This window comes from Streptomyces sp. NPDC007095 (assembly GCF_040634475.1).
In the GTDB taxonomy this organism is placed as follows: Bacteria; Actinomycetota; Actinomycetes; order Streptomycetales; family Streptomycetaceae; genus Streptomyces.
Genome location: NZ_JBEYFS010000057.1, coordinates 1 through 56,705, shown reverse-complemented (window position 1 = coordinate 56,705; position 56,705 = coordinate 1). Strand labels below are relative to the sequence as shown.

The 56,705-nt window shown below is 69.7% G+C and carries 45 protein-coding genes and 14 pseudogenes; 25 read left to right on the top strand and 34 right to left on the bottom strand.

Annotation, left to right across the window (positions count from 1 at the left end; translation table 11 throughout):
- Together merB and ABZ656_RS20990 are read left to right on the top strand one after the other, a co-directional pair.
- Window positions 1–326 (top strand): annotated as a pseudogene (gene merB, locus ABZ656_RS20995) (organomercurial lyase); the annotation flags it as partial.
- Window positions 327–1,036: 710 nt separating this feature from the next.
- Complete coding sequence (locus tag ABZ656_RS20990; protein WP_360269740.1) at window positions 1,037–1,567, top strand: phosphate-starvation-inducible PsiE family protein; 531 nt, start codon at window positions 1,037–1,039, stop codon at window positions 1,565–1,567.
- Here the strand turns inward: ABZ656_RS20990 and ABZ656_RS20985 are convergent.
- The gene (locus ABZ656_RS20985; protein WP_360269738.1) at window positions 1,501–3,711 is read right to left on the bottom strand and encodes an FUSC family protein; all 2,211 of its coding nucleotides are present in this window, start codon (window positions 3,709–3,711) and stop codon (window positions 1,501–1,503) included. The genes ABZ656_RS20990 and ABZ656_RS20985 overlap by 67 nt on opposite strands.
- A 530-nt stretch (window positions 3,712–4,241) precedes the next feature.
- Between ABZ656_RS20985 and ABZ656_RS20980 the strand changes: the two genes are divergently transcribed.
- The 3 genes and pseudogenes from ABZ656_RS20980 to ABZ656_RS20970 all read left to right on the top strand — a co-directional run bounded on the left by ABZ656_RS20980 (window position 4,242) and on the right by ABZ656_RS20970 (window position 6,565).
- Window positions 4,242–4,964, top strand: a complete 723-nt coding sequence (locus ABZ656_RS20980; RefSeq protein ID WP_360269736.1) for a DUF1931 family protein — start codon at window positions 4,242–4,244, stop codon at window positions 4,962–4,964.
- 120 nt (window positions 4,965–5,084) lie between these two features.
- A pseudogene (locus ABZ656_RS20975) lies at window positions 5,085–5,248 on the top strand (ISNCY family transposase); the annotation flags it as partial.
- Between the two features lie 123 nt (window positions 5,249–5,371).
- Window positions 5,372–6,565, top strand: coding sequence for a PP2C family protein-serine/threonine phosphatase (locus tag ABZ656_RS20970; RefSeq protein ID WP_360269734.1), 1,194 nt, complete (start codon window positions 5,372–5,374; stop codon window positions 6,563–6,565).
- Between the two features lie 148 nt (window positions 6,566–6,713).
- Here ABZ656_RS20970 and ABZ656_RS20965 read toward each other — a convergent pair whose 3' ends face one another.
- The 11 genes and pseudogenes from ABZ656_RS20965 to ABZ656_RS20915 all read right to left on the bottom strand — a co-directional run bounded on the left by ABZ656_RS20965 (window position 6,714) and on the right by ABZ656_RS20915 (window position 17,049).
- Window positions 6,714–6,896 (bottom strand): hypothetical protein, encoded by a 183-nt coding sequence (locus tag ABZ656_RS20965; protein ID WP_360269744.1) that lies wholly within the window; start codon window positions 6,894–6,896, stop codon window positions 6,714–6,716.
- A 161-nt stretch (window positions 6,897–7,057) separates the two neighbouring features.
- Window positions 7,058–7,378 (bottom strand): annotated as a pseudogene (locus tag ABZ656_RS20960) (Hsp20/alpha crystallin family protein); the annotation flags it as partial.
- Between the two features lie 119 nt (window positions 7,379–7,497).
- Window positions 7,498–9,279, bottom strand: coding sequence for an FAD-dependent oxidoreductase (locus ABZ656_RS20955; RefSeq protein ID WP_360269732.1), 1,782 nt, complete (start codon window positions 9,277–9,279; stop codon window positions 7,498–7,500).
- Window positions 9,279–9,539, bottom strand: coding sequence for a UBP-type zinc finger domain-containing protein (locus ABZ656_RS20950; RefSeq protein ID WP_075033266.1), 261 nt, complete (start codon window positions 9,537–9,539; stop codon window positions 9,279–9,281). The genes ABZ656_RS20955 and ABZ656_RS20950 overlap by 1 nt, the downstream gene beginning before the upstream one ends.
- A 6-nt stretch (window positions 9,540–9,545) precedes the next feature.
- Complete coding sequence (trxA, locus tag ABZ656_RS20945; RefSeq protein ID WP_360269729.1) at window positions 9,546–10,004, bottom strand: thioredoxin; 459 nt, start codon at window positions 10,002–10,004, stop codon at window positions 9,546–9,548.
- Window positions 10,001–12,640, bottom strand: coding sequence for an ATP-dependent chaperone ClpB (gene clpB, locus ABZ656_RS20940; RefSeq protein WP_360269727.1), 2,640 nt, complete (start codon window positions 12,638–12,640; stop codon window positions 10,001–10,003). The genes trxA and clpB overlap by 4 nt, the downstream gene beginning before the upstream one ends.
- Window positions 12,631–13,038, bottom strand: coding sequence for a chaperone modulator CbpM (locus ABZ656_RS20935; protein WP_360269725.1), 408 nt, complete (start codon window positions 13,036–13,038; stop codon window positions 12,631–12,633). The genes clpB and ABZ656_RS20935 overlap by 10 nt, the downstream gene beginning before the upstream one ends.
- Window positions 13,035–13,988, bottom strand: a complete 954-nt coding sequence (locus ABZ656_RS20930) for a J domain-containing protein (RefSeq protein WP_360269723.1) — start codon at window positions 13,986–13,988, stop codon at window positions 13,035–13,037. Before ABZ656_RS20930 ends, ABZ656_RS20935 begins: the two co-directional genes overlap by 4 nt.
- A gap of 6 nt (window positions 13,989–13,994) precedes the next feature.
- Window positions 13,995–14,606: a nucleotide exchange factor GrpE gene (locus ABZ656_RS20925; RefSeq protein ID WP_360269721.1), complete on the bottom strand. Its 612-nt coding sequence runs from the start codon at window positions 14,604–14,606 to the stop codon at window positions 13,995–13,997.
- 8 nt (window positions 14,607–14,614) lie between these two features.
- On the bottom strand, window positions 14,615–16,513 hold the full coding sequence (gene dnaK / locus ABZ656_RS20920; protein WP_360269719.1) for a molecular chaperone DnaK: 1,899 nt from the start codon (window positions 16,511–16,513) through the stop codon (window positions 14,615–14,617).
- Window positions 16,468–17,049, bottom strand: coding sequence for a general stress protein (locus ABZ656_RS20915; RefSeq protein WP_360269717.1), 582 nt, complete (start codon window positions 17,047–17,049; stop codon window positions 16,468–16,470). Before ABZ656_RS20915 ends, dnaK begins: the two co-directional genes overlap by 46 nt.
- A gap of 213 nt (window positions 17,050–17,262) precedes the next feature.
- Here ABZ656_RS20915 and ABZ656_RS20910 point away from each other — a divergent pair, with 213 nt between their 5' ends.
- Window positions 17,263–19,044: a helix-turn-helix domain-containing protein gene (locus ABZ656_RS20910; protein ID WP_360269715.1), complete on the top strand. Its 1,782-nt coding sequence runs from the start codon at window positions 17,263–17,265 to the stop codon at window positions 19,042–19,044.
- A gap of 1,144 nt (window positions 19,045–20,188) precedes the next feature.
- On the top strand, window positions 20,189–20,569 hold the full coding sequence (locus ABZ656_RS20905; RefSeq protein WP_101402537.1) for an anti-sigma factor antagonist: 381 nt from the start codon (window positions 20,189–20,191) through the stop codon (window positions 20,567–20,569).
- Window positions 20,570–20,613: 44 nt separating this feature from the next.
- Here the strand turns inward: ABZ656_RS20905 and tuf are convergent, their stop codons facing one another.
- The 3 genes from tuf to ABZ656_RS20890 all read right to left on the bottom strand — a co-directional run bounded on the left by tuf (window position 20,614) and on the right by ABZ656_RS20890 (window position 23,463).
- Entirely contained in the window at window positions 20,614–21,807 is a 1,194-nt protein-coding gene (gene tuf, locus ABZ656_RS20900; protein ID WP_360269713.1) for an elongation factor Tu, read from the bottom strand.
- A gap of 114 nt (window positions 21,808–21,921) precedes the next feature.
- Complete coding sequence (locus tag ABZ656_RS20895) at window positions 21,922–22,875, bottom strand: ribose-phosphate pyrophosphokinase (protein WP_054234269.1); 954 nt, start codon at window positions 22,873–22,875, stop codon at window positions 21,922–21,924.
- 243 nt (window positions 22,876–23,118) lie between these two features.
- The gene (locus ABZ656_RS20890; protein ID WP_101402535.1) at window positions 23,119–23,463 is read right to left on the bottom strand and encodes a hypothetical protein; all 345 of its coding nucleotides are present in this window, start codon (window positions 23,461–23,463) and stop codon (window positions 23,119–23,121) included.
- A gap of 130 nt (window positions 23,464–23,593) precedes the next feature.
- Here ABZ656_RS20890 and ABZ656_RS20885 point away from each other — a divergent pair, with 130 nt between their 5' ends.
- Window positions 23,594–25,429, top strand: coding sequence for an FAD-dependent oxidoreductase (locus ABZ656_RS20885; RefSeq protein WP_360269710.1), 1,836 nt, complete (start codon window positions 23,594–23,596; stop codon window positions 25,427–25,429).
- Window positions 25,430–25,928: 499 nt separating this feature from the next.
- On the opposite strand, the gene ABZ656_RS20880 is transcribed toward ABZ656_RS20885, so the two are convergent.
- From ABZ656_RS20880 to ABZ656_RS20865, 4 genes and pseudogenes are all read right to left on the bottom strand, one after another.
- A complete protein-coding gene (locus tag ABZ656_RS20880; protein WP_360269708.1) occupies window positions 25,929–26,078 on the bottom strand; it encodes a hypothetical protein in 150 nt (49 codons plus the stop codon).
- 401 nt (window positions 26,079–26,479) lie between these two features.
- On the bottom strand, window positions 26,480–26,614 hold the full coding sequence (locus ABZ656_RS20875) for a hypothetical protein (protein WP_360269706.1): 135 nt from the start codon (window positions 26,612–26,614) through the stop codon (window positions 26,480–26,482).
- 169 nt (window positions 26,615–26,783) lie between these two features.
- Window positions 26,784–28,193: pseudogene (locus ABZ656_RS20870) on the bottom strand (IS1380 family transposase).
- Window positions 28,194–28,223: 30 nt separating this feature from the next.
- Complete coding sequence (locus tag ABZ656_RS20865; protein ID WP_360269704.1) at window positions 28,224–28,511, bottom strand: hypothetical protein; 288 nt, start codon at window positions 28,509–28,511, stop codon at window positions 28,224–28,226.
- A 464-nt stretch (window positions 28,512–28,975) separates the two neighbouring features.
- Here ABZ656_RS20865 and ABZ656_RS20860 point away from each other — a divergent pair, with 464 nt between their 5' ends.
- A complete protein-coding gene (locus tag ABZ656_RS20860) occupies window positions 28,976–29,575 on the top strand; it encodes a MepB family protein (RefSeq protein ID WP_101402532.1) in 600 nt (199 codons plus the stop codon).
- A 496-nt stretch (window positions 29,576–30,071) separates the two neighbouring features.
- Window positions 30,072–30,926 (top strand): trypsin-like serine protease, encoded by an 855-nt coding sequence (locus ABZ656_RS20855; RefSeq protein WP_360269702.1) that lies wholly within the window; start codon window positions 30,072–30,074, stop codon window positions 30,924–30,926.
- A gap of 182 nt (window positions 30,927–31,108) precedes the next feature.
- On the opposite strand, the pseudogene ABZ656_RS20850 reads toward ABZ656_RS20855, so the two are convergent.
- Window positions 31,109–31,381, bottom strand: a pseudogene (locus ABZ656_RS20850) (transposase family protein); the annotation flags it as partial.
- 296 nt (window positions 31,382–31,677) lie between these two features.
- Here ABZ656_RS20850 and ABZ656_RS20845 point away from each other — a divergent pair.
- Window positions 31,678–32,013 (top strand): hypothetical protein, encoded by a 336-nt coding sequence (locus ABZ656_RS20845; protein ID WP_360269700.1) that lies wholly within the window; start codon window positions 31,678–31,680, stop codon window positions 32,011–32,013.
- Between the two features lie 564 nt (window positions 32,014–32,577).
- Here the strand turns inward: ABZ656_RS20845 and ABZ656_RS20840 are convergent.
- Complete coding sequence (locus ABZ656_RS20840) at window positions 32,578–33,153, bottom strand: TetR/AcrR family transcriptional regulator (RefSeq protein ID WP_101402529.1); 576 nt, start codon at window positions 33,151–33,153, stop codon at window positions 32,578–32,580.
- Between the two features lie 136 nt (window positions 33,154–33,289).
- Here ABZ656_RS20840 and ABZ656_RS20835 point away from each other — a divergent pair, with 136 nt between their 5' ends.
- From ABZ656_RS20835 to ABZ656_RS20810, 6 genes and pseudogenes are all read left to right on the top strand, one after another.
- A complete protein-coding gene (locus tag ABZ656_RS20835) occupies window positions 33,290–33,907 on the top strand; it encodes a class I SAM-dependent methyltransferase (RefSeq protein ID WP_360269697.1) in 618 nt (205 codons plus the stop codon).
- Between the two features lie 32 nt (window positions 33,908–33,939).
- Window positions 33,940–34,587, top strand: coding sequence for a DUF2218 domain-containing protein (locus ABZ656_RS20830; RefSeq protein WP_360269696.1), 648 nt, complete (start codon window positions 33,940–33,942; stop codon window positions 34,585–34,587).
- An 80-nt stretch (window positions 34,588–34,667) separates the two neighbouring features.
- Window positions 34,668–34,848: pseudogene (locus ABZ656_RS20825) on the top strand (permease); the annotation flags it as partial.
- 207 nt (window positions 34,849–35,055) lie between these two features.
- A complete protein-coding gene (locus ABZ656_RS20820; RefSeq protein ID WP_360269694.1) occupies window positions 35,056–35,454 on the top strand; it encodes a DUF6153 family protein in 399 nt (132 codons plus the stop codon).
- A gap of 85 nt (window positions 35,455–35,539) precedes the next feature.
- Complete coding sequence (locus ABZ656_RS20815; RefSeq protein ID WP_360269692.1) at window positions 35,540–36,193, top strand: DUF305 domain-containing protein; 654 nt, start codon at window positions 35,540–35,542, stop codon at window positions 36,191–36,193.
- 98 nt (window positions 36,194–36,291) lie between these two features.
- Window positions 36,292–36,594: a hypothetical protein gene (locus ABZ656_RS20810; protein WP_360269690.1), complete on the top strand. Its 303-nt coding sequence runs from the start codon at window positions 36,292–36,294 to the stop codon at window positions 36,592–36,594.
- Window positions 36,595–36,868: 274 nt separating this feature from the next.
- On the opposite strand, the gene ABZ656_RS20805 is transcribed toward ABZ656_RS20810, so the two are convergent.
- Together ABZ656_RS20805 and ABZ656_RS20800 are read right to left on the bottom strand one after the other, a co-directional pair.
- Window positions 36,869–37,015 carry a hypothetical protein gene (locus ABZ656_RS20805; protein ID WP_180362222.1) on the bottom strand — a complete coding sequence of 49 codons (147 nt, stop codon included), beginning with the start codon at window positions 37,013–37,015 and terminating at the stop codon, window positions 36,869–36,871.
- Window positions 37,016–37,034: 19 nt separating this feature from the next.
- Window positions 37,035–37,352 (bottom strand): annotated as a pseudogene (locus ABZ656_RS20800) (transposase); the annotation flags it as partial.
- A 162-nt stretch (window positions 37,353–37,514) separates the two neighbouring features.
- Here ABZ656_RS20800 and ABZ656_RS20795 point away from each other — a divergent pair.
- Window positions 37,515–37,757: pseudogene (locus tag ABZ656_RS20795) on the top strand (hypothetical protein); the annotation flags it as partial.
- Window positions 37,758–37,784: 27 nt separating this feature from the next.
- Window positions 37,785–38,053 (top strand): annotated as a pseudogene (locus ABZ656_RS20790) (zinc ribbon domain-containing protein); the annotation flags it as partial.
- 143 nt (window positions 38,054–38,196) lie between these two features.
- Here ABZ656_RS20790 and ABZ656_RS20785 read toward each other — a convergent pair.
- Entirely contained in the window at window positions 38,197–39,840 is a 1,644-nt protein-coding gene (locus ABZ656_RS20785; RefSeq protein WP_101402524.1) for an APC family permease, read from the bottom strand.
- A gap of 228 nt (window positions 39,841–40,068) precedes the next feature.
- On the opposite strand from ABZ656_RS20785, the gene ABZ656_RS20780 reads away from it, so the two are divergent.
- Together ABZ656_RS20780 and ABZ656_RS20775 are read left to right on the top strand one after the other, a co-directional pair.
- Window positions 40,069–40,338: a hypothetical protein gene (locus ABZ656_RS20780; RefSeq protein ID WP_360269687.1), complete on the top strand. Its 270-nt coding sequence runs from the start codon at window positions 40,069–40,071 to the stop codon at window positions 40,336–40,338.
- A gap of 209 nt (window positions 40,339–40,547) precedes the next feature.
- Window positions 40,548–41,156: a response regulator transcription factor gene (locus ABZ656_RS20775; RefSeq protein ID WP_180362221.1), complete on the top strand. Its 609-nt coding sequence runs from the start codon at window positions 40,548–40,550 to the stop codon at window positions 41,154–41,156.
- Between the two features lie 282 nt (window positions 41,157–41,438).
- On the opposite strand, the pseudogene ABZ656_RS20770 reads toward ABZ656_RS20775, so the two are convergent.
- The 7 genes and pseudogenes from ABZ656_RS20770 to ABZ656_RS20740 form a co-directional block, all read right to left on the bottom strand.
- A pseudogene (locus tag ABZ656_RS20770) lies at window positions 41,439–42,485 on the bottom strand (ATP-binding cassette domain-containing protein); the annotation flags it as partial.
- Between the two features lie 416 nt (window positions 42,486–42,901).
- Complete coding sequence (locus ABZ656_RS20765; protein ID WP_360269685.1) at window positions 42,902–44,614, bottom strand: ABC transporter ATP-binding protein; 1,713 nt, start codon at window positions 44,612–44,614, stop codon at window positions 42,902–42,904.
- A gap of 149 nt (window positions 44,615–44,763) precedes the next feature.
- On the bottom strand, window positions 44,764–44,877 hold the full coding sequence (locus tag ABZ656_RS20760; protein WP_101402521.1) for a SapB/AmfS family lanthipeptide: 114 nt from the start codon (window positions 44,875–44,877) through the stop codon (window positions 44,764–44,766).
- Window positions 44,878–44,958: 81 nt separating this feature from the next.
- Window positions 44,959–47,601, bottom strand: coding sequence for a class III lanthionine synthetase LanKC (lanKC, locus tag ABZ656_RS20755; RefSeq protein WP_360269682.1), 2,643 nt, complete (start codon window positions 47,599–47,601; stop codon window positions 44,959–44,961).
- Between the two features lie 189 nt (window positions 47,602–47,790).
- A pseudogene (locus ABZ656_RS20750) lies at window positions 47,791–47,910 on the bottom strand (IS110 family transposase); the annotation flags it as partial.
- Window positions 47,911–47,957: 47 nt separating this feature from the next.
- Window positions 47,958–48,248, bottom strand: a pseudogene (locus ABZ656_RS20745) (magnesium-translocating P-type ATPase); the annotation flags it as partial.
- Between the two features lie 179 nt (window positions 48,249–48,427).
- Window positions 48,428–48,715: pseudogene (locus ABZ656_RS20740) on the bottom strand (transposase); the annotation flags it as partial.
- 297 nt (window positions 48,716–49,012) lie between these two features.
- Here ABZ656_RS20740 and ABZ656_RS20735 point away from each other — a divergent pair.
- On the top strand, window positions 49,013–50,311 hold the full coding sequence (locus ABZ656_RS20735; RefSeq protein ID WP_101402519.1) for a serine/threonine-protein kinase: 1,299 nt from the start codon (window positions 49,013–49,015) through the stop codon (window positions 50,309–50,311).
- A gap of 7 nt (window positions 50,312–50,318) precedes the next feature.
- Here ABZ656_RS20735 and ABZ656_RS20730 read toward each other — a convergent pair whose 3' ends face one another.
- Together ABZ656_RS20730 and ABZ656_RS20725 are read right to left on the bottom strand one after the other, a co-directional pair.
- Window positions 50,319–50,855 carry a hypothetical protein gene (locus ABZ656_RS20730; RefSeq protein ID WP_360269742.1) on the bottom strand — a complete coding sequence of 179 codons (537 nt, stop codon included), beginning with the start codon at window positions 50,853–50,855 and terminating at the stop codon, window positions 50,319–50,321.
- A gap of 105 nt (window positions 50,856–50,960) precedes the next feature.
- Window positions 50,961–53,030, bottom strand: coding sequence for a SpoIIE family protein phosphatase (locus ABZ656_RS20725; RefSeq protein ID WP_360269680.1), 2,070 nt, complete (start codon window positions 53,028–53,030; stop codon window positions 50,961–50,963).
- A 45-nt stretch (window positions 53,031–53,075) separates the two neighbouring features.
- Here ABZ656_RS20725 and ABZ656_RS20720 point away from each other — a divergent pair, with 45 nt between their 5' ends.
- The 3 genes from ABZ656_RS20720 (at window position 53,076) to ABZ656_RS20710 (ending at window position 55,536) form a co-directional block, all read left to right on the top strand.
- Complete coding sequence (locus ABZ656_RS20720) at window positions 53,076–53,462, top strand: hypothetical protein (protein WP_360269678.1); 387 nt, start codon at window positions 53,076–53,078, stop codon at window positions 53,460–53,462.
- Between the two features lie 172 nt (window positions 53,463–53,634).
- Window positions 53,635–54,447 carry a maleylpyruvate isomerase family mycothiol-dependent enzyme gene (locus tag ABZ656_RS20715; protein WP_101402518.1) on the top strand — a complete coding sequence of 271 codons (813 nt, stop codon included), beginning with the start codon at window positions 53,635–53,637 and terminating at the stop codon, window positions 54,445–54,447.
- Between the two features lie 483 nt (window positions 54,448–54,930).
- Window positions 54,931–55,536, top strand: a complete 606-nt coding sequence (locus ABZ656_RS20710; protein WP_360269676.1) for a dihydrofolate reductase family protein — start codon at window positions 54,931–54,933, stop codon at window positions 55,534–55,536.
- A gap of 15 nt (window positions 55,537–55,551) precedes the next feature.
- On the opposite strand, the pseudogene ABZ656_RS20705 reads toward ABZ656_RS20710, so the two are convergent.
- A pseudogene (locus ABZ656_RS20705) lies at window positions 55,552–56,419 on the bottom strand (IS5 family transposase).
- Window positions 56,420–56,705: the final 286 nt, after the last annotated feature.

The following is a 56,705-nucleotide window of genomic DNA, read 5'->3' as shown; positions in this document are numbered from 1 at the left end:
CATCTGGTCTGGCGCAAGGCGACCCCGGCCGGGGTTCCCCGCCGTCCTCGGCCACACCGCCCAGGTCACCTCCCCATGCCGGGCCACCGGGGACCGGTCCGCCTCACCGCGACACCCAACGGAACACGAACGTGAATCCAGCCACCGCCGTGGTCTCCATCGTCACCCCCGACGCACCGACCACGGTCCGTGCGTCCTTCTGCAACCAAATCCACTTCTTCGCTGGCGTCGGCGCCGGCGCCCGCGTCCTGCCCGTCGCCTACGGCGTCGAACGCCCCCTCATCGAGCAGATCCGCTCCGGCACCGCCGAGACCGGCTGCTGCTGATGGATGTCTGAGCCCCGTGAGCCCCTTCTTCCTCAAGCGCAGACGCGCCGACAGAAGGGGTACAGATCACCTCCGAACGCTTATAACGTCTGGCGTTGACGGCACCTCCAGGAGAAGCCCTTCGGGAAGGGGCGGGGCGCCCGGACTCATGGGCCCGAAGTGACGGTCGCCCGTCACGGTCGCTTGGTGCGGGATTCGATGTGGTCGGGCGACTTCGGGCCTCCGACGGCGGCTCAGTCGGATCCCTTCCCCTTGCCGTGCTTGCCCTTGCCATCGTGATCCTCGCTGTCCTTGTGGCCTTCCGTCGGCGGTGCCGTGGTGGACGGCGCCGCAGTCGCCGGGGGCTCGCTGACAGGTACGGATGTGAAGGTCGTCGGCGTCGGCGACGTAGGCGCCGACGGGCCGTCGTTACCTGAGTTCAGCGATGCTCCGATGGCGGCGGCAGAAGCGAACAGGACCACGGCGGCGACGCCCAGCGCTGCTTTCGGCGTAAGCCTGCGGTGGCCGTGCGGATGGGAGTGTGCAGCCAGCGGATCCGCTGGAGACGGCGGTGCTGACGCGTCGGGCTGCCTCATGCACTCTCGTCCTGCCGCCGGGTAGGCCGGTGATGTCGCGCCTCGCCGCTTCCCCCAGGCCGCCACCACAGGGAGGGATCCGCTCGTCCACCCACACGGCAGCACGCCGCGCCTGCGGGCCGAGGAACCCCTAGCATGCTGACTGTGCGACCCATTCTCCCGAAGATCGAGGGCGGCCGGGTACAGGGCCTCCTGCAGCTCATCGAGGACGGCATCCACCTCGTCGTCGCGGCGCTCCTCGTACTGCTCGCGGGGCTCCTGACCGTCGGGGTCGTCCACGACGTCATCAGGTCGATCCAGGGGCCGTACCGCGAGGAGACGGTCGTTCTCTCCGCCTTAGACAACGGCCTTGTGCTGTTCATCGTGGCCGAGCTGCTCCACACCGTCCGCCTCACCATCAGGAACCAGACCCTCGACGCGGAGCCGTTCCTCGTCGTCGGCCTAATTGCCGGCATCCGCAAGGTGCTCATCGTGACGGCCGAGGCGGAGAAGTCCTTCCGGTGGAACGTCGAGGGGATCGAACTGCTCATCCTGGCAGGGCTGATCCTCGTGATGGCGACAGCGGCGTACGTGTGGCGGCGCTCGACGCGGCCGGGAGACTACTTCCCGCTCCAGGAGGCGCAGCGCTCCCCGTCGCCGTCACCCACCCCGGGGCGCGGGTCCTGATCCGTACCTTCCCCCGCCATGGCCGCCCGCACCCGCTGCTCCTCGCGAGCAGAGCCGACGTCCCGTTCCAGAGGTGTGCGGCTCACGGCCGTCGCGAGGTCCTCCAAGGCCCGCTTCTGCAGTTCCGCCCCGCGCCGCACCACCGGGCTCCGGTCCCCGGAGCCCTCCCACGCGTGGAGCGCCTCCTCCACGCGCCCCCAGTCCGGATTCCTGTGCTCGCGCACGTCGACTGCCGCCTGCGCGGTGTCCGCCTCCAGGGCCTCGGCGAACCGCTCCGCCTCGGGGACGAAACGGCTGTCGGCCCGCGGGACATGGCTCTCCATGAGCATCGCCGCCCGGCCGAAACCCTTGAGCGCCTCCTGCGCCTCCTCTGCCTCGCGCGACGTCAGACCCCTGGGGCGGACCGGTTCCTGCCTTGCCCGGTCGTATGCCTCCTGCCAGGCGGCACGTGCCTCCCTGCTCGCCAGCAGTGCCCTGCGCATGTCGGCGCGATGCTCCCGGGTCGGTTCGGCGTAGCTGCGGAGCACCGCGGCCGCGTAGCGGCCGCTGGCGGCGAGCCAGTCCGCAAGCCGGCCCGGCAGCCGGTGCGTCTCCCATGCGGGGAACACCACGTACGCCAGCATTGCCAGGGCCCCGCCGAGCAGGGTGAGCACCACCCGCTCCGGGACCGTCTGCTCCCATGCCTGGCCGCCCATGCCGAGCAGGAAGACGACGTACGCGGCAGTGAAGCACTGGGAGTAGGCGTAGCCGGTACGGATCAGCGTGTACGACAGGCCCGCCGAGACCACCGCCAGCGCACCGAACACATGGGCGTCCGGGCCCAGGGCCCGCACCATCCCAGTGGCGAGCGCGACCCCCGCCAGGGTCCCGGCGAGACGGGCCACCGCACGCGCGTACGTCCGGTGGAAGTCCGGCCGCATCACCATCACCGAGGCGATGGGCGCCCAGTAGCCGTGGCCCAGGGGGAGCCGGGCGGCGATCAGATAGCCCAGCGTGGCCACCGCCGCCAAGCGGACGGCGTGCCGGAACACGGGCGAGTCCCCACGGAGCTCACGGCGGACCGCCCGGACGACGACCGGGACCAGCCGGAACATAGTCGGGCGCACCAGGAACTGGGCGCCCGCGGGGCCGGGCGGCGTGGGCGTCCTCCCGCGCGCGCCGCCGCTCCCGGCGATCTCCAACGCCTCGCCGAGCAGTTCCACGAGCCGCTCGGCGGCCTGCCGCGCGGGCCCCTCCAGCACTTCGTGCTCCTCGTCGACGCGCAGGACGTCCGTGCTCCTGGGCGGCACCTCGGCGGGAGTGCCGCGGCGGATCGAACGGGCGGCCGCATCCAGGACGTCGGCGGCCGTGTCGAGCAACTCCCGCGCGCGGTCCCGCCCGGGTCCCTCCGCCGGGGCGCCGATGTCCGGGTCGGCGAGCGCGGCGACGACCGGCCGAATGCGCTCGGCGAGTCCCCGGGGGCCGTGCAGGACGGGGGGACGGGTGCGGGCCTGTGATGGCGTCACGGCGGCCGCGTCCCGAGCCGTCATCAACGGCTCCGGGTCGAACGGGGCCGCCGGGTCGTGCCGCAGCCGGCGGGCGTAGTCCGCCACGGCGGCCAGGGCGTCGGCGAGCGCGTCACGATGCGCCCCCCAACGGCGGATCGGGAACAGCAAGATCAGCACGGCCTGCACCACGCCTCCGAGCGCGATGACCCCTGCGTGCTCCAGGGCTCGCCCGACGCTCGTGGGCAGGGTGATGGTCACCAGCATGCTGCCGATCGTCGTCGCTGCGACGATCCCAGCGGTCGATCCGACGGCCCACGCCATCCCCGCCACAAAGGCCCATACGGCCAGCAGTGGGAGGAACGTCACGAGTCGCCCCGCCGCCAGGTAACCCACGAAGGTGCTGAGCGCCAAACCCGCGCCCGCGCCGAGCGCGATCACCTTGCGTGGACGCCAGGTGCGCTGGAAGGTGGCCCCACCCGCGGAGTAGGCACCGAGGGCGGCGGACGCGGCATACGCAGGGGAGACCAGCCACAGCGCCGGCCCGATGACGATTGCCACCCCAGCGGCCGTGCGCAGCGCGAGCAGGGGCTCCAGCCGCGCCTCCTCGATCGTGAGCCCGGATCGCACGACCTCCCCGAAGGCCCGCAGCCACGTCACGGATGCGAGCCTAGCCGGAACGCCCTGCCGGGTCGCGTCGGCCGCGCGACCCCGGGCCGACCTACACCCACAAACCGGCACCCTCGCGTACAGGGCAATCGATGACCACACCCCCAGCGCCACCTGTCCACCCCCAGCGGCCGCGGCTCGACGCCGTCCTCGTGGCCGATCCGGGATGGCCGACGGAGGTCGCGAAGCGACTGAAGAAGAGTGACGGACCTGCCCTACCGGGACAACACCCGCCCCGTCATCGCCATGATCAGCCCGCCGGAGCACATCGCGCTGCTGTCGCTGCCTGCTCAGCCTGATGCGCCTCGCCCACCCGGTGAGGGGAGCGGCCCTCGGCGTGATCGGAGCGCTGATCCCGGAGTCCGGCAACGCCCTGCCACCCGGCAGGATCCAGTACACCAGCGAGGCACAGCACTACGTCCTGCCCGGCGTCCGCGATCGGTTGCGGCTGCTAGGCAGGCTGGTCCGCGTCAACCGGCCCTGGCTGCTGTTCACCGGCCTCTCCCGAGCGCCTCCCTGGCGTGTTCGCCACCGCGGCGTTCGGCCTCATCAGCAGCGACATCTGGAGGGTCACCCTTTACGTGGGGCCGCTCCGCGACGCGGTGTTCACCCTGCTGTCGATCCGCACGCCCGTCCGACTACCCGGGCAGTCGAACACCTGGGCCTGGCAGGGCAATACAGCGAGGCTAATTGGGCCCGACATGCGCATGCGTTCCCGCGTCCCGTCGGCCAGGCTGAATGGGAAGCCCAGGGGCCGGGAGCCACCCCGGCGCCCGCAGCCGGAGGTTGCCGTCATGACCGTGATGTCCATCGCCAGGTTCGAAAGGTTCTTCCGCGCGGCCGCGGGGCTGGACGTCGACAAGAACGATCTCAAACGCTACAGCGACTTCGTCGACGCCAAGCTCTACGATCTGCTGACCGTCGCCCAGGCCACTGCCAAGGCCAACGGGCGCGACATCATCCGGACCTGTGACCTACCGATCACGAAAGGCCTGCAGGAGAGCATTCACCACTTCCAGAAGATCGACCAGGAAGTAGAACTCAAGCCGATCCTAGAACAGCTCGCCACCCACCCCGCTCTTGACCGCACGCCCGACGAGGAGACCGAGGCGGCCTATCCGGACATCATCGGCGGACTCAGCCTGGCCCTTGCCCAGAGCTTCAAGATCCTCCACCCCGACCTGAAGAACCCCCAGACTCAGCACTGGGACGACGCCCGAGCCGTCTTCGACCTCCTGCTGTGAGTGGAGACCGGACCAGGCGGTGCAGGCCACGGCCACACAGCGTCAGCGCACTCTGCTTCCTCGGCTGCCGCAACGATCCTGCTGGCCGCTGCAGGGCCTCGTCCACGTCGAACTCGTCCTGCGGTGGAGCGCAACGCCCGACGCGCGCTGGGCAAACAATCCTTGGGGCGGCTCACGCACCTGGTCGGCGAGCTGGCCGAGACCGCGGCGGGCACCTGCCGGCTGCTGGAGCAGACCGCTGTGCGGCTTGCGGGGATCCGCACGATCCCGACCGGCTGGTGTCGTAATCCGATCCCGAAGCCCGACCAATCCGCAAGGGCAAGCCCCAGCACCCCAGGCTGATCGGCCCACTCGGGTTCGGAGAGCTCAGATTGTGGCGGCTCGACCTCACAGGGATCATCGAAGGCATGGACAGGAACGTGTCCGTCGGGTCCGGGGAGCGGCTGCTGGAGGAACTGGTCAGAGCAGCCCAGCTGGCATCACCTGCGGAACTGCCCGTGGTCCTGGACCGGTATGCCGAGGCCATGGGTCTGGGCAGGGCCGTTATCTATCTGGTCGACATCCAGCAAAGACTGCTGGTGCCGCTGGTCGAAGGCGAGCCGGAACTGGAGCTCGACACTTCGCTGGCCGGATGGGCCTACCGCACCGACTCTCTCCGAGTGGAAGAAGGCCCCTCCGGCGGGCTGAACGTATGGCTACCCCTGACCGACGGGGCGGAGCGGCTGGGCGTCGTGGAGCTGAACATGAGTACCCTGGACGGGCTCAAGCTACGGCGCTGTCGAACGACGGCGCTGCTCCTCGCACTGATCATCACATCCAAGCGCACCTACAGCGACACCATCGCGCAGCGCATGCGTACCCGGCCGATGCACCTGCCCACGGAGATGGTGAGGGCTTTTCTCCCTCCCCGATCGATCGGCACCGGGCGGGTCGTTTCGACGGCGGTTCTGGAGCCTGCGTACGAACTGGGCGGCGATGCTTTCGACCACGCGTTCACCGAGGACGTTCTGCACGCCACAATCCTTGACGGCATGGGGCACAACCTGGCGTCCGGACTTGCCACCTCTGTCGCCATGGCAGGCTGCCGTAACGCCCGGCGCAGCGGGGCAGACCTGCACGAACTCGTGGGCACCGTGGACGAGGCGCTGGCGAAGTGGCTTCCGGAGCAGTTCTGCACGGGTGTCTTCACCCAGTTGCACATGCCCACCGGTGTGCTGCGCTGGTGCAACTGCGGCCACCCGCCTCCGTTGCTCATCCGTCGCCACCGCCTGCTCCATAAGGTCTTGGAGCGGCCACCTGAGCCTCCTTTGGGTCTGCCCGCCAGTCTCGCCGGGACCGCCCGACAAGTGCACGACGTCAGCCTCGAACCCGGTGACCGAATACTGCTCTACTCAGACGGCGTCGTGGAGTCACGCGATGATGCAGGCGAAGAGTTCGGCCTGGAGCGCTTCACCGACTACATCATCCGGTCGACCGCAGCGGGGCAGAGCGCCCCGGAAGTGCTGCGCCTGCTCATCCATGCCATCCTCGAGCATCGGCACAACAAACTCAGCGACGACGCCACGATCTTGATGTTCGAGTGGCAGCCCCCTGATCCGTGACCGCAAGAGCCGGAGAGCGCAGCCGTGGCGCCGGTACTCCGAAGACGCAGACGCTGACGTCGGTGGATGCCGAGCGTAGCTCAGTCTCCGGGAAGCGGCGGGTACGGCGCCGCACATCTGCAGCGCCATACCCGAGCAGGCAGGGGCCTCAGGCCACGGGCTGCAGGTCCTTGGCCGCAGCGGCGCCCTGCTTATCGGCGGATGCTGCCGGAGGCTTGGGTTCTGTGGTGGCCAGCCGCAGATACACCGCCTCGTAGCTGGCCGCCATGGCGTCCGACTGGAACCGGTCCACGACGCTCTTGCGGCATTGCGCCGGGTTGAGATCCCCCACGGCCTGGACACGGCTCGGGTCTCCATGGGGAAGACCTCGCTCACCGTCAGGTAGGCCGAGCTCGCTCCCGCGGACGCCACGAAGAAGGTGAGCGAGACCAGCAGGAAGAACCACCATGTCGTCAGGGAGCCGCGTATCAGCAGGATGGCGAGGACGGCTGCGATGTGCCGGGGCCTTGCGACCTCGGCCTTGGGGACGGTGATGGTGAGCACTCCGTCCGACACTGCGCATTGATCTTTTCGGTGTCGACCTCTCCAGGCAGCCGCAGCCGGTACTTGCTCCGGCGCAGGACGCCTTTGCGTTCCTTCTCCTTGATCTCTCCGGTGACCACCAGCTCCTGGCCGTTAGCTTCGACGTTGATGTCCTTGCTCTTGACGCCGGGGAGTTCGCAGTGGTGTCCACGCGACTGCGGGCGCATCGCCTCCCACCGTGGATTCGATCAGTCTGCTCATCTCGCTGACCAGTTGGTCGAACTCCGTCAGCGGATTGCGTGCCCAGCCAAGGGGCCTGTCCTACATTGCGCCACCGCGGTGGCGCCGGACGGGCGTGGTCATTCCCATCGCCTCCTTCTCCTTCTCGTGATCTCGTCGCCCGCTGGGTGTCATGCGAGCCAAGCGGACTCCTTCGGACGGGTGTGCGGTGAGCTGTCGGTGCCGCCGGGCGCCGGCGTGTGGCCCAGGTAGCGGTGGACGAAGTGGATGCTCATCGCGCCTTCGCCTACCGCGGAGGCCACGCGCTTCACCGAGCCGCTGCGGACGTCGCCGGCGGCGAAGACGCCAGGCAGGCTGGTCTCCAACGTCAGGCAGTCGCGACCCTGGCTCTGCCACAGTTCGGGAACGGAGCACGCTTGCGCCTCCGCGCCGGTGAGCACGTAGCCGCGCGCGTCGAGGGCGAGCGCGCCGGACAGCCACTCGGTGTGAGGGTCTGCGCCGGTGAAGACGAACAGGGCCCGCACCGCGAGGTGGCGGTGCTCGCCCGTACGGTGGTCGACCACGGTGACCGCCTCCAGCGCCTTGTCGCCGAGTGCCTCGGTCATCTCGGTGTGCAGCAGCACGCGCACCCGCGGGTGGCGCTCGATCTGATCGATCAGGTAGCGGGACATGTGCGCCTCGAGGCTCGGCCCACGGACGAGCAGATACACCTGCGGTGCGTACCCGGCCAGGAAGAGCACGGCCTGGCCCGCTGAGTTGCCGCCGCCGACCACCGCCACCGGTTCGGTACGGCACTGCTGGGCCTCGTAGACGGTCGCCGAGTAGTGGACGCTCGCGCCCTCCAACGGCTCGATGCCGGGCACATGGAGGCGGCGGTAGCGGGCGCCGGTGGCCAGGACGACGGTACGGGCGGTGATCTCGCTGCCGTCAGCGAACCCGACGGCGTAGTGGCCGTCCCGCCGTTCGAGCCGGGCCGCCTCCGCCGGGACGCTGATCCGGGCGCCGAACTTGCCCGCCTGGAGCACAGCGCGCTCGGTGAGTTCGGCGCCGGAGATGCCGGAGGGGAAGCCGAAACAGTTGTCGATGCGGGACGACGTCCCGGCCTGGCCGCCGGTGGCCAGCGCCTCGACCACGGTCGTGCCGAGGCCCTCCGAGGCGGCGTTCACCGCGGCGGCGAGACCGGCCGGGCCGGAGCCGACGATGAGGAGATCGCCGCGGCCGTTGCCCGATTGCAGGGGCGGCAGGCCGATGAACCGGGCCAGTTCGGCGTTGCTCGGATTGCGCAGCAAGGTCGTGTCCCGCCAGATCACCAGCGGCGTCTGCTCCGGACCGACCGCGAAGCGGCGCAGCAGCGCCTCGGCCTCCTCATCCGTCTCCAGATCGATCCAGCGGTGCGGCAGCCGGTTGCGGGCGGCGAACTCGCGCAGCCGCCGGGTGTCGGGCGAGTAGCGCGAGCCGATGATGCGGAAACCGGCGCCCTGCCCGACGAGCAGGGCACGGCGGCCCAGGCAGGCGCGCAGCACCACATCACCAAGGATGGAGTCCCGGGTCACCAGGTCACGCAGCTGATCCATGGACAGGGCGAGGATCTCGCCGGGGTCCCTGACCACGGCGGTGTAGAAGGCCACCTGTCCGTTCAGGAGGCCGAGTTCGCCGATGAAGCGGCCAGGGCCGTGCACACGCAGCAGGCGTTCACCGGGTGTGCCGTAGCCCTCGACGATGGCGACCGAGCCACTGAGGACGACGTAGAACGTCTCGCACCGCTCCCCCTCCCGGATCAGCACGTCACCGGCATCAACCACGCGCCTCCGGCCATGCTGCGCCAGGCGGGCCATCTGGTCGTCCGACAGACGGGGATAGGCGCCGTAGATGTCGGGGGTCTCAAAGGGGACGCTCTCCTCCACCTCGTCCGGCACCGGCACTGCGCCCGGCAGCGTCTCGTCGCCGGGCATCACACGAACGCCTCGTGGACGAAGCACCACCGCCAGTCCTCGCCGGGCTCCAGCGACGCCACGATCGGATGGCCGTCGGCGGCGGCGTGACGGCGGGCGTGCCGGTTCGGCGAGGAATCGCAGCAGCCGACGTGGCCGCAGGTCAGGCAGAGCCTGAGGTGGACCCAGGGGGAACGCGTGGCCAGGCACTCCTCGCACCCCGGGGCGCGCGGGGTGACGGGGCGTACGAGGGCGAGGTGGGGGTCGGTCCGTACGGTCATGGCCGATCACCCTTTCCCGGCCGGTTCGCGGCCCGCGATCGACTGCTCCACCCACCGCCGCAGGGCAGGGGCAGGTGCGGCACCCGCCTGCCGGGCGATGGTCTGTCCTTTGTCGAGGACCAGCAGCGTCGGTACCGCCTGGACCTCGAACCGCCGCGCCACGCGCGGGTTCTTGTCGATGTCGACCTTGACCAACTTGATCGTTCCCGCGAGATCGGCGGCGACCTTCTCCAGCGTGGGGCTCACCATGCGGCAGGGGCCGCACCAGGTGGCCCACAGGTCGACGACGACGGGCACGGTGGCCTGCTCGACGACCTCGGTGAAGTCGTCGTCGCCCGCGTCGGCCATCCACGGTAGGGGCTGCTTGCAGTGGCCGCACCTGGGGCGGCCCTCGGCGGCCACGGGTACCCGGTTGGCGCGCCCGCAGTTCGGACAACTGACGGTTGTCGCCTGCATCGTGCTCATGCCGCCCGCGCTCCCTTCACGTCCTCGGGCTGGTCGTAGGTGACCACCAGCTCTGCGTGTTCGGCGTCGACGCGGACCGTCGCGCCGTCCTGAACGTCGCCGCGCAGCAGGGCGCGTCCGACCAGTGTCTCGACCTCGTGGGAGATGTAACGCCGCAGCGGCCGGGCCCCGTACACCGGGTCGTAGCCTTGGTGGGCGATCACTTCCCGGGCAGCGGCGGTGAGTTCGACGGTGATGCGGCGTTCGGCGAGCCGCTGCCGCAGTTCGTCGAACTGCAGCTCCACGATCCGCTCGATCTGCCGCTCGCCGAGCGGTTTGAACAGCACGATGTCGTCGACGCGGTTGAGGAACTCCGGGCGGAAGTGCCCGCGCAGCTCGCCCATCACCAGGGCGCGGGCGTCGGGCTTGATCTCACCTTCGGCGGTGGCCCCGTCGAGGAGGTGCTCGGAGCCGATGTTGGACGTCATGATGATCACGGTGTTGCGGAAGTCGACGGTGCGGCCCTGGGCGTCGGTGATGCGGCCGTCGTCGAGGATCTGCAGCAGGGTGTTGAAGACATCGGTGTGCGCCTTCTCGATCTCGTCGAACAGCACGACCGAGTACGGCTTGCGGCGTACGGCCTCGGTGAGCTGGCCGCCTTCCTCGTAGCCGACGTATCCGGGCGGTGCGCCCATGAGCCGGCTGACGGTGTGCCGCTCCTGGTACTCGCTCATGTCGAGGCGGACCATGTTCTCCTCGGAGTCGAACAGAGTCCGGGCGAGGGTCTTGGCCAGCTCGGTCTTCCCGACGCCGGTGGGGCCGAGGAAGATGAACGAGCCGATGGGGCGGCGAGGGTCGCGGATGCCGGAGCGGGCGCGGATGATGGCGTCGGTGACGAGTTTGACGGCTTCGTCCTGGCCGATGACGCGCTCGCGCAGGATCTCGTCGAGGCGCAGCAGTTTCTCGCGTTCGCCCTCCTGGAGGCGGGCGACTGGGATGCCGGTCCAGGCGGCGACGATCTCGGCGATCTCCTCCTCGGTGACGACCTCGCGCAGCAACCGGTTCTGCCCTTGTTTGGCGGCCAGTTGCTCCTCTTCTGCGGCGAGTCGGCGCTCCAGGTCCTGGAGTCGGCCGTAGCGGAGTTCGGCGGCGCGGTTGAGGTCGTAGGCGCGTTCGGCCTCCTCTGCCTCGTGGCGGACCTGCTCCAGTTCCTGGCGCAGTTCCTGCACGCGGCGGATCGCCTGCCGTTCGGCCTCCCACTGGGCGTGTTTGGCGTCGGCCTCGCCGCGCAGGTCGGCCAGTTCCCTGCGCAGCTCCTCCAGGCGTGTTTTGCTGGCGGGGTCGGTCTCCTTGGACAGGGCCGCCTCCTCGATCTCCAGGCGGGTGACGCGGCGGGTGATCTCGTCGAGTTCGGCGGGCATCGAGTCGATCTCGGTACGCAGCCGGGCGCACGCCTCGTCGACGAGGTCGATGGCCTTGTCGGGCAGGAACCGGTCGGTGATGTAGCGGTGGCTGAGGGTGGCCGCGGAGACCAGCGCGGTGTCCTGGATCTTCACGCCGTGGAAGACCTCGAGGCGTTCGCGCAGTCCGCGCAGGATGGAGATGGCGTCCTCCACGCTGGGCTCGTCGACCAGGACCTGCTGGAAGCGGCGTTCGAGGGCGGCGTCCTTCTCGATGTGCTTGCGGTACTCGTCGAGGGTGGTGGCGCCGATCATGTGGAGTTCGCCGCGGGCGAGCATCGGCTTGAGCATGTTGCCCGCGTCCATGGCCCCTTCGGCGGCGCCTGCGCCGACGACCGTGTGGAGTTCGTCGACGAAGAGCAGGATGCGCCCTTGGGCGGCCTTCACCTCAGACAGCACGGCCTTGAGGCGTTCCTCGAACTCGCCGCGGTACTTGGCGCCGGCGACCAGGGAACCCATGTCGAGGGCGAACACCGTCTTGTCGCGCAGGCCCTCGGGGACATCGCCGCGTACGATGCGCTGGGCGAGGCCCTCGATGATGGCGGTCTTGCCGACGCCGGGGTCGCCGATGAGGACGGGGTTGTTCTTGGTCTTGCGGCTGAGGATCTGGGTGACGCGGCGGATCTCCGCGTCACGGCCGATGACCGGGTCCAGCCGCCCGGACCGAGCCTCGAGGACCAGGTCGCGGCCGTACTTCTCCAGAGCCTCGTAGGCCACTTCGGGGTTGGCGGAGGTGACGCGCTGGTTGCCGCGGACCTGGGTGAGCGCGCTCAGGAACGAGTCCCTGGTGATGCCGGCCTGTTTGAGCAGTCGCCCCGCGGCGGTTGAAGAGCCCTCCTCAGCCAGGGCAAGCAGGAGGTGCTCCACGGACACGTACTCGTCCTTGAGGCGTTTGGCCTCCCGTTCGGCGGCATCGAGCAGGCGGGCGAGGCGCTGAGTGACGAAGACCTGGCCGGGTGCCGCGCCGGGGCCGGTGACCTTCGGACGGCGGGAGAGCTCCTCGCGCACGGCCGCACGCAGTTCCTTCGGCTCGGTGCCCGCCTGTTGCAGCAACCCCGGGATCAGACCGTCCTCCTGATCGAGAAGTGCGAGCAGCAGGTGTTCCCCGTCGACCTCGGTGTGCCCCATGCGGACGGCCGCGGTCTGGGCCTCCTGGAGGGCTTCCTGGGACTTCTGGGTGAGACGGTTCATGTCCATGGGTGTGTTTCACTCCTCATGCCGCGGCCGCGCATGGCGGCTTCGAGCAGGCTGATGCGGTCGAGCAGGTCGAGCACCAGGCCGATGGATGCGTAGTTGAGGCAGAGTCCGGAGCGCAGCCGCTGGACGCGGGCAAGGACCGCCGGGGCCGTGGGGTCGAACACCAGGCGCCCCGCGGCGTCGCGTTCGGCGTCGACCAGGCCGAGGGCGACGAACCGGCGGATCAGATCGGGGTGGAGGCCCGAGCGACGGGCCACGGCGTCCAGGGAGAGCCTGGGGGCGGGCACGAGCGCGTACCGGACAGCCGTCGAGGCGCTGCCGTCGGCGCCCGTTCGTACCGGACGGTCGCCCACGCCGGCCCGGCCGATGCCTGCCGCTCCCGCGGGTCGGTCGTTCATCGCGTCCTCCTGGGGTCGAACGAGGAGGTGGCGGCGAGCTCCTCGAACAGTTCGCGCTCCCGGTCGCCGAGGGTGGGCGGCACCATGATGCGAAGTTCGGCGTACAGGTCGCCGTTCGCGCCGCGCGGGTTCGGCATGCCCTCGCCACGCAGCCGCAGCCGCCGGCCGCTGGACGAGCCCGCGGGCACCGTGACCTTGGCCGTGCCACCGCCGGGGGTGGGCACCGGCACGGTCGCACCCAGGGCCGCCTCCCAGGGGGCGACCGGGACCTGGACGTGCACGTCGCGGCCGTCCAGCCGGAACCGGGGGTTGGGCTGGATACGCACCCGCAGGTACAGGTCGCCCGCGGGGGCGTCACCACTGCCCCGGCCGCCCTCGCCCGCCAGCCGGATGCGCTGCCCGTCGGTGACGCCCGGCGGCACGTCGACCTCGTACCGCCGCGGCTGCCCGGTGGGACCGGCGAGCGTGACGGTGCGGCGGCCGCCTCGGTACGCCTCCTCGACGGTGAGCGGCAGTTCGGCCTCCTGGTCCGCTCCGGGGACGCCGCCTCGGGCGGCGCCGGCTCCGAACATGGAGCCGAGCAGGTCCTCGATGTCGATGCCCTCCGCTCCGAAGTCCTCGCCGAAGCCGGTGGCGTACCGGACGCGAGGACCGCCCGTGCCTGCGGTCCTCCGACCGCGGAAGCCGCCGCCCGCTCCCGCCGCGACCCGTTCGTCGAAGTCCTCCGGGATCTTACGGAAATCCTCGCCAAAGCGGTCGTAGCGGGCCCGGGTCTTGGGATCGGACAGGACGCTGTATGCCTCGTTGAGGTCCTTGAAACGCTCCTCCGCCCCGGGGTCCTTGTTGACGTCGGGGTGGTGCCTGCGGGCGAGTTTGCGATATGCCTGCTGGATCTCGTCCTGGCTCGCGCTCCGCGACACGCCCAGTACCTCGTAGTAGTCCCGTGCCATCGCCGGTCACTCCCGCTTCGCGACGGTCACCGCGGCCGGCCTGAGCTGCCGCTCGCCGTCCCCGTAGCCGGGGCGCAGCACCTCGACGACGGTGCCCGGCTCGACGTCGGGGTCCTGGACGACGCCGACCACCTCGTGCCGGGCCGGGTCGAAGGCGACGCCGGTCTCCGCCCGCCGCGGGTAGCCGAGCAGTTCGAGGACGTTCACCGCCTGGTCGCGTACGGCCCGGATGCCCTCCACGATCGCGCCCGGATCGGCCCCTGCGTGGGCCAGGGCGAGTTCGAGGTTGTCGAGGACGGGCAGGAAGGCGGCCGCCGTGCGGGACCGCTCGACCGCCCGTTCGCGCTCGAGTTCCCTGGCGTGACGCTTGCGAAGGTTGTCGAGGTCGGCGAGCGCGCGCCGCCAGCGGTCCTCCAGTTCCTGGATCGCGGTCGTGTACTCGTCCTCGGCAGGCGCGGGGCCGGCGGCGTCGGGTCCCGGTGCGTCGTTCGCCGCTTCCGGCCGGGGCGGCGGGCCCGGTTGCGGCAAGTCCCCGCGAGGAGGGCGTACGGCGCCTTCCGGGACCGGTTCGACCGGATCCGACCCGGCCCGGTCGGGTTCCTGGGGGTGGCTGGGCATGGCGCGCCTCAGCTCTTGTCGAACTCGGCGTCGATGACATCGTCGCCACCGCCACCGCCGCTCGTGGGACCGCCGGTGGCGGCGTCCTGGCCGGGACCGCCCGTGGCGGCGGCGCCCTGATGGGCCGCCAGCCCGGCGAGCACCTGCTGGAGTTCGGAGGTCAGGGGCCGCACGCGCTCCACGCCCGCCTCTTCCTTGACCGCCGCCCGGGCGTCGGACACGAGCATCTCGGCGCGTGCCTTCTCGTGCGCGGGCGCTGCGTCGCCCAGTTCGGCGAGGCGCTTCTCGACCTGGTATGCGACGGCGTCGAGTTCGTTGCGGGCGTCGACGGCCTCGCGGAGTGCCTGGTCCTGGCCCCGGTTGCGCTCGGCCTCCTGGACCATGCGTTCGACCTCACTGCGGTCCAGGTTGGAGCTCTCGCTGATGGTGATGCCCTGTTCCTTGCCGGTGTCCCGGTCGCGGGCCCTGACGTTGAGGATGCCGTTGGCGTCGATGTCGAAGGTGACCTCGATCTGTGGTTCGCCCCGCGGCGCCGGCCGGATGTCGGTGAGCTGGAACCGGCCGAGCACCCGGTTGTCGGCGGCCCGCTCGCGCTCGCCCTGGAGGACCACCACGTCGACGGCCGGCTGGTTGTCCTCGGCGGTGGAGAAGGTCTCGCTGCGGCGCACAGGGATGGTGGTGTTCCGCTCGATGATCTTCGTCATCACTCCGCCGCGCGTCTCTACGCCCAGCGACAAGGGTGTGACGTCGAGCAGCAGGACGTCCTTGACTTCGCCCTTGAGCACCCCGGCCTGGATCGCGGCGCCCAGGGCCACGACCTCATCGGGGTTGACGCTCATGTTGGGTGCCTTGCCGCCGGTCAGTCGGCGGACCAGGGTCTGGACCGCCGGGATACGTGTGGAGCCGCCTACGAGGATGACCTCGTCGATGTCGCTCTCGCCGACCTTGGCGTCGGCGATTGCCTGCTGGACCGGTCCCAGGCAACGCTCGACCAGGTCGCCGGTGATCTGCTCGAACGTGGACCGCATGATCGAGTCGGTGAGGTGCTTGGGGCCCGAGGCGTCGGCGGTGATGAACGGCAGGCTGACCTGCGTCTGTGTCACCGAACTGAGCTCGGTCTTGGCCTTCTCCGCCGCCTCGAACAGTCGTTGCAGCGCCTGCGGGTCCTTGCGCAGGTCGATGCCGTTCTCCTTCTGGAAGTCGTCCGCGAGGTAATCCACCAGACGCCGGTCGAAGTCGTCGCCGCCCAGGTGACTGTCGCCGGCGGTGGAGCGCACCTCCACCACGCCGTCGCCGACGTCGAGGATGCTCACGTCGAAGGTGCCGCCGCCCAGGTCGAAGACGAGGACGGTCTCGTGCTGCTTCTTGTCCATGCCGTACGCGAGGGCGGCCGCCGTCGGCTCGTTGATGATCCGCAGCACCTCCAGTCCCGCGATCCGTCCGGCGTCCTTGGTGGCGGTGCGCTGAGCGTCGTTGAAGTAGGCGGGCACCGTGATGACCGCCTCCGTGACCCGCTCCCCGAGTTGCTTGGAGGCGTCGTCGGCGAGTTTGCGCAGCACCTGTGCGCTGATCTCCTCAGGCGCATAGAGCTTGTCGCGCACTTTGAAGCGGGCCGCCCCGCCGTCGCCCTCGACGACGTCGTACGCCACCGCCCTGGCCTCGTCGGAGATCTCGTCGAAGTGCCGGCCGATGAACCGCTTGGCCGAGTAGATGGTGCCCTTGGGGTTGAGGATCGCCTGGCGCCGGGCCAGCTGGCCCACCAGGCGTTCCCCGGTGTCGGTGAAGGCCACCACGGACGGTGTCGTGCGGTTGCCCTCGCTGTTGGGCACGACGGACGGCTCGCCGCCCTCCCACACGGCGATCACCGAGTTGGTGGTGCCCAGGTCGATGCCCACTGCCTTGGCCATGAGGAACTCCTCCCGATACGGCGCCTGCGTCGACTCTCCGGACCGCGTTCGTTCAGGTAGGGGTGGGGACCTCCGCCGGTGGTCTGCAGTCCGCCGATCAGCCCTACAGCCTCGTCGGAGACCTCCTCGTCCACGACGACCTCGTACCGGCTCGGCTGCATCGAGCAGAGCGAGGCGAAATCCCAGCGACCGCCCTGCAGGGCGTGCAGCAGCATGCCGGACAGCGCGCCGATGATCGCTCCGAAGACCAGCCCGTACAGGGCGAGGAGCAGGGCGGAGACGACGGGGTCGAGCCAGTTCACAAGGCCGAACAGCCAGCCGATCAGGACACCGGGGAGCGCACCGCTCGCCGCTCCGTGAAGCGCGGCCCTGCCGTAGTCCATCCGGCCGATCACCTGCTCGACCAGGCGCAGGCCCTGGCCGATGATCGCCGCCCTCTCCACGGGAAACCCGTGGTCACAGAGGTGGTCAACGGCGCGTGCGGCTTCCCGGTACGTCTTGTACGAGGCAACCGGCCTGCGATGCTGCTCGGTCATCGCCCAGCCCTTCCTGCCGGTGCGCACGGACGGTTTCGAACACTCCCCAGGGTGGCGAGCCGAGTGGCTCCACGCCTGCGCCTGGCGAGTCAGAAATGCACGGGTCCGGTCGCCCCACGAGTACGAGAGGAAGAATCCGAACATCTCGGATGAGCCGGCCCGCGAGCGGGTACCACCGCCCGCCTGTAGGCTTGAGGAGAACGGAGTGATCCCATGGCCGGCAGCCGGGCGCACAACGTGTATCGCCGCCGCTCCGACCGGGAGGGCAGCCTTCCGCGGGGCAGCGGCGGGCGGCATCCCACGGCCGCGCGGAGAGGGCCCCGCTCACCCGCTCCAACCCCGGCCGACCATGCCCCCCACGAACTGATGGTGCTCTCCCTCGCCCTGTTCGACACCCCGGACGAAGGCGAGATCCTAAGCCTGGCCATGGACCACATAGCCGCCGCAGGGCCTTACAGCGCCGAGGCCGGATACCTCAGGGTGGACGGCGAGCTGGTCCCCAGGCCGCGGGACGGGCAGATCCGTGCCTCAGCCGTGGACCGTAGGGTGCGGGAGCTGAACGGGCAAGACGGCCCTGTGACCGTACCCGGCCGGCCCTGGGGCTGGGCCCTGGGGCTACGCGGACTTGAGAGACTCCACGGCTACCTCGTGGTGACGTCCCGCTCCCGGCCCACCGAGGCCGAGCGATCCCTGCTCGCCACGCTCGTCCGGCACACCGCTGCTGCACTGTCAGTCGCCTTCGCACACCGCCGCCAACGCGAGGACGCGCTGGAACTGCACCGACTGAGGGACGAACGCACAGCCCTCCAGCGGCAGCTGATCTCCGTCGTGGCTGAGCTGGGGTACCAGCGAGCCGTTCACGCGCTCATGGCCGACGTCGCTGCCTCGAGCGGCGGCGAGGAAGCCATCACCCGCGCACTGCACAGGCTCACTGGGCTCCCCGCGCTGGTCGAGGACCGCTTCGGTCGGCTGAGGTCCTGGACCGGCCCCAGCCGCCCCGACCCCTATCCCGAACCGGACCCCGTGCGCCAGGACGAAATGCTGCACGCCGTCGCCCGTCAGGCCGGGCCGGTGCGGATAAAGGACCGGCTGATCACCCTGGTCCGCCCGCACGGCGAGATCCTGGGCGTGCTGGCCCTGGTCGATGCCCGGGACGAGGCCGACGAGCACACCGTGCTCGCGCTGGAACACGCCGCCACGTCACTCGCCCCGGAGATGACGCACCTGCGCAATCTGGCCGAAGTGGAGCTGAGGCTGCACCGCGAGCTGGTCGACGACCTCCTGGCAGGGACGGACGAGGCGAGCGCCTACGCCCGGTCCGAGGCAGTCGGACACGACCTGCACCGCAGCCACTACGTCGTCGTGGTGCAGTGGTCGAACCGGACTGCGGACGATTCCTTCGCGCAGACCGTGGGCCGGGCGGCCTCTGCCGTGGGCATGCGCTCGCTGCTGACCCGACGTTCCGACCACGTGGTCCTGGTCGCCGACGACAGGCCGCACGCCCGCGCGCTGTACGAGGCGCTCGCCCGGGAGACCGGGACACGGTCCGGGACGATCGGAGTGAGCGCCCCTTGCGACTCCCTGGACGACATCCCCCACCGCTACCAGGAGGCGCAGCGCGCCCTGGAAGTGCGCCGCCACTCCCGCGAGCGCTACGGCACGACGTTCTTCGACGAGCTTGGTCTCTACCGCATCCTGGGACCCGGCAACGACTACCGGGAACTAGAGACGTTCGTCCACGAGTGGCTCGGGCAGCTCATCGACTACGACTCCCGGCACCACACGGCCATGGTGGAGACCCTGTCCCGGTACTTCGACTGCGGCGGCAACTACGACGAGACCGCCGAATCCCTCGCAATCCACCGCAGCACGCTGCGCTATCGGCTCCAGCGCATCCGCGACATCAGCAGCAACGACCTCGCGAACGTCGAGGACCGGCTCAACCTCCAGGTGGCGACCCGAGTGTGGAAGATCGTGCTGGGCGGACCCGGCTGATGCCCCGCTAGCTGGTTCCTGCACGCCGAGCAGAAGAACCAGCCCATCCACGAGCGCCTTCGCACCCTGCTCAGGGAGCAGGTCATCGCGGTTCTACGGCCACACCCGGGGCCACGGTCGCAACGAATGGGTAGCAGGCCGCAGTACGCGACCGGACCCTCGGCCGGGCTAGCTCGCGGGGGTCCCGCAGCGCGTTTTCTGTCACTTCCCTGTCACGAGCCCCATGGACGCTCACGCGTCGCAGGGTTCTGACCTGGACTTACGCCCCCGTTATGGATCAACTGGACGCCCTTGGACGGTTTCTACGAGATGTGCCATGTCGTACCGCAGGACTCGCACACCAACACCACAGATCACGCACCAAGATCCGGACCACGTGCGGACCAACTCGGCTCAGCAGCAGACGATTCCACCGTTTCCCGCAGGTCAAAGGCGACGGTGAGCGTGTACCACCAGCAGACCAAGAACCTGCTGTGCGCCCTGCGTTAGATTAGGGTGAGTAAGCCGATTGGCGCCAAGGAATCAAGGATCGCGACGCACTCGACGTGATGCGTCGTGTGGAACAGTTTCAGGCCCGACACCTTCCCCTCCTCGGCACGAAGATCGAGAACGTCACGGAGGGGCAGGCTTGTTTCCGCGAGCGGCTTCGAGCGAGTGAAGATGGCGTGAGCAGCCACGTCCGGGCCACAGAGGCGCACCGTGATTCGCGCGAGCCTCGCACTCACGGACCGACACCTACTCTCCCGACGCCGACGGCGCGTTGCGGTGGCGGATCTGCGACGACGCTCCGCTACACACAGACGCAGTGGTCGACTGGCCCGACAACGCCACGCCTCGAAACAGGAATCCACAAGGAGATCAGCACCGGCCCCGCACGGGACAGGTTTCCTGAGGTGATCACAGGTGCCTCCAGGTCAGCACACACTCAGCACGGGTAGAGCAAGAGCCCCGCATCACTCCGGGGCCTCAACCCTGTGACCTGCGCGTTTGCCGTCAGGAACGATCACTGCTAAGTCGACTTCTCGAATATGTCAATCGAACATGCTGCAATTCACTCCAACGAGGGTAACTTGCAGAGCAGGGAACGGTTTTGCGGACCCTGCCACCAGGAGTGGGTCAGCAGCCGGTTGGAGGCGATGTCGCCGTGACGCACGACCCCGCACCGCCCACCCGACATCTGCGCGTCCGCCGGGAACGGGGTCACACGGTGCTGGAGTTCCACGGGGAGATCGACATCCTCGCGGCGCTGGAGATCACGCCCCACCTGGACGCCCTCACGGGGCACCCGGAGCCGCAGATCGTGATCGACCTGCGGCCAGTGGACTTCTTCGACTGCTCCGGGCTGCGTCTGCTGTACCGCGCCAGGAGCCGCGTTCTCGACCGGGGCGGCCGGCTGCACCTGGTCTGCACCCGGCCGCTGACGCTGCGCGTCCTCAAGGTGACCGGACTGGCCCGGCTCCTGCCGCCCTCGGCGTCGCTGGACGCGGCGCTGGGGCAGCCGGAGGCCACGTCGGGCACGTTATGACCGTCGCCGACCGGACAGTCCGACCTCGGCCGGCTCCCCCTCGCTCACTGCAGGATCTTGGTGACCTGCCCCGCCCCCACCGTCCTGCCGCCCTCCCGGATGGCGAACTTCAGGCCCTCCTCCATGGCGACGGGCTGGATGAGCTGCACGTTCATGGTGGTGTTGTCGCCCGGCATGACCATCTCCGTGCCCCTGGGAAGGGTCACGACGCCGGTCACGTCCGTCGTGCGGAAGTAGAACTGCGGGCGGTAGTTGTCGAAGAAGGGCGTGTGCCGTCCGCCCTCGTCCTTCGACAGGATGTACGCCCGCGCCTCGAACTGCGTGTGCGGGGTGACCGAACCCGGCCTGATCACGACCTGCCCCCGCTCCACGTCGTCGCGCCTGACCCCGCGCAGCAGCAGGCCGACGTTCTCCCCCGCCCTGCCCTCGTCGAGGAGTTTGCGGAACATCTCGATGCCCGTGACGGTGGTCTTCGTCTTCTGCTCGTGGATGCCGATGATCTCGACCTCGTTGTGGACCTTCAGCACCCCGCGCTCGATCCGGCCGGTGACGACCGTGCCGCGACCCGTGATGGTGAAGACGTCCTCGATCGGCATCAGGAAGGGCCGGTCGACGTCCCGGACCGGCTCGGGCACGAACTCGTCGACGGCCGCGAGCAGTTCGAGAACGGAGGCGCTCCACTTCGGGTCGCCCTCCAGCGCCTTGAGCGCGGAGACCTGGACGACCGGAACGTCGTCGCCGGGGAACTCGTACTCGGTGAGCAGCTCACGCACCTCGAGTTCGACGAGTTCCAGGATCTCCTCGTCGTCGACCATGTCGGTCTTGTTGAGGGCGACGACGATGTACGGGACGCCGACCTGCCGGGCGAGCAGCACATGCTCCTTGGTCTGGGGCATCGGCCCGTCCGTCGCGGCGACCACCAGGATCGCGCCGTCCATCTGTGCGGCTCCGGTGATCATGTTCTTGATGTAGTCGGCGTGCCCCGGGCAGTCGACGTGCGCGTAGTGCCGGGCTTCCGTCTGGTACTCCACATGGGCGATCGAGATGGTGATGCCGCGCTGGCGTTCCTCGGGCGCCTTGTCGATCTGGTCGAACGGCGTGAAGGGGTTCAGGTCGGGAAACCGGTCGTGCAGAACTTTCGTCACGGCCGCCGTGAGTGTCGTCTTCCCGTGGTCGATGTGCCCGATGGTGCCGATGTTGACATGCGGCTTGGTCCGCTCGAACTTCGCCTTCGCCACTGCGAGCCCTCCTGATCACCTGGGTGACGCCGAGCGTTGCTGCGCCGCTTCCTGGCTGGGGGCCGAGCGAGGTGCCGAGCACTGAACGAGGTCAGGAAGGGTCGCTCTTCCTGTTTATTCGCTCGGAGGCGCGTCGAACAGGGCGCTGACGGACTCACCGTTGTGAATGCGGCGCACGGCCTCGGCGAGCGCCGGGGCGATGGAGAGGATCCGCAGCTTCTCGGTGTGCTCCTCGTCCGGCACCGGCACGGTGTTGGTGCACACGATCTCCAGGATGTCCTCCTGCTCGCTCAGCCGCTTGAGCGCGCCCGCCGCGAACAGCCCGTGGGTGCAGGCGACCCGGATGGATCGCGGCCCCAACTCGCGCAACCGCTCCAGGAGTTCGAGGACCGTACTGCCCTTGGCGATCTCGTCGTCGAGGACGATGACATCGCGCCCGGTGATCTCACCGATGACGGAGCTGATGCTCACCCGGTCGTCGGCGAACCGCTGCTTGGCACCGGCGGCCACCTGGGCGCCGATCAGCCGGGCGAAGGCCGCGGCTTCCTTGGCGTTGCCCAGGTCCGGCGACACGACCGTCGTACGCGACAGATCGTGACCGCGGAAGTGCGCGGCGAGCTCCCGCAGGGCGTGCAGATGGTCGACCGGCACCGAGAAGAACCCGTGGACCTGCGGGGAGTGCAGCGTCATCGCGAGGACGCGGCTGGCCCCGGCCGCCACCAGCAGGTCGGCGACCAGCCGCCCGCCCATGGAGATCCGCGGCATGTCCTTCTTGTCCGAACGCGCGTACGAATAATGCGGCATGACCACGGTGATCCGCCCGGCGGAGGCACCACGCGCCGCGTCGCACATCATCAGCAGTTCGACGAGGTGCTCCTGCACGGGGGTGACCAGCGGTTGCACGAGGAACACATCGCGCTCGCGACAGTTGGCCTGGAGCTGGACCTCCAGGCAGTCGTTGGCGAACCGGCTGACCCGGGTCGGGCTGAGGGGCACGCCGAGATGGGCGCAGACCTCTGCCGCCAGCTCGGGATGGGCACTACCGCTGAACACGGCGATGTCACGCACGACCGCTCCTCGCAAGATCGATCCGGGTGCGCCGCCGGTCGGCATGATCGACCCGGGATGCGTGCCTCATGCTACTGGGCTCCTGCTTTCGGGCCACGTCGACTACTCCCCGGAGCCCGTGGACCTCCCCGCTGAGGGAAGCGCCCTCATCTGTTGCTCGACGCCACCGCCCTCGTGCACCCATGCCGATCATTGTGCGCTGCCTTGTCGTGCGCGTTCTGTCCGGGCTGGTCGGGGGTGAGGTCAGGCGGAAGCTTCGATCGCCAGGCGGTGTGCGGCTTCGGAATGCAGGTCGTTGTGATCGCGCCGGTGAGGCGAGGCGAGCAGGCGGGTCAGGGCAACGGTTTCGGGGTAGGTGACGAGTTCGATGCGGTCCTCGGTGGGGCGGTGGGGGTCTCCGTAGGCGTCCTCGGCGATGGCATCCAGGCGTCGGGTCCAGCGCTGCCGGAGAGTGAGTGGCTCAGACGCTCGGAGCCAGTTCGCTGTGATCGCGCGGGCGCACAGGTAGTCCAGGGCGGTGAACGGGGCCTTGCGGCGGCAGACGAGTCGGTGGTGCCGCAAGTCGGCGTGGAGTATCTCGGGGAGCACGTCCAGGTGATGCTGGTCGCCGCCGTGTAGCCAGCGCTGGTGCCGCAGGCAGACCCCTTTGTGGGGATGCTGTGGGTGGCAGGCAATAGGGCTTCCGGCTTTCGGAGCCCCTCCCTACCCTCCGGTGTTCATGACAGCAGAACACGCGCAGCAGTCCCAGGGGCACAACGGACACAGCCGCAGACGCTTCCTGACGGCGACCGGGGGAACGGTCGCCGGATTCGTCGGCGGGGGGGCGGTCGGCGCCTTAGGGGCTGCCGGCAGCGCGGCCGCGGCCTCCTCCGGCAAGCGCGTCGCCGTCCTCGGCGGCGGAGTCTCCGGCCTCAGCGCCGCCCACGAACTCGCCGAACGCGGCTACGAGGTCACGGTCTACGAGTACTACGACGCCCTCGGCGGCAAGGCCCGCTCAATGGACGTCCCTGGGACCGGAACGGGCGGCCGCAAGCCGCTTCCCGGCGAGCACGGCTTCCGCTTCTTCCCCGGCTTCTACCGGAATCTGCCGGACACCATGCGCCGCATCCCCTTCCCCGGCAACGTGAACGGTGTCCACGGCAACCTCCGCAGCGGTACGGAGGCGTTGTTCGCGCGCGGCTCCGGCCGCCCGGACCTGCACTTCCCACTCCGCCGGGTCACCACCCCGCCCGCCCCCGGCGACCTCACCCCGTCCTGGATCCGCGACCAGATCCTGTCGGTGCTGGACCTCGCCACTCACCTGCCCGCCAATGAGGCCGCCTACTTCGCCGACCGCCTCCTGGTCCACCTCACCAGTTGCGACGCCCGCCGCGAGGACCAGTGGGAGAAGGTCGCATGGTGGGACTTCATCCGGGCCGGCGAGATGAGCCGCGAGTACCAGGTGCTCCTCGGCATCGGCCAGACCCGCAACCTCGTCGCCACCCGCGCCGAGATCGCCTCCACCCGCACCGTCGGCCGCGTCATCATCGAGGCCCTCATCCTGTGGGGCCTGCTCGGCCGCGGCATGGACGGCGACGCGGACATCGACCGGGTGCTGAACGCCCCGACCAGCGAGGCCTGGATCGACCCCTGGGAGAGGCATCTGCGCTCCCTGGGCGTCGAGTTCGTGCTCGGCACCGAGGTCCGGGAGGTGGTGTACGACGGGGGCCGGGTGACCGGCGTACGGGTGGCGGCGCGCGACGGCAGTCGGCAGCGCACCATCACCGCCGACCACTACGTCTGCGCCCTCCCGGTCGAGCACGCGCGCGTGACCTGGGGCCCGGCCCTGCGCGCCGCCGACCCGCAGCTCGGGCGGTGCGACGCGCTGAAGACGGACTGGATGACCGGCGTGATGTTCTACCTGCGCACGCCCACCCCCGTCGTGCACGGCCACATCAACTGCCTCGACTCACCGTGGGCGGTCACCGGAATCGGCCAGATGCAGTTCTGGGACGTACGGGACTTTTCGCGCGACTACGGAGACGGGCAGGCCCACGAGTGCCTGTCCACGATCATCTCCGAGTGGGACAAGCCCGGCATCCTGTACGGCAAGACGGCCCGTGAGTGCACCAAGGACGAGATCGTCGCCGAACTGTGGGCCCAGCTGAAGGACGGGCTGAACGACTCCGGCAAGACAACACTCAGGGACGAGGACCGGCTCGGCTGGTTCATGGACCCGGCAGTGACCGGCCTCGGCGGCCCCGATCCGCAGAACCGCGAACAACTCCTCATCCACCCCACCGGCACCCTCTACCACCGCCCGTCGGCGAGGACAGCGGTGCCGAACTTCTTCCTCGCGGGCGACTACGTCCGTACGGACGTGGACCTGGCGACCATGGAGGGCGCCAACGAGTCCGCGCGCCGCGCCGTCAACGCACTCCTGGACGCGGATAATTCGGGCGCCGAACGGTGTCACATCTGGGAGTTGTTCCGGCCTCCGGAGATGGAGCCCCTGAAGCGGGTCGACGAGGTGCGCTACCAGCTGGGGCTGCCCAACACCTTCGACCTGGGATAGCACCTGGAACCGACTTGCGCCGGAAGGGCCGCTGCCCGAGCGGCTGCGGCCCTTCAACCGAAACGGCGTGCTGCTGCTAGACCATCCGCACCGCGCCGGACGGGGGGTCGTACGACAGCGGCTTGCGCTCAGTACAGGCGTACGGCCACCGCTTGCCCTTTGTGGGCCCTGTTCTCGTATAGCTACCGCCAGGTGGCGTGTAGCGCTGAGTAACTACTTGGGGCTGTGGTCGCGCTGCTGGAGGGCGGCGAAGTCGGCGCGGGCTGCCTCGACAGCCTCAGAGTACGCCTGGAACCGCGGACTGACCGATACCGTGGCCACAGCCCAGCGCTGCCGGGTTCCGAGCAGATCCAGCCGGACCTCATCATCCCCATTTGAGTGAGAACAAGTTCTGCGAACCGAATCGGCACTTCGCGCCCGCCTGGAGGACGCCCTCGCCGCACGCGACACCGTGCAGGTCCGTCACCCGGGATGCTGAAAGTCCCGGGCAACGTCGCTTTCACCACAGCGCGGTGAGTTCGGCGGCGTCGCGGCCGAGGCGCTTCATCTCGTACACGGTGAAGATGACGCGGCGGTGCTGGGTGTGGGCCTTGATCTGGCGGGCGAGTGCGAGCGCGGTAGAACGGGCGCGTGACGCTTCGTGCTGCATCGTCGACTGCAGCCGACCCGCCAAGGGCCTCCGTGGTGCCGGTCATGCTGCGGGCTCCCCCTGGTGACACCGGTGATCATCAGCGTTGGGCCTCCGCCGCCGACCAGAACCTCCAGTCCATACTTCGCGCAGGATATTGGGCCGGCCATCCGGGAACCGTTGCCAGCGCCGCGGCCATCTTCGGTGGAGGTGTCAAATGCTGGGAACGGCAGCGTGCATGGTACCGGAGCCTGGTCGGCTGGCACGCGACCTTTATGGCCGCCTGGAATCAAGATTTCCGCCGTCCTGAAGCGAACGAAGCGCTCGGACACACCAGATCCCCTGGCGTACGGGAAGGCCCACACGGTAGTCACCAGAAGAGAAAGCCAAGTGTCGGTGGAGCAGAGCATCGGGGAAAACTCTTACCAGGCAACGTGCACTGGTTTCGAGGCGTCCTTGGTCGCACGGTCAAGGCCGCGTTCCGCGACTTCCCCGAGGTCGGTGAAGAGATGGCCGTCCATGTTCATACCCGCGTCGATCCGCTGATCGTCCAGCATGGCCTGAGCCCGGATCCACCGGCTTGATTCCCGGTTGATCGTTTCGGGGTCGTGCAGGCCGTGTTGGGGCTGAGTTGCGGATTCGGGCATGGGGTGGCCGCTGGTCTGCCCAGCTCTTCCACTCTGTCCACAGGTCTCGGGCCCTTTCGGGCAGGTCGGTCAGGGAGCGTCAGAGGGCCGGCGGTGCATGCACCGTGCTGAACAGCTGGGTGAAGTCCTCGCTCCAGGGCCAGCGCTCGGGCAGGTGCAGGGTGAGGCGGCGGGCGGAGCGGGCCAGGCGGGCGGGCACGTTGATCAGGCGATCACGGATGGTGGCGGTGGTCGCCCTGGCATGGAACGCGGAGGCCAGGGCGCCGGCGGCGCGGGTCAGGTTGTGTGCCAGGGCCGCCAGGGCGAGTCACGCGGCATTGGCCTGGAAATGACCGGACGGCGCGTGGGCGAAGCCGCTGTTCTTGACATCGGCGATCACCTGCTCGACGACAGCGTGCCGGCGGTGATCACGCTCGGCATCCCTCAAGGCGAGCGGGGAGTCGGTGAACGCGGCGTGGTAGCGCCAGGTATCGAAGAGCGTGCCCTGCCCGGCGGGGACGGTACCGGCGCTCAGGCGCTTGACGCGGCGCGCGATCAGTCGGGCGGTGACCTGCTGTTTCTTCGGCTTGGAAGTGAAAGCGGTGTAGCGGATCTCGGCTATCTCGGCGTCGGAGATCCAGCACTGGCCCTCCTCGTCCCAGACCGCTTGGGGATATTTGATCGGTGTCCAGGCGTCCTCGTCGATGCGGGCGATGGTGGCTTTGACGGAGGCGTTCATCCGCATGGTGATGGAGAAGCGGGCACCCAGGGCCCGGCAGGCGTTGATGACGTCGGCGCCGTAGAACGCGGAGTCCGCCCGCAGCACCTGCAGGCCGCTGGCGCCGCAGGCGCGTGCGGTGCGGATGGTCTCAGCGACGAACGCTGCCGCCCCGCGCGCGGAGTTCGAGGGTCCCTTGCGCAGCCTGGTGGCGGCGATCACGGGGGCGGACAGGGGTGTGGAGACGACGCCGAGCAGTGCATTCAGGCCCTTGACCTTGCTGTATCCGTATCCGGCGCCCTGTTTGGCGTAGCCGTGGGTGCGGCGGATGGTGTCGTCGATGTCCACGTAGGCGGCCTGGTCCGCGCCGGGCAGCAGCGGGGTGTGACGGGCCAGTTCGTGCAGGAACCGGCGGGCCACGGCGTGCAGTTGCTTCACATGCCCGTGGGTGAAGGAGCGCAGGAACGACCCCAGCGTGGACGGGGCCCGCACTCCGGAGAACAGGCGGCCCATCGCGCCGTGCCGCAGCCGGTCCATGTCGTCGATGCTGTCGGCGCCCGCGGCCATGCCGCCCACCAGCGACATCAGTTTCGCCGCTGGGAAGGCGCCGGTGCCGTCCTTCGAGGCGGGCAGCCGGACGTGCTCGCCGGCCAGCTTGGGCAGACCGCACCGCTCGGCCAGCCGCACCACCGGCTCCAGTCCGCCGTACGCGATCAGGTTCGGGTCGTCGAACGCGGATGAGACCGCCGCCGCGGCATGGGAAGAGTTGCATCTCGGAAGTGCCTTGTCGATCTTGCCTGATGTGGTCCTAGAAAAACCCCATCATCGCAGGTCGCAAGGCACTTCTTCGTTTCTGGGTGAACCATCCACCGGCATCAAGCCGGTGGATCCGGGCTCAGCGGCGGTGAAGCCGCCAAAGGAGTGGCCGAACATGCCGACCTTGTCGAGATTCCACCCGCGCCTTCCCAGCTCGTCGAGGACGAACCGGGCATCGCCGAGGCGCGCTTCGGCCGCCTTGCCCAGCTGGTCCTTGGAGATCCCAACGGGATTCTCGACCCGTCCGCCCGGAAACTCCACGGCGGTCTCAAAGCCCTCGCTCTCAACTGCCACTGAAAGTGATCTTCAGCGAGAAAACCTCATTGATTAAAAAATAAACTGGAAGAATGGGTTCCCTTCATTTTGCGGAATGGCCGATACCCTATTCGGTTCATTTTGTCGTGGCCACACATTGTGGCGTAACCACGAAAACCCAGGAGGGAATGTGCGACGACAGCCGAGCCCCTTCATGGCTGCACAGTCGAACGCGGGTCCATGTGCCGCCGCGCCAGAGGCGCCAGCGGCTGCGGCAATGGGGTCGGCGGATGCTTCATGGCTCCGCCCTTGTCGCTCAAGCGGCAGGCGGCCATCAGCCACAGCACCCAATTCGCAGCGGGCTCGGCCATGTCGACGGCGCAGGAGATGGGTGTCGTCCACTGCCCGTTCCTTGACCCAGATTCGGCTCCCGGGGCAGACCACACAGCGGTCACCCCCCGGTCAAGACGGCTGCGTCCAACTGCCCGTGACAGAGTGGGCAAATGACCACGGACCGCGAGCGCTCAGCCGATCTCCGCCCCGAACCCTGGTTGGACACCTCCCCAGCCCACGGAGATCTCATCGCGGCGAAGGTGCTCGTCTACGACCGCTGCGGGTTTGCCTGCTCACAGCCGGTCCCCGAAGCCGAGAGTGCCGAGTACGCTGCCCACGAGTTCACCCTCGACGGCCTCGCCGTCCGGTTTCGCGCCGCCAAGACGACCCCCATCAAGGCTGGCCAGTTCGTCACCGTCTGGAAGAGGTCCCCGGCCGGGCCCATCCAGCCCTTCGATGCCACGGACCCCGTCGACCTCTTTGTCATCAGCACCCGCGACGATCACCACTTCGGCCAGTTCGTCTTTCCCATGGACGCGCTCCGCCAGCATGGCGTCGTATCAGCAAACGGTTCCGGGGGGAAACGAGCCTTTCGCGTCTACCCGCCCTGGGTAAGCCCTGCCAACCGCCAGGCCAGCAGTGCTCAAGCGTGGCAGCTGGGCTTCTTCCTGCACCTGCAGCAGGACGGGCCTATCAACCTGACCCGCGCCCAAGAGCTCTACCACCCGCAGGGCAACACCGGCATCGGCCAGCCGTCACACCACCGCTGATCACCTACGACCCAACTCCTACGCTGCGCACGTGACTCCGGAGCCCGTCGAGCCTTGCGCTGTCCCCGCACCGATCCACCCCAAACCGGCCGCAGCGGACTCGTTCCGTGGCCTGTGCGCCCCCCGGTGGCGGCCGGGGAGTTCATCGGCCGGATGCCCCGTCCGCGAGGATTGTCTATGGTTCGGGGTGGTCCATGCAGATCACATGGGGTGCTCCGGCTTCAGGCAAGTTGGGCACGTAGGACGTCGGGAGTGTTTCGACCGAGACACTCCCGGGACTTCCGTTCGAGGCGCGGCAGCACGTCTACGAAGTGGTTCGGCCGAACCACGTCCTGGATGGCCGCTCGGCGGCGACGGGCCGGCGGCTCTGTCGAATCCGTACCGCTGCCGGGTGCGCCCGCTCGGTGGCCGCCCTGAGTAGGGTCGGGGACCGGTCAGCCCGTCTGCCCCACCCCGGGCTGACCAGCATGCCCGGGCTGGGCTACCGTTTCGCTCCATGAAGGCTGGCATAGCACTGACGCTGGTCATCGTGGGGGCAGCCGCAGTGGTGGGTTCCGCCGCGGAGGAGACCTATCCGAGCAGAAGCAGCGGTCGCAGCAGCTACGGCAAGTCCGGCGAGCCGGGCCAGACCCCTCAGGACCAGGACCCCTCGGCGAATGCCCCCGCCCAGGACGGCACCGCGTACACCCCGCGCAGGACCGATGAGAACGCCCGGATCGGCACGGTCTTCGAGAAGGACGACCACGGCGCCCACTTCTGCACCGCGAGCGTGGTACAGAGCCCCGGCCGGAACATGCTGATCACCGCGGCCCACTGCGCCTTCGACGCCGACGCCGGGAAGCCGGTGGACGACCTGGTCTTCGCCCCCGACTACCGCAACGGCAACGAACCCACCGGCCTGTGGAAGGTCAACAAGGTCGTCGTCGACGACCGCTGGGCCACATCGCAGGACGAGGACCTCGACGTCGCCTTCCTCACGGTCGGCCCGAAGGACGGCAAGGACATCCAGGACGTCCTGGGCGGCAACAGCCTCGGCACAGACCGCGGCTTCAACAACGAAGTCGAGATCACCGGCTACCCCACCAGCCGTGACACCCCGATCTCCTGCCAGAACCGCACCACGAAATTCAGCGACACCCAACTGCGCATCCAGTGCACCGACTTCGAGGGCGGAACGAGCGGCAGCCCCTGGCTCGCCGACTACGACCCCAAGAGCCACACCGGCACCGTCATCGGCGTCCTGGGCGGCCATGAAGGCGGCGGCGACGAGAACGACGTCTCCTACGCCGCGTACTTCGACAACAACATCGCCAAGCTCTACCAACGCGCCCAGGACAAGGACGGAAACTGACCCCGGCCTCCCGCGCCCTCGCACGGCCGCCGAGAGCCTGACTGCGGCTGGGTGACTGCTGAGACAGGGGATGCGCATCTGTGGGAGGCGATCGCCGCACTGCGCACGGGAATCGACTCCAACGACCCCGGAATGCCTGTCGTTCCTTTTCCTCGACGTCGTCGGCCGGCGCAGGCGGCCGCCACCGCCGTGGCGAGGTCGGGCGCCCGCACCGCGAGCAGTCCGACGGCTTCCGTGATGTACCGGTACACCGTGCTCACACCCACCTCGAACCCGGCCGCGAGCTGCGCGTAGGTGTGCCCCAGGCGCAGGTGTGCCAGCACCAGCAGCGCCTGGCGGCCGGCGGACAGCCGGCGCCACCGAGTCCCGCGCGCCGCCCGATGCGCGGCCAACCGGTCGGTCAGGAACCGCAGGTGCCGGGTGGACAGGTCGAGGGCCGAGGGGTAAACAAGCACGTGAAGCTCCTGGTGGTACAGGCGATCTTGGTCGTGAACCCGTCTACCAGGAGCTTCATCGCGTGCGCAGACCAACTGGCGTATTCGACAACCAAGTTGGCCGTTCGACAGGATCGCTGCGAGCTCTGTATAGGCTGGTGCGCGTGGATGTGACGGGGTGTCTTGGGTGTGACCTTCTGACCGGGCGCCGGGAATTGCCCGGGGGTGTCCTGCACGAGACCGCTGCGTGGGTGGTGAACCACGTCGTCGGTCCGATGAATCTCGGCACCTTGATCGTCGGCCCGCGAGATCACGTCGTGGCCATCGCAGAGCTCGACGACACGGCGGCGGCGGAACTCGGCCCCTTGCTACGCGATACCGCTCGTGTCGTGGAGACGTTGTGCCGGCCAGAGCAGACCTACGTCTGTATGTGGTCGCACGGCCGCGACGCGCGCAAGCACCTGCATATCGCGGTCCAGCCGGTGACCGCCGAGGTGCGGGCCCGCTACGGCGGGCTGCGCTCCGAGCAACTCCAGGCCCGGATGCTGGCCGACGGTGACGAGCCGGACATCACGGAGGTCGAGCAGTTCTGCGAGCGGGCTCGCGAGCTGTTCCGAGCGATCACCGACAGCGGCGCCGCACACCGCAGCTGATCATCGCGCGGCCTCAACGTGAGGTTGGCAAAGGCTCACTGTTCGACCGTCAGCAGGCAGCGCGAATTCTCGACGATCTTCGGGCTGCTGATTTGCTCGATCGTGACGTGGTCCTCGGTGCCATGGCCGCCCAAGGCGTCAGCCTCAACCGCCTGACACGCCTCGGCCGGCTCATCGGCACCTCCAGTGGCCGGTAATGACCAACCTCCGCTCCGGCGCGGGGAACCAGCCACGGGCTCGTGTCGCTCTGCCCGCGGTGCCGACGGCTGGCCGCAAAACTCACGCACCGGCTCGCCGTCCACGCCGCTGCCCGATTCCGGCTCGGGTGAGACGGGCCCGGCGCTGCGGGGTCGCCCTCCGAGTCTTGTCAGCTCTGCGGCCGCCGTTCGCGTGAACGAGCTGGCTGCATCGGAAGCCGGCCAGAGCAACTTGTAGCGACGGAAGCTTGTTACGAGCTGCACGGTCCCGTGCCCGGCCACGTGCAGCTCGGCATGGATGCGCGTCGAGGTCCGCTGAGACGCATCGCCATCCCTCCGAGCACCCGAAACGGACCCAGGGCCGGCGTCAGCCCGGCGGACGAAGTCCGGTCAGCGTGACCGCGACGAGGCGCCGGACCGCCGACTTGGAAGCGAGGGCACCGGCCGCGGCTAGGGCGTGCAGGCAGAAGCTCGCCAGTTCGTCCGGGGAGACGTCGTCCCGGATGTCCCCGGCCTGCGCACCCTCGGCCAGCAGTTCCCGGAGGAAGTGCTGGAGGTGCTGCTCCGCTCCGGCGACGTGCCCGCCTCGGTGCAACAGCGCTCCGAGTTCCGCGCCGTGGCCGTGGCGCCGCTGCTGGATGAACGCGTACGCCTCGAGTACCCGTTCGAGCCGCTCGCCGGGGCCGCCGGGGCCGTGCCGGAGTTCGGCGAGTTCGTGGAGGTGTCCGGAGATCTGGCGCTCATGCCAGGCCACCATGATCGATTCGACGTCCGGGAAGTACTTGTACAGCGTGGCCCGGCCGATACCGCTCTCCCCGGCGATCTTCGACATCGTCACCGCACGCAGCCCGTGCTCCATCACCAGCGCCGCCGCGGTCTCCAGAACCGCTTCGCGTACGGCGCGGCGATGCTCCTCGATGGTCTCGTTCCACAGCTTCGGCACCGCCCCAGCATACGACCCGCCCATGTCGATACAGAATGGATTGACAGCGACAGAGTGTATCGATAAAAGTTGGGTTGTTACGGGGACCTGGACGCCCGCCCCTTGCGGACACCGCCCCGACGGGAAGGACACCCGCATGACCGGCTCACCCCACCGCCCCGGCGGCCTGGCACCGCATGAGCCCGATGACCTCTACGCCGTCCCGCCGCCCTGGGACATCGGACGGCCGCAACCAGCGTTTCTCGCCCTGGCCAAGGTCGGCGCTCTGCGGGGCCGGGTTCTCGACGTCGGCTGCGGAACGGGCGAACACGCCCTCATGGCCGCCGGACTCGGCCTCCACGCCACCGGCGTCGACCTCGCCTCCCGAGCCCTGCGCACCGCCGAGACCAAGGCACACGACCGCAGCAGCAAGGCTCGCTTCCTCCGTCACGACGCCCGCCAACTGGCCGGCCTGGGCGAACAATTCGACACCGTGCTCGACTGCGGCCTCTTCCACGTCTTCGACGATGACGACCGCACCGCGTACATCGACGCCCTGCGGTCCGTGATCCCGCCGGGCGGCCGCTTCTTCATGCTCTGCTGCAGCGACCGGGAGCAGAGCAGCTGGGGGCGCGTACACAAGGTGACGCGGGAGGAGATCGAGGCCGCGTTCGCCGACGGCTGGCGGATCGAGTCCATCGAGGCCACCACGATCGAGATCACCACCGACCCCGACGGCCTCCGGTCCTGGCTGACCGCCGCCCACAGGATCTGAGTTCTCCGCCCGCGACCGAGCCGAGGAAGTCCATGCTCACCGCCGAAGCCCACATCGATACCGAACGCCCCAACCGCTACCTCGTACAACTGTGCAAGCACTTCGCCAACAAGGGTCGTCATCTGGGCCATCGCCCACGCACCCACCGCGGCGGTGACGCTCAGGCACCGTCCGAGACCCACACATCTCCCGAGATTCGGCCCGACCAGATCCACGTCGAATGGACCGACACCCAAGGAACGGTCCGCCTGCCTTGGGGCACCTGCGCCCTCCAGGCAGCCCCAGGCGCGTTGACACTGCGCGCCCAGTCGCCGGACGAGGAGAGTCTGCGGCGACTGCAGGACCTCGTCACCACCCACCTCAGCAGGTTCAGCAGGCGGGATCCGCTGCGGGTGGACTGGCAACGGCCCGAAGCGCCTGCCGTTCAGGCCGCCGCGTCGGCTCCCGCGGTTCCCCCACGGGGCGCGGCGTTGCGCCGCCGCCATGACGGGTGGACCGGGGTCGCCACAGTCGTAGCGGTGGCCGCTGTCGTGGTCGCGCATCTGGGGCTGGGCGGGGTCGTTCTGGCAGACACGAGGTGGACTGGTTGGGCCGTCGGCTTCGTCGTCACGGCTGCCGTGGTGAAGCTCGGCATCGTCGGCAGTCTCGCCGTACGTCGCGGCCGGCGCCGTACCGGGTAGGAACCGGAGCCCCGGCATAACATACCCCCGGGGGGATACACACCCCGTGAGCACTACCGCCTCCGGAAGGGTGCGGGTCTGTGGATGCGACCGGGCACGCTCTGTCCATCGCCGGATCGATGACCCGGGAGGTCACCTGGGCGCTGTTCCTCGTCCTCCTCCTCGTACGCGGCCGTGGCCCTCGCGCGCTCCCTCTTCCGCAAGGGCGCCGGCTTCACCGCGGCCATGGCCTTCGAGATCGCCTCCACCAACATGGGGATCACCTGGAACTACACGACTTGACTCAACATCGCGTTCCTCCCGCTGGCCGCGGGTCTGCTCGTACAGTTCTGGCGCACCGGCGGCCCAGCGATGCTGCAGATAATCGGCGGCTCACCCGCTCACGCTGAACACGAGCACGGCGGCGACCGTATGTACAACGGACACCATCACTGAACCGACCTCTCACGCCTATCTGGGATGAGCCCGATGACGAGCCCGCAGCAGCAAGCTCCGCGACCGCCTGTCGGGCGGTGGCGGGCGCTGCTCGTGCTCGGACTGTTGGCAGGGCTGCTCGGCATGCACGCCCTGGCTCCCGGCGGTGGCCTCCACAAACACGAACGCGCCGAGCGACAGGACACGGTGGCGGCGGTCAGCGCCCCTCATGACTGCTCCGGAGACGGCCACTGCGGCGGAGGCCACCTCCAGCACGCCGACTCGACCTGCCTGTCAGGTGCAGTGACCGACGGGCCGGCATTGCCTGCCCTAGTTCCCGACCCGGTAGCCGTACCGGTACGTGCCGACACCGTGTGCTCGTACGCGGCTCCGGCCCCGGACGGCGCCCGCGCCCCACCGTCCCTGGCGGAACTCCAACTCCTGCGGATCTAGACACCGCGCGCCACCGCGCCCACTGCTCAGCGACGCGGTGCGCCTCGGCACATCCAGATCCCTTTCCCACAGCAGGAGTTCCCGCATGCGCAACACCCGTACCCTCACCCGCCGCGCCACTCTCGCGGCTACGGCTGTCACCGCCACTCTCGTCCTCGCCGCCTGCGGCAACGACAGCGACAGCGCGAGCAGCGGGCACGAGGGCCACAGCTCCGCGTCCTCGTCCGCGAGCGCCGGCACCACCACCGCAGCGCACAACGCCCAGGACGTCTCCTTCGCACAGGGCATGATCCCGCACCACCAGCAGGCCCTGGAAATGGCGAAGCTCGCCGCCGACCGAGCCTCCTCCGCCGAGGTGAAGGACCTCGCCGCGCGCATCGAGAAGGCCCAGGACCCGGAGATCCAGACCATGAGCGGCTGGCTCAAGTCCTGGGGCAAGGACGTACCGACGTCCGACAGCTCGATGGAGTCGATGCCCGGCATGGACCACTCAGCGCACTCCGACATGCCCGGAATGATGGACAGCAAGGACATGGCCAAGCTGGAGAAGGCCTCCGGCGCGGACTTCGACACCATGTTCCTGACCATGATGATCGAACACCACAAGGGCGCCATAGAGATGGCCACCACCGAGAAGGACAAGGGCGAATACGGACCCGCCACGTCCATGTCCGACGGCATCAGCACCGCGCAGACCGCCGAGATCACCGAGATGAACAAGCTCCTCGGCAAGAACTGACACTCCCCGGGGAGGGTGCCGGTGCGGGCACCGGCACCCTCCTCCACTGCACCGACGAGGCGAACACGGGCGATCCGAAGAACCCGAACGACGAGCGCGTGGCCGATGCCCAGCGCGCCCACTGGCAGGCGGCCTACACCCAGCACCCGCAGATGTACGGCACGGAGCCATCCGAACCCGCACGTCATGCCGCCGAGGCCTTCCGTGCCGCCGGCGCAAGCACGGTGGTCGAACTCGGCGCGGGGCACGGCCGGGACGCCCTGCTCTTTGCCCGCAAAGGTTTCACCGTGCACGCCACCGACTTCAGACTTCAGTGCCACCGTCCTGGAACAACTCACGGCAGCCGCCCGGGAATCCGGCCTCGCCGCCGCAATGGCATGGCGGCGCACTCGGGGGTGTAGCCCAGGGCTTGGGCTGTGACGGCGGACAGCATTTCCTGCGCGGATCGTGGCGAGCCGCGTCGGCAGATCCTCGGGCCGCGTCGGCCGACCGGCCGGGTCCTGCGGAAGCTGGGCGGCGGCCGCGGTGCAGTCCGGCGCCCCAGTGCTGAATCTGGAGCGCGCCCTGGACACTGCCCAACGATCTCCATCTGTATCAGAGTGCAGTACGCGAGGTAATGTCCGTTTCGGGCTTGGAGTTGGGTGAAGGTCGCTGGTCAGCGGGGTGGACCGAAGATCAGGTGCGAGGCTGAGTGAACAGGCCGGGTTCGGGTTCGGCGAGGACGCCCCGGACGACCAGGCGCTTCAGCTTGGACCGGATGCCTTCGGTGTGCTTCGGGAGGATCGGCGGGTCGAGGGCCTCGCACAGGTCGCGGGCCCGCAACGGGCGGCCCGCGTCGGCGAAGGCTCGGGTCGGCTAATCGCCGGTTCTTCTCCCGCAGTTGCCACCGCAGCAGGTCGTGGACGGTCTGGTCGGTGCCGTCGTCGCGCCACTTGTAGAAGTAGTACTTCACCGCCCCCGCGGGCGGCAGATCGTGGGGCAGCAGGTCCCACTGGCAGCCGCTGCGGTTCTGATACAAGATCGCGTTCACGATCTCCCGCATCGCGTATCTGCCCTGGTGGCCGCTGACCGACGGATGCGCGACCTTCCATGCTGTGATCACGGGTTCGACCAGGAGCCACTGCTCGTCGGAGACGTCACTGGAGTACGGCTTGCGCATGCTCGTGCCAGAATTCAGCGAATCGCGGACGTCTGACCGGCAACGATTCCCCAACGTACACACCATCGAGCTATGACAAGCCGGACGGAAGATCACGTACTGCACTCTGACGACCATGATGTTGACGATCCCGACGGCTCCGAAACACGCGGGCACGATGGCGTCCGGACCAAGGTCACCTGGGGCGCCGGCAGTACAGCCGCCGCCCTGGCCATGGTCTTCAAACTCGTCGAGTCCGCCCAGGAGCGATGGCGGGCCGTGAGTGCGCCCCGCCTCCTGGCTCTCGTCCGCGCGGAGTCCGTTTCGAACGCGGACACTTTGTGGAACGAGCCCAGCCGCACGTCGCATGAGCGTGGGCGCTCATGCCTATTTGTTCCCCACGACTTCGTCAAGCAGCCGAGGTGATGAGCGCGACAGTCTGGCGCCGATCTGAAGAAGGCCCTGATCGAGATGGGCCGCAAGCACCGACGGGACATCCGTCTCGTGCATCCTGCACACACCACCATGGACCGCGCATCGTGCGGAGCGAGAACCAAGCACGCACTGCCGTTGTCCGGGCGCACCTACACCTGCACCGCGAGCGGAGTCGTCTCCCCAGAGACAAGAACTCCGCCCGCGTGATGCTCGTCCGGACAGGTCTGAACCCGGTTGGTGCCGAGGGCGTAAGACCACCGGGAGCGCCGCTCCCAGAGGCGGCCTGAGCCAGGAATCCCCGCTCAGCCCTGAAGGAAGGAATCCCCTCCCTTCAAGGAGGGGAGCAGTCAAAGCCGGGACAGTGTGCTTGCGGCGCCATCCTGGAACCGGCCGCTTCGGGACCGCCCCGGTGTCAGGCAGTGCGGACGGGTCAGTGACCGCCCGCGTCGACGACCTCGATGTCCTCGATGTTCTGCTCGATCGCGTCGGTCGGCAGGGCCACGCGGATCGCCCAGTGGTAGATCGCCAGGGAGAACACGGCCACGACGGCGATGTCCGTCCACATCGGCAGGTTGCCCTGGCCGCCACCGAAGGTGCCCTGCCAGGAAATCACACCGATGCCGAGCAGGTAGACCGGCAGCCACTGGGCGGACTTCCAACTGATCCGCGGAGCGTTCGGCAGGCCCTTCTTGGACGCGTAGAGGGCGTAGCCGCCGAGCAGGAGGTAGCCCAGGACGATCGCTTCGCCCAGCTTCTCCAGGGTCTGCCAGCCGCTCCAGTAGATGATCAGGCTCGCAACGATGAACGCCAGTGGGGAGAGCACACCCCCGAGCGGCAGCCGGTAGCTGCGCTCACGGTTCGGCAGGCGCCTGCGCAGCGCGCCGAAGGCCAGTGGAGCGCCCGCGTACATCAGCACGCTGGCGGAGGTGATGAAGCCGACCAGCTGCTGCCAGCTCGGAAACGGCAGGAAGCAGACCACGCCGGTGACGAAGGACATGATCAGGCCGTACACCGGGACCCCGCGTGCGTCCGTGCGCTCGAAGACGCGCGGCGCGTAGCCGTTCTTGCTCAGACCGTAGGAGATACGGGAGGTGGAGGTGGTGTAGATCAGACCGGTGCCGCCCGGGGAGACGATGGCGTCGAAGTACAGCACCACGGTCAGCCAGCCCAGACCGACAAGGGTGGCCAGACCCGCGAAGGGGCCACTGATACCGACGAAGTCGAGCTTGTCCCAGCCCTTGGCGAAGCTGCTGCCGGGCAGCGCGCCGATGAAGACGACCTGCAGCAGGACGTAGATCAGCGTGCCGATGGCCACTGAGCCGAGCACCGCGCGAGGGATGTCGCGCTTGGGGTTGCGGCTCTCGCCCGCCAGCTGGATCGCCTGCTCGAAACCGAGGAGGGCGAAGACGATGCCGCTGGTGCTGATCGCGGCGAGCACGCCCTTGGAGCCGAACGGCGCGAAGCCGTGCGAGGTGAAGTTGCTGCTGTGGAAGTGGGTCGCAGCGAGGGTGAAGATGGCGAGCAGCGGCACGAAGATCTTCAGCCAGGTGGCAGCGCTGTTGGTCCGGGCCAGCACCGAGACACCGAGGAAGTTCACGGCGACGAAGACGCCCATGAGGATCACCGCGACGATGAAGCCGCTCGTCGTCAGGGTGCCGTTGTCATTGAGGAAGCTCTGGGCGAAGTGCCAGTGACCGGCGTAGCCGATCATGGCCTCGACCTCGATCGGCGCCACGGTCGCCGCCTGCAGCCAGGCGAACCAGCCAAAGGACATGCCTGCCAGGCCGCCGAAGGCGTAGTGCGGGTAACGGGCGGTACCGCCGGCGACGGGGAACATTCCACCCAGCTCGGCATGAACAAACGCCAGCAGCACGATCGCGACCGCGCCGATGCCCCAGGAAATCAGAGCCGCCGGGCCGGCGGCGACGACGGCGTTCTTCGCGCCATACAGCCAGCCGGACCCGATGATCGAGCCGGCGGACGCCCAGAGCAGTCCGATCAGTCCGACGTTCCGTCGGAGGGAGCTGCGGTTCTGGCTCGTGCTTGGTGGGGCGAGCTGATCGACAGATGCCATGGGGCGGCCTCACGGTGTCAGTGGTGCGTTAAAGAGTCGCCACAGGCTAGGTTCGGAATGTCACCATGCAACAGCCCATAGAGCTGAATGGTTATTTTCATCACGTCACATTCATGTTCGTCTGCGCGGCTCGGTGACCACCGCTGGACGTGGTGGATCCCGTTCGGCGACCCGCCGGCGTGCATCTGACCCTGGCGGCGAAACCATGATCAGCATGCAGTCGTCGCCGTGGTGCCGACCAAGCCGTGGTCGCGGCCGGCCGCAGTCACCCTGCGTGAGTGGGCGCTGCGGGACCGCGAACGCCGTGGCATCACCGCCGCGGTTGCGAAGCCGGGCGCCCAGCCTCGGGGGGCGGTGCCGTCCGCCGATCCGGACGAGCGGGTGTGGCGGTTGGAGGCCCGGGTGGACGAGCTCGAGGCAAGTGAGCGCAAGCTCGCCACCGCGCGGGACATACTCCGCAAGGCGGCCAAGTATCTCGCCGGAGAGGCGAACCGGTGAGGAGCCGCTTCCGGTTCGTTGACGACCATCGGAACACCTACGAGGTGAAGCGGCTCTGCCGGAAGCACGCCGCGGCGTGCGGGCGCTGCGCGTGCGCCCCCTCGCATCCTGATGGCCGGTTCTTCGCGCTCAGAAATGGTACGGGGGCCCAACAATGGGCACGCGCTCAGCATCACAGGACTGGCGTACGGCAGGCTGAAGGGGCGGCAGTGATCCAGGTACTTCTCGTGCACGACGGATGTCTCGTCAGATCGGTCCTCGCGCAGTGGCTGTCACGGGAGCCCGACCTGCGGGTGGACGACGTCCCCTGGCGCCGGGCGTCCCGTCACGTGCGCGCGTTGCGGCCCGACGTGTGCGCGGCGGATCTGGACTGCTCGGACACGGCCGGCATTCCGCCCCTGGGCGATTTAGGTCTGCGGGGCGGCGGCCAGGTCCTGCCCCGCTTACTCGTACTTGCCACTGCGAACAGGCCTGGCCTGCTGAGACGGGCCCTGGAGGCGGGCGCGCTCGGCTACGTCGACAAGACGGGGACGCCCGAGCAGCTGCTGCGCGGAATCCGGAAGGTCGCTAAGGGGGAACGTTTCGTCAGCGAGTCGCTGGGGTTCGGATTCCTCAAGGCCGCCGAGATGCCGCTGACCCGCCGGGAGCTGAACGTGTTAACCCTCGCCGCCGAAGGGGCCTCCGTCGCGGAGATCGCCGGGAGCCTGCACCTGTCCCACGGGACCGTGCGCAACTACATGGCGGCCATCACCCGCAAGACCGGCGCCCGCAACCGCATCGACGCCATCCGCATCTCCCAGAGCCAGGGCTGGCTGTGAGAGCTGCCCGGGTTCCCAGCCACCCACGAGGTCGCGGTAGAGGGGCGAGCGGCGCAGCACCTCCTCATGCGTCCCGAAGGCCGTGCGCGGGCCGTCCATCACCAGCACCCGGCCGGCGCGGCGGGCCGAGCTGATGCGGTGGGCCACGACCACCAGGGTGCCGCCCGGCCGGGCCGCGAACGCCCGCTCCGCCCGTTCCTCCGCCACCGGGTCCAGATGGCAGGTCGCCTCGTCCAGCAGGACGAGGGGGGCGGACGACAGGTACGCCCGCGTGAGCGCGATGAGCTGACGCTCACCGGCCGACAGCGCCGCGGCATCCACGCTCGCCCCCGTCCCGCCCAGGGCGTTGAGCAGCGGTGTGAGCCCCACCGCCTCGGCCGCGGCGAGCAATTCCGCCTCGGGGACGGGATCCGGCCGCAGATGGGCGAGGTTCTCCCTGAGGCCGCCGCTGAACACGTACGCCTCCTGCGGGATCAGTACGCGCCCGGCGGCGGCCTCGCGGCCCGGCACCCGGCACCCGCAGATCCGTATGTCTCCGCGTACCGGCTTCAGCAGTCCCGCGACCAGCCCGGCCAGCGTGGACTTCCCGACCCCGCTCGGCCCTACGACGGCCAGATGGGCGCCGCTGGGCAGCGCGAGGGTGAGGTCGTCGACGACGGGGGCGCAGGCGGGGCCGTAGGAGAAGGTGAGGGACGTGAGCGCGAGGGCCGGGGGCACTGCCGGGGTGGTGGGGCAGGGTGGGGGGGTGTACGGGGCGTGTTCGGTGACGGGGGGGTGGGAGACCGCAGGCGGGGGCGGCGTCAGCCGGCGCAGCAGCACGGTCAGGCGCGAGCCGCTGGTGCCCAAGCCGTGGATGAGGCCGGTGAGGGCGGGGAGGAGCGACTGGCTGACGTAGGCGAGCGCGCCGAGCACGGCGCCGGGGGTGACCCCGTGGTCGAGGAGCCAGGGGGTGCCGGCCAGGAGCAGGACCAGAGGCAGGTGGCCGCCGAGTGCGAGACAGAAGACGCGGGCCACGCCCCAACGGGCCAGGGCGCGGGCCGCCCGCTGCTCGGCGTCGGCTAGGGCGCCGGCGTCCGCGGCGATCCGGTCCTCCGCGCCGGCCGCCGTGACGTCCCGCAGCCCCGGGCAGACGGCGCCCAGGTTCTCCGCCAGGGCCTCGTCGGCGGCGAGGTACGCCTCCTGCCGTCGCGCCAGCGGACGCAGGGTCGCTGCGAACAGAGCCACTCCGGCGGCGAGCGGCGGCACGACGGGCAGCAGCAGCAGCGGGGCGAGCGAGCACAGGCCCGCCAGCGCGCCGACGGACGTGAACACGAACGAGCGCGAGACCATCACCAGGCCCGCGAAGGTGTCCCGGGCGATCTCGACCTGCTGGGTCAGGCCGGACAGCGCCCCGCGGTCCCCCTCCCGCACCCCGCGCCGCACCACGCCGGTGACGAGCCTGTCCCTGAGCGGCTCCACCAGCGCGGCGACCGCCCCGTACACCCGTCCGGTGCCGTACGCGCCGACGAGTACGCCGAGCCCGGCTGCCGCGAGCCAGCCGAGCCCCACGGCGGCCCGTCCGGCCAGGAACCCGTCGTCCAGTGCACGCGCGAGGGCGTAGCCGAGGAGGAACGTCTGACCCGTCTCCAGCACCGACCAGCCGGCGAGCCGCACCATCGCCCGTCGGCCGACGTACGGCAAGCGCAGGGCGCGCAGGGCGCGGTGGCCCAGGTGTCCGTGCAGCCGGTGGAGTCCGTTCCGGTGGGTCACGCTCCTGCCTCCTCCTCTGCGGCCCCGAACACCGCCCGGTAGCCAGGCAGCCGCCGCCACAGCTGTGCATGCGTGCCCACCGCCCGGACCCGCCCCCCGTCCAGCCATGCCACCGTGTCGGCACGGGCGGCCGTCGCGGCCCGGTGGGCCACCACCAGCCGGGTGCCGGTCGCGGCCCTGCCCAGGACGGCCTCGGTGACCTGGTGCTCGGTCACCGTGTCGAGGCTGGAGAGCGCGTCGTCGAGGACGAGCAGACGACCGCGCTGGGCGAACGCCCGGGCGAGGCCCAGGCGTTGGGCCTCGCCGCCGGAGTGCGGGGCGTCGGCGACGGGCGTCGCATAGCCGTCGGGCAGGCGGCGGACGAACGCGTCGGCGCAGGCCGTGCGAGCGGCCTCCCGGACGCGGGCGGGAGAAGGGCAGCGCAGCCCCAGGGCGATCGTGTCCTCGACGGTCGTGCCCAGAAGGGCGGGGCGGTCGAAGGCGTACGCGACCGCCGCGCGCAGTTCGGCGCGGGAGAGGGCGGGCAGCGCGACGCCGTCCAGCAGCACCTCGCCGGTGTCCGGGTCGGTGAGCCGACCCGCGAGCGCGGCCAGCAGCGACTTGCCCGCACCGGAGCGGCCGACCAGGGCGAGCGTCGTCCCGCCGGGCACGACGAGGTCGACGCCGTCGAGCACCGTGCGTGCGCCGCGTCGGGCGCTCACCCCGCGCAGCTCCAGGTGGCCGGGGCCGTCGGGCGGCAGACTCCGGTCCCCGTGCGCAGGGGCGGGTTCCGCCAGGACCTCGCCCAGGCGGCGGGCCGCCGTGCGGGCGCGGACCAGGCCGGAGAGCTGCCCGACCAGCACGCCGACCCCGGTGGCGAGGACCGCGTAGCGGGAGGCCGCCAGGACGTCTCCGGCGGAGAGCCGGTGCCGGCTGAGCAGCATGCCCGCCACGGCCACGACGGCGAGGTGCAGCAGAGGCGCCACCGCCACCGCCCGCGCCGCCGCCCGCCCCTGTACCCGCCACATCCGCCGACCTGCCCGGGAGAGTTCGGGCAGCGGTCGCAGGATCCGTTCTGCTTCCCGGTCCGCCGTACCCGCCGCGCGGATGGTGCGGGTGCCGCCGACGGCCTCGGCGAGCGCGGACGCGATGCGCCCCTGCACCCGCTGGTAGTCGGCCACGCACGTCGAGGTGTCCCGGGCCAGGGAGCGCAGCAGGAGCGCCAGCAGCGGCGCGCCGGTAAGGAACGCGGCCGCGAGCCACGGGTCGATCACACCGAGCGCGACCACGCCCCCCACCGGGCCGGCGAGTGCGGCCAGCAGCGCGGCGCGGGCGCCGGGCGCCGTGCCGGCCTGGGCGGCGTTTCCCACGAGTCGCGCGACGAGGTCGCCGGGACCGAAGCGGAGCGTCGCACGCGGCCCCAGGGCCAGGACGTGACCGGTCACCCGGCGGCGCAGGAAGGCGGTGGTGCGGGCGTCGAGGGTGCCGGCGAGCACGGTCTCGCACGCGTCGAGCCCGGTCAGCAGCAGGACGAGAGTCGCGCAGATCAGCACCCAGCGGGTTGCCGGGGCGTGGGCGAGCAGGAGGTCCAGGGCCCGGCCGAGGGCGGCGGGCAACAGCAGTCCCGCGCCTGTCGCCGCCACGCTCACCAGGCAGAGCGCCGCCCAGCGGGGCCCGCTGTGCCGGCTCGCCGCGGTGAGCAGTCCACCGGTCGTCGGGTCCATCGACATCGCGCACCCCCTCGGAGCTTCCGCGCCTCTGCGTTTCTGCGTTTCCGCCCGATCGGGCGGACGACCCCGGGCGGCCCCATCCCTCGCGGGAGCGGACCGCCCGGAGTGTTCAGCGTGAGCCGTTCGTCAGAGCGTTCGGCACCGCTTCGTCAGAGACAGAGCAGAACGCTGGCCGCGCTGATGCACGACAGGAGGCTGACGGTGCTGTTGCCGCCGCCGGTGTGCTCGTCGGATTCCATCGTCTGCAGGTCGAGCAGGGCCATGGTGTGTCCTTTCGTCGGTGTCGGTTTTTCGTCCCGTGGGGACAGGGTTGCGTCACGACTCCGCCGGATGGCAGAGCCATGTCATAGGGGCCGCCGATGCGGCGGCGGAAGGAACGGCAGGTGCGCGGCAACGCCCTCGTCGCCCGAGCCGAAGGCTGCGGCGAGGGCGAGCAGCGCGCCCGCCGTTCCAGTGGCGAGGTCCATGGAAAGGCGCATCATCTGGTGCCCGGGGAAGGCGAGTTGGCCCTGGTACGGCATCGCCGACCAGCCCAGCCCGGCGATCTGCTCGTCGAGCCGCGCCCGCGTCGCCCCCGGCGCGGTGGTGCGGGCGAGGTGCAGGATCATCCCGGCACGTCCCTGGAAGAGGCCGGGCTGCGCGTAGAAACGGGAGGTGGCCGCAGTGAGGATGCCGGCACGGGCCCGCGCGAACTCCGCGCCGGCGTCCGGAACGTGCGCCGCATAGTCGTCGAGCATGAGCCCCACGCCCACGCTCCCGTCCCCGAGATACGGCATGGTCCGCCACCCCTCGTCGACCTCCACCGCGCCCCCTTCACGCTCGGCACAGCACTCCAGGTCCCGCCGCAGCGCCACGCCGACCGCCTCCAGCAGCGCACGCTCGCCGGTCTCCTCGTACCGCCGGAGGAGGAACAGCGCGGGCCCGCTCGCGCCCCGCATCAGCCCGGCCCGTCGCCGGGGCGCGGCCGGCGCCGGTTCGGCGAGGCGACGTACGAGGAGGTCGGCGGCCTCGGCGGCCCGCTCGCGCAGTTCCGACTCGCCGGTCGTGGCGGCCAGTCGCCCCAGCACCAGGCCGAGGCCGGCCAGGCCGCCCTGGAGGTCCGAGGACAGATGCTGCCAGCGTTCGCGCAGGATACCGTCGACCAGGTCGAGGGCCCGCTGCCGGTGTCCGAGCAGGTCGAGGGTGTGGGCGACGCCCGCGAGACCGTCGTACAGACCGAGCGGGGTGCCCGTCGGGGCCGGGGCAGTGTGGTCCAGGAGCCAGCGTTCGCCCTCGTCGTGGCGTTCGGCGCCGGCCGCCGCCAGGGCGTACAGGACGCCGGCCGCGCCGTGCGCGAGGCCGAGGCCGCCGCCGTCGGAGAACTGGGCGACGTCGCCGGGGTAGAGCCGGTCGTCGCGCTCCGGGGTCGCCGAGGCGAGGATCGCCTTGATCATCGAGTCGCGGCTGTGCGGCCAGTCGCCCGGCTCCACCCGGGAGGCGGGGGCCGACGGCACCCGCTCCGGCGCGCCGGTCCCGCCGACAGGGGCCCCGGTGCCGCAGACATCGCGGGTGATCTCCGCGACCGCCTCGTCCAGGAACTCCCTTGGCACGTCCGGGAACTGCTGCGCGATCACCTCGGCCAGATGGGCCGCCTTGCCCCGGTCCACCACGAGCAGCGTGGTGACGGGCAGGAACAGGGCGAGCCGCAGACACGCCAGCGCGTACCGGTCGACGTCGGCGCCCCGGCGGTCCGGTGGCGCGAAGAACCCGGGATGCGCCACGACCTGGCGGCCGTTCTCCTCGGCCGGGGCGGCCGCCTCGAAGTCGATCAGGAACACCGACTCCTCGTCGGGCGCGACCATGATGTTGAAGACGTGCAGGTCGTTGAAGACGATCCCGCGCGCGTGCACCTTCTCCACCGCGCACTCCACCGCCCGGTGGATGCTCACCGCCCATGCCGTGTACGCGGCGACGGCCTGCGGGTCGGGGTCGGGAGAGAGCAGCGGGTGCCGTTCGGCGAAGAAGGAGTTCAGCGGGCGCCCCGCCACGAAGTCCATGACCAGGAAGCGGTGGTCGCCGAGGGTGAACCAGTCCCGCACCTCGGGCACCACCCCGGTCCCCGCCACTGCCTCCAGAGCCCGCTTCTCCCGCTCGAGCCGGGCGATCGCGTCCGCCCCGTCCGAGGCCAGCCCCGCGTGCGGCCGCCCCTCTTTGAGCACCACCTTGCGCCCATCCCGGGTGTCGGTGCCGGCGTAGACTCCGCCGCCGTTGGAGAAGTGCAGCGCCTTCTCGATGCGGTACGGCAGCTCACCCACCGTCGTGGTGTTGCGCGCCGCGAGGTGCGACTCGAGGAACGCGGGCAGCGCCACCCACTCCGGCACCTGGAAGGACGGCGCCCGCCGGTCCGGCACCAACGTGCCCGAGCCGTCGCGCACCGCCGGCACGAGCGAGCCCCGCTCGTCGACGACGTACATGCGCGCGAACGCGCCGTAGCGGACGTACAGCGGCCCGTCGTGCCAGCGCAGGTCGGTGAGGATGTAGGGGCCCTCGAAGCCCTCCAACAGGGAACCCAGCTCGCGCAGGACCGTGTGCAGCTGCTCCTCGTCGGCCGGGTAGACGGTGACGAACTTGCCGCTGGTGTCGCGGCCCGCGTACTTGGTGTTGCGCAGATGCAGCAGATGCGGGCCCGGCACGAACTTGAACGGGATGCGGCGGGGGAAGCAGTAGTCCCACACAATCGCCGCGATCCGATCGGCGTTAGCCCGGGTGGCCGAGGCGTGGATCTTCCAGCCCTGGGCCGGCGCCGGCGCGCCGTCCGCGCCGAGCGGCGTGAGTGTCAGCCAGTCGCCGACGCGGGCCGTCGCCCAGCCCTCCGGGATGGGCCTGCGTGCCGTCTCGAACAGGGGAACAGTCCCCTGAGCCGCCCCTGCGACGCCCGTCGCCAGCCGGTCGGGTGTCTCGTAGAAGTGCGCGTCCGCCAACGCGTACACCTCGTACCGCTTGTCCATGCCTCCCCTTCCGTGGCCCGCCCAAGAGACTCGCAAGCCGGCCTGGGGCACCGACAGTCACGACTGTCACGAGCTCACTGTGCGAAACGCACGGGTAAAGACATGTTCGGCTCGTTTCGATCCCGGCCCCGCACCGCCTCCTGGACACATGTGCTCCGCAGGTTGCTCTCGTGGGGCGTCGGGCCAGGCCCATGCCAACAGATCCCGACATCCGGCCCGGGTCGCCGGGAACGATCGTGTGGCCGGCAGGGCACCCAACACGGTGAGGACAGCGGCAACGTGGACGTCCTTATGCGTATCCACGCCCAGAACGAGTTCACAGCTCCTGTGTCGCGCTGCCCGGCCGTACGCCCGTGGGCGGCGGCGAGTTGCGTCTCCGCTCCGGTCGCGACGACGACCGCGGTGGCACTGCCGGAGGAGACGCTGCTGCCCTGGAAGCACAGCTGCGGCTGCTCGAACATCCCGATGCCGTCCGGGTGGAAGATGTCCGCGGCACTCTTCACGACGGGCGCCGATTCCCCCGTCAACACCGCCTGATGGACGGTCAGTCCGCTCGCGCGCAGCAGTCGCACATCTGCCGGGACCAGATCGCCCGCGCTGAGCTTGATGATGTCGCCGGGGACCAGCTCATCCACAGGAATCTCCTTGAACAACGTGCAGTTGCAGCGCGTCGGGAATCCCAACTGGGCCCGCAACGCGACGCTGCGCCGGTTCATCGACAGCCTCGAACCGGCCAAGGGCCGCTCCGCCGGGCCGATCCTGCTTCTGCAGGGCGAACGGGACCAGACGGTTCCGGTCGAGGTCACGACCGGCCCGCTGCCCCCGCCCGGGTCTTGTCCGAGTCGTAGCCGGCGTCCAGGTGCACGGTGATGTCGTCGGGTAACGGCCCCAGGTCGTCCTGGCGGTCCAGGGTCGGGGCGAGCAACGGGGAGTCGTGGCGGTTGGCGCCGGCCAGGACACGGCCCAGGGGTATGCCGTATCCGTCCGTCATGCCTGAGCGTTTGAGGCCCTGTTTGCCGCGGTCGACCGGTGAGCGACCGGCCACCTCGCCGCCTCCGGGCGCCTTGGTGATGGAGCCGTCCATGGCGTTCTCGTCGAGGACGAGGCCGACGATCGGTGAGCGTCTCCGAACACGAGCACAACCTGACCAGCCCCGCGGGCACGACGGAGCGTCCGCAGGAGGTTCGGGTGAAGTTCTCCCCGGTCAAAGGTGTCTCGATTGGGCGGTACTGCACAGTGCACGACGGTTCGCAAGCGCGGTGGCACGGACGAACACCCCGAAGAAGATCATGTCGCGGTCGGCCTGCCAGTAGGCTGGGGCCGCTGCGGCACCCCCACCATCATCCGTCCCCTCGCGGGGACATGGCCTGCAGCGGTCGAGTCGTCTCACTGCGTGAGGATGAAGTAACAGGTGCTGATAGCGGGCCGGTACCGGCTGCAAACCACCATCGGACGGGGCGCGATGGGAGAGGTCTGGCGGGCGTACGACGAGACACTCGGCAGAGCAGTGGCAGTCAAGCTCCTGCTCGCCCAGAACTCCGACCCCACCGCCTCCTCTCGCTTCCGCCTGGAGGCCCAGACCGCGGGCCGGCTCAGCCACCCCCATGTGGTCGGCGTCCTCGACTTCGGCGAGCAGGAGGGCCGTCTGTTCCTGGTGATGGAGCTGGTCGCGGGCGACAGTCTCGCCCGCGTGCTCTCCCAGGCAGGATCGCTGCCCGCCGAGGAGGTGGCCCTCATCGCCGCCCAGGCGGCCGCAGGGCTCGCCGTCGCACACGAACAGGGCATCGTGCATCGGGACATCAAGCCCGGCAACCTTCTCCTCGACGCCGACGGGTCCGTGAAGATCGGCGACTTCGGCATTGCGCGCTTCGTGGACGACCCGGGTGCCGCGCTCACCGCGACCGGTCAGATCGTCGGGACCAGCCTGTACCTGGCCCCCGAGCGCGCCCTCGGCAAGCCCGCCGGACCGGCGTCCGACGTCTACTCGCTCGGCTGCCTGCTCTACCAACTCCTCACCGGAAGACCGCCGTTCCACGCCGACAGCGCCGTCGCGATCCTCCACCACCACCTCGACACGGCCCCCGTACCACCGCGGGAGCTCGGCGTCGGTCTGCCGCCCGCCTTCGAGAACTACCTGCTCGGTCTCCTCGCCAAGCGGCCCGAAGACCGCCCCACGGCACGTCAGACGACCGAATGGTTCGCCGCAGGTGCCTGGAGGGGGCGCCCCGAGCCCCTCCCGGCAGCCGCGCCGCTCATCGCGCCGGAGATGCCGCGTTCGACCGCCTCGGGGGCGCTCGCAGGGCCCGGAACGAACACGGCCGGAGCGGCCCCCGGCTCCGCGACCACGTACGCCTTCCCGTCCGCCGTTGGCAGCACCGCTGGAGCCCACCGGACGCCGCGTCGGCAGCGCTCGGGACTTCGCGCCTTCGTCGTACACCGGTCTAGGACGGTGAGCACCGTCGCCGCGCTGGTGGTCTTCCTCGCGGCGCTGCTGGTCGGCATGACGTGGTTCTCCCCCGACCACAGCTCGGCGGAGACACCACCGACGGACCCGCCTCGCACCACGAGCCCCGCCCCGGGCACGTCCTCGACCCTGAGCACTCCCCCGACCGGTGGTGAGGAGCCCGGCAACAGCGCAGACGACAGCTCTGGCAGGCAACAGCACACCCAGAAGGGGAAGAACGGACACAGCAAGGACGACAAGGGCTGATCCCGCGTCACAGCACTCGCCGCAAACCCGGCAACCGCCGCAGCCCGGCAGATCGTAGTAGCCCCGCAGCAGGAGCTGTTGGTTGGCCTCGCTGCGGCGGGCCGGCGCCTCGGGGCCGAACATCGGCTCGTCCAGGTTGGGCTGCATCACCCGCTCCAGCAGCAACGGCCCAAGGATCAGGCAGCGCATCTGGAAGGGCGCCCACTCCTCGTCGGGCGCCTGATCCCCGTGGGCCTCGGACCGCCCCTCCGTCTCGGCACGGGCGCCGGGCAAGAAGGCGGCCGAAGAGTTCCGCGCTCGCCGCGCTGTCCTCCAGCAGGACATGGCGCAGGTAGCCACGCAGCACCGGGTCCGCGCCGAAGACCCGGGCGGAGACCTCCCCGAGCGAAACCATCGGGCCCCTGCCGGTTTCCACGGAGTCCAGGTCGCGAAGCTGCTCGCCGATGCGGTCCAGCACGTATTCGTCGACCGCCGCACGCTGGCCCTGCTTGGAGCCGCTGTGCCGTGTCACGAGCGCCGGTGAGAGGCCCGCCGCGGCTGCCATCGACCGCGTCGAGGTCGTCGCGAAGCCGTGCTCGGCGAACAGCTCCAAAGCTGCCTCGCGCAGCCGTGCCCGCCCGGTCGGATCACTCTTCTGCGCGGCCGGGGTTCAACCGGTGCTGGGGTTGAGGCGGGCGGCGAGGAGTGCGATGTCGTCGTCGACGGAGGCGGGCGTCAGGTGGATGAGCAGGCGGTCGCACAGCTCGTCCAGGGTCGGGGCGGGTTGTTCGAGGAGATGGGTGAGTTCGGCGAGTCGTTCGTCGATGTCGCTGCCGCGGGCCTCGACGAGCCCGTCCGTGTACAGGACGAGGATGCTGCCGGGTTGGAGGGTGACATCGGTGGTGGTGAAGGGGGTGCCGCCGACGCCGAGTGGGACACCGGGTGGCACGTCGAGGAGGCGGGCGGTGCCGTCGGGTGAGACGGCGGCGGGCGGGGGGTGCCCGGCGCGGGTGATTTGGCACCGGCCGTTCGCGGGGTCGATGACGGTGTAGAGGAAGGTGGCCAGCATCGGCTCGGTGAGGTCTTCCAGTGCGGCTTCCAGCTGGTGCAGCAGGTTCTCGGGTGCGAGGTCGAGCCGCGCCAGTGCGCGGACGCTGGCGGAGAGCCGTCCCATGACGGCTGCGGCCGCGGTGCCGTGTCCCATGACGTCGCCGATGGCGAGCGCGACCTTTCCGCCGTCGAGTCGGATCACGTCATACCAGTCGCCGCCGACTTCGTTGACGTCGCTGGCGGGCAGGTAGCGGTGGGCGACCTCCATCCCCGGGAGCTGGGGAATGTGCTGGGGAAACAGGCTTCTTTGAAGCACCAGGGCGGTGTCGTGTTCACGGCGGTAGAGACGGGCGTTGTCCACGCAGATGGCGGCGCGGGCCGCGAGTTCGCCGGCGAGGCTCACGTCGTCGTCCGTGAACGGGCCGACGGGCCGGCTCCGGTACAGGGTGCCGAGACCGAGCACGACACCGCGGGCGATCAGCGGCACCATCATGAACGAGTGCACGCCCTGCTCGAGAAGTTGTGCGGGCGCCGGTGAATGCCGGGCCGCTGGGGCGATGGCCTTCTTGTCCAGGTGGGCAATCATGAAGGTCTCGCGGTCGGCGAGGACCTGCGTGTAGGGCGCTCCGGCAGGGAAGATCAGGGTTCGCCCGAGCGGGGCGAGGATGTCCGCGATACGTGAGCCGGCCAGGGGAGCTTTCCCGAGGCGGCGCAGAGCGGTGCCGCCGACCAGGCCCGGGCCGAGGTCTGCACCGGTGGTGAGGGTTTCCAGGACGTCGACGGTGACAGCGTCCGCCAGGTCGCGCGCGGCGACTTCCGCGAGCTCCTGCGCGGTGCGTTCCAGGTCCAGACTGGTCCCGATCTTGACGCTCGCCTCATTCACCAGGGCCAGGCGGCGCCTACCTGCTTCCGCTTCCAGCTGGTCCTGTTGTTGGGCGGTGATGTCGATCAGGAAGGCGGTCAGCCCGATCGGTCGGCCGTCGGGGTCCTCCAGCCTGACATAGGAACACGACCAGACGCGCTCATGGCCGGGATCGGCGTGGGTGCGGCCCGTGCGGCGAAAATCAAGGACCGGCTTCCCGGTGACCATGACCTGCCGCATCGCGGATTCCATCTCGGCCGCGTTCACCGCGGGCAACACCTCCACTACGCTGCGTCCGATGTGGGCATTCTCCTCCAGGCCGTTCATGGCCTGGAGAGCCTGGTTCACGCGCAGGAACCGCAGCTGGGTGTCGAAGACGGCAATGCCGACGGGAGAGCGGACGAACAGCCCCTCCCACACCGCGGAGGAACCGCGGATGCCACGGGCGGTGTTGGCGTCGGCAGCGAAAACCAGCACGGTGGTGCCGCCGCGGTGGCGGGCCGGGACGGGCGCCGCCCAGATCTCCAGCTCAAGTGGATGTCCGTCGCGGTGCCAGGCGGTCACCGTGGCCATGACCCCATGGCCGGCGGTCGCGCTGTCCCACAAGGACCGGCCGAGGCTGCGGTCGGCGCCGGGGTGCAGCAGGTCGGCGATGGGCCGACCCACGACCTCCCGCGACGGATACCCGAGCAGAGCCTGCGCCCCGTGATCCCAGCGCACGATCGTCCCATCGGCGTTCGTGGCCACGACCGCGACCCGTAGCTCCCCCAGCCAGCCACCCGCATCCCAGGCAGCACCACCGGCCACATCATCCACGGGTACCCGCATCACCACACTTCCCATCTGCCCCGCACAGCCTCTCTTCCAGTATCCGTGCGGATCCGCAGCCTCGCGCTTCAGCGCGAGGCTGCGGATTGCCTGCCGACCTGGCGAGGTGGTGCTGAACGCCGCACGGCCACTGCCGTCAAGGGCGGCCCCAACCAGACCGATCCCGCCGCCTTCGCGGCCGCGTTCCGCGAGATCGTGACGCGCGCCCACGCCCGCGGCATCCGCATCGTCGGCGGCACGATCACTCGGTACGGCGGCAACGGCGGCTGGACCGCGGCCCGCGAGGCCGTACAGCAGCCCGTCAACGACGCGACCCGGTACGACGGCATCTTCGACGCGATGGCGGACTTCGACGCCGCCGTCGGTGACTCCGACGTTCCCGACCGGATGCGGCCGGGCTTCGACTCCGGCGACCACCCGCACATTCAATGACGCCGGACTCCAGGCGATGGCCGACGCGATCGACCTGACCAGCACACTGACTCGATTTTTCGTGTCAGCGTCCTCTGTGGGACGCGACCCCCTCGGATTTGCCTTCGAGTGGACTCCAGCCTCCAGACTGACCACGACAAGATCCGTGCTGCGGACAGAAGGACGGCAGTAGATGGAGACGACGAGCCAGACGGGGCATCCTCTGCCCTACGACACCTACCGGCAGGCGATAGAGCGGGAGACCCTGCAGTTTGCCGAGGTGGTCAAAGGTGCGGACCCCGCGACCGCCGTGCCCTCCTGCCCCAACTGGACGCTGGCCGAGCTCACCCGGCACGTGGGAGCGCTGCAGCGCTGGTTCTGCACGCTGCTGACCCGGCTGGTGCAGGAGCCTCCACACAGTCGCGACGTGGAGCTGGGGCTGCCGGAACGTGCCCAGGATCATGCCGACTGGGTGGCAGCGGGCGTACCCCAAGTGGCCGCCGTGCTGCGGGCCACGGATCCCCAGGCGGTGATGTGGGCGTGGGGTGAGGACCAACACGCGCGGTTCTGGGCCCGCCGGATGCTGTTCGAAACGCTGGTGCACCGGGTGGACGCGGAGCGTGCCGTCGGCCGGAGGTCGGACATCGATCCCGCGCTGGCGGCGGACGGGGTTGACGAGTTCCTCGTCAACCTGCCCTACGCGGGCCTCTTCGCCCCGGCCGTGGCGAAGCTGCGGGGCAACGGCGAGACCATCGCCTTCCAGTGCGCGGACTCCGCCGGCGAAACCGGCGAGGAGTGGCGGGTGCGGCTGGATCCGGACGGTTTCCGACTGCTGACGCGGGCCGGAGCCGGAGCCGCGCCATCCAAGGCGCAGGCGGCAGTACGGGGGCAGTCGGCCGACCTCCTCCTGCTGCTCTACGGGCGGCGGTCGTACCAGGAGACCGTCTTCGACATCTCAGGAGAGGTCACGGCACTCGACTGCTGGTTCGCCCACACAGCCTTCTGATCCGCGCCAAGGAGCGCGCTGGTGGAGCTCGGCGACGGGCTCGACGACCAACGGCTCCCCTTTGAGCTCGTTCCCGAACCGCTTGCCCGACCCACCGTCCGCACTCAGGAACCAGCGCGTCGGCAGGTGGGGCCAGAACTCACCCGTACAGCCAGACGTTGCTTCGGGCGGATCCGCCCGAAGCAACGGGTCCCGACTCCGCGGACATGGTCCCAATCTCGAATGATCTGGATCGATTCGCTCGTCGCCTCAGGCGATCTGGTTCACGTGAACGTGCTGTGCCGGATCGATGAAGGTGGCGGAGTCCCGCAACGGTGAGGGGCACGGAGCCCCGCGCCTGCACACGGGGGAGAGCCGACGCAGGGGTATGCGGGCAAGGATGACGGGGATCGTTCCCGACGGCCCCTAGTCCTGCGCCACGGAATTTCCGCCGATGAGTTTCCGGCGGTTGTGCCGTCTACCCGTCGACGAAGGGAGCGCACCATGCGCGAGATCACCGTTTGCACGTTCCTCACGCTGGACGGCGTCATGCAGGCGCCGGGCGGTTCGGACGAGGACGCTGAGAGCGGCTTCGAGCACGGCGGCTGGCAGAAACCGGTGGCCGACGACGAGGTCGGCACAGCCATCGCCGGCTGGTACGAGCACTCCGACGCGATGCTGCTCGGCCGCAAGACGTACGAGATCTTCGCGTCGTACTGGCCGACCGCCGATCCCGACAACCCGTTCACCCATCGGATGAACAGCATGCACAAGTACGTGGCGTCCCGGACCCTGACGTCCGTCGAGTGGCAGAACTCCACGCTGCTGGAAGGCGGCATCGTCGATGCCGTACGCCAGCTGAAGGCGTCCGACGGCGGCAACATCAACGTCGTCGGCAGCGGCGACCTCGCCCAGACCCTCATCCAGCACGGCCTCGTCGACGAGTACCGGCTGACCATCCATCCGGTGATCATCGGCACCGGCAAGCGGCTGTTCGCCGACGGAGCGATCCCCACTGCGCTGGAGCCCGTCAGCGTCTCGACGACGAAGGGCGGCACCATCGTCGGCGTCTACCGGCCGAACGGTAAGCCCAGCTACGACAGCTACTAAGCGGTTTAGTTCAGATCACCGAGCGGGCCAGAGAAAGATGCCCGCGACGTGGAGTCCGGCCAGGTAGATGGTCGCGGTCTTCTCGTAACGGGTGGCGATGCCGCGCATCGCTTCAGGCGGTTGATGCACCGCTCAACGGTGTTGCGCTGCTTGCGGGTCTCGCGGTCGAAGGCCGGTGGCCTGCCGCCCCGGCTTCCCCGCCGCAGTCGGTGACGTCGCCGGTCGGCCGGGACGGGGATCACCGTCCGGATCGCGCTTGCGCAAGTAGCTGCGGATCGCGCGGGAGGAATACGTCTTGTCGGCCAGGACCATGTCCGATCTGGTGCGAGGCCGTCCACGGCGGCGGGGAATGCGCAGGCGTGCCATCGATTCCATGAAGGCGGGTGCGTCGCCTGCCTGTCCGGCGGTGAGATGGAAGACCAGCGGCCGACAGCGGTTGTCGGCGGCAAGGTGGTTCTTCGTGGTCGGTCCGCCGCGGGACCAGCCGATGGCATGGTCGTCCGGCTCACCGGCCGGGCCCCCTGTTGTGGGCCCCCGCCGCGTGCCGGCGAGCCCGCACGATCGTGGAATCCACTGAGACGGCCCAGCTCAGGTCCTCGTTCGCGTCGGCCTGGGCCACCAGGGCAGTGAACACCCGCTCCCAGGTGCCATCGACGGCCCACATCCGCGGCCAGTTGTAGACACCTCGCGAGTTGCCCTACTTCCTTCTCCGGCAAATGAAGCCACTGGACTGGGTACCCGTCTGAAACTTGAAGGCGATCGCGTCGATCACCTCACGATGGTCCCGCCGACGGCCACCCCGCTTCGGCGTCCGGTCCGGGAGCAACGGCTCAATCCGCGCCCACTGAGCATCAGTCAACGGCACACCCGGACCAACGACCAGCTGATCCAGTCGACAGACCCTAGGTGAACCCCTGATCCCTGCGTCGGGGCGGGCGGCCCATTGTTCCGGGAAACCCCCTCCTCCCCCGGGTGGATCCCTCGTACTGGCGTGGACGGGCACCATCGTCCACACCTGTACGACGGGGACCACGGGGAACAGCGAGGGCGGGAGAACGATGAGGGGCTCACGATTCGGGGCGTTGGCGCTGCTGACGGTATGCGTGCTGGTTCCCACGGCGGGCGGTGCGGGGGCCCCCCCCCCCCCCCGGGGGCCCGAAAGGAAGAGC

Excerpts from the sequence above, each read along its gene's own strand:
- ABZ656_RS20815 (WP_360269692.1), top strand. The coding sequence starts at position 35,540 with ATGCGCAACACCCGTACCCTCACCCGCCGCGCCACTCTCGCGGCTACG.
- ABZ656_RS20760 (WP_101402521.1), bottom strand. The coding sequence starts at position 44,877 with ATGGCCCTGCTCGACCTGCAGACGATGGAATCCGACGAGCACACCGGC.
- ABZ656_RS20765 (WP_360269685.1), bottom strand. The coding sequence starts at position 44,614 with ATGTCGATGGACCCGACGACCGGTGGACTGCTCACCGCGGCGAGCCGG.
- ABZ656_RS20950 (WP_075033266.1), bottom strand. The coding sequence starts at position 9,539 with ATGACCGTACGGACCGACCCCCACCTCGCCCTCGTACGCCCCGTCACC.
- trxA (WP_360269729.1), bottom strand. The coding sequence starts at position 10,004 with ATGAGCACGATGCAGGCGACAACCGTCAGTTGTCCGAACTGCGGGCGC.
- ABZ656_RS20915 (WP_360269717.1), bottom strand. The coding sequence starts at position 17,049 with ATGACCGAGCAGCATCGCAGGCCGGTTGCCTCGTACAAGACGTACCGG.
- ABZ656_RS20860 (WP_101402532.1), top strand. The coding sequence starts at position 28,976 with ATGACCACGGACCGCGAGCGCTCAGCCGATCTCCGCCCCGAACCCTGG.
- ABZ656_RS20820 (WP_360269694.1), top strand. The coding sequence starts at position 35,056 with ATGACGAGCCCGCAGCAGCAAGCTCCGCGACCGCCTGTCGGGCGGTGG.
- ABZ656_RS20875 (WP_360269706.1), bottom strand. The coding sequence starts at position 26,614 with ATGCTGGACGATCAGCGGATCGACGCGGGTATGAACATGGACGGCCAT.
- ABZ656_RS20830 (WP_360269696.1), top strand. The coding sequence starts at position 33,940 with ATGCTCACCGCCGAAGCCCACATCGATACCGAACGCCCCAACCGCTAC.
- ABZ656_RS20910 (WP_360269715.1), top strand. The coding sequence starts at position 17,263 with ATGGCCGGCAGCCGGGCGCACAACGTGTATCGCCGCCGCTCCGACCGG.
- ABZ656_RS20715 (WP_101402518.1), top strand. The coding sequence starts at position 53,635 with ATGGAGACGACGAGCCAGACGGGGCATCCTCTGCCCTACGACACCTAC.
- ABZ656_RS20935 (WP_360269725.1), bottom strand. The coding sequence starts at position 13,038 with ATGAACGACCGACCCGCGGGAGCGGCAGGCATCGGCCGGGCCGGCGTG.
- ABZ656_RS20885 (WP_360269710.1), top strand. The coding sequence starts at position 23,594 with ATGACAGCAGAACACGCGCAGCAGTCCCAGGGGCACAACGGACACAGC.
- ABZ656_RS20785 (WP_101402524.1), bottom strand. The coding sequence starts at position 39,840 with ATGGCATCTGTCGATCAGCTCGCCCCACCAAGCACGAGCCAGAACCGC.
- ABZ656_RS20955 (WP_360269732.1), bottom strand. The coding sequence starts at position 9,279 with ATGCCCGGCGACGAGACGCTGCCGGGCGCAGTGCCGGTGCCGGACGAG.
- ABZ656_RS20990 (WP_360269740.1), top strand. The coding sequence starts at position 1,037 with ATGCTGACTGTGCGACCCATTCTCCCGAAGATCGAGGGCGGCCGGGTA.
- dnaK (WP_360269719.1), bottom strand. The coding sequence starts at position 16,513 with ATGGCCAAGGCAGTGGGCATCGACCTGGGCACCACCAACTCGGTGATC.
- ABZ656_RS20880 (WP_360269708.1), bottom strand. The coding sequence starts at position 26,078 with ATGCAGCACGAAGCGTCACGCGCCCGTTCTACCGCGCTCGCACTCGCC.
- ABZ656_RS20925 (WP_360269721.1), bottom strand. The coding sequence starts at position 14,606 with ATGCCCAGCCACCCCCAGGAACCCGACCGGGCCGGGTCGGATCCGGTC.
- ABZ656_RS20855 (WP_360269702.1), top strand. The coding sequence starts at position 30,072 with ATGAAGGCTGGCATAGCACTGACGCTGGTCATCGTGGGGGCAGCCGCA.
- lanKC (WP_360269682.1), bottom strand. The coding sequence starts at position 47,601 with ATGGACAAGCGGTACGAGGTGTACGCGTTGGCGGACGCGCACTTCTAC.
- ABZ656_RS20835 (WP_360269697.1), top strand. The coding sequence starts at position 33,290 with ATGACCGGCTCACCCCACCGCCCCGGCGGCCTGGCACCGCATGAGCCC.
- ABZ656_RS20730 (WP_360269742.1), bottom strand. The coding sequence starts at position 50,855 with ATGGCAGCCGCGGCGGGCCTCTCACCGGCGCTCGTGACACGGCACAGC.
- ABZ656_RS20970 (WP_360269734.1), top strand. The coding sequence starts at position 5,372 with ATGGACAGGAACGTGTCCGTCGGGTCCGGGGAGCGGCTGCTGGAGGAA.
- ABZ656_RS20930 (WP_360269723.1), bottom strand. The coding sequence starts at position 13,988 with ATGGCACGGGACTACTACGAGGTACTGGGCGTGTCGCGGAGCGCGAGC.
- ABZ656_RS20725 (WP_360269680.1), bottom strand. The coding sequence starts at position 53,030 with ATGCGGGTACCCGTGGATGATGTGGCCGGTGGTGCTGCCTGGGATGCG.
- clpB (WP_360269727.1), bottom strand. The coding sequence starts at position 12,640 with ATGGACATGAACCGTCTCACCCAGAAGTCCCAGGAAGCCCTCCAGGAG.
- ABZ656_RS20710 (WP_360269676.1), top strand. The coding sequence starts at position 54,931 with ATGCGCGAGATCACCGTTTGCACGTTCCTCACGCTGGACGGCGTCATG.